This is a genomic window from Geodermatophilus maliterrae (assembly GCF_041018925.1).
GTDB classification, from domain to species: Bacteria; Actinomycetota; Actinomycetes; order Mycobacteriales; family Geodermatophilaceae; genus Geodermatophilus; species Geodermatophilus maliterrae.
This window is the reverse complement of record NZ_JBFNXQ010000010.1, coordinates 1-56,865: the sequence shown is the minus strand read 5'-3', so window position 1 is coordinate 56,865 and position 56,865 is coordinate 1. Positions and strand designations below refer to the sequence as shown.

The 56,865-nt window shown below is 73.6% G+C and carries 52 protein-coding genes and 2 pseudogenes; 32 read left to right on the top strand and 22 right to left on the bottom strand.

Translation table 11 applies throughout. From position 1 onward, the window contains the following. The first annotated feature begins 26 nt into the window (after positions 1-26). Positions 27-1,073: a S66 family peptidase gene (locus ABQ292_RS05520; RefSeq protein ID WP_369204066.1), complete on the top strand. Its 1,047-nt coding sequence runs from the start codon at positions 27-29 to the stop codon at positions 1,071-1,073. A gap of 654 nt (positions 1,074-1,727) precedes the next feature. Here ABQ292_RS05520 and ABQ292_RS05515 read toward each other — a convergent pair. Next, the gene (locus ABQ292_RS05515; protein WP_369204064.1) at positions 1,728-3,146 is read right to left on the bottom strand and encodes an SGNH/GDSL hydrolase family protein; all 1,419 of its coding nucleotides are present in this window, start codon (positions 3,144-3,146) and stop codon (positions 1,728-1,730) included. Between the two features lie 228 nt (positions 3,147-3,374). On the opposite strand from ABQ292_RS05515, the pseudogene ABQ292_RS05510 reads away from it, so the two are divergent. Next, a pseudogene (locus ABQ292_RS05510) lies at positions 3,375-3,959 on the top strand (IS5 family transposase); the annotation flags it as partial. A gap of 1,853 nt (positions 3,960-5,812) precedes the next feature. Here ABQ292_RS05510 and ABQ292_RS05505 read toward each other — a convergent pair. Then, positions 5,813-6,943 carry a site-specific integrase gene (locus ABQ292_RS05505; RefSeq protein ID WP_369204062.1) on the bottom strand — a complete coding sequence of 377 codons (1,131 nt, stop codon included), beginning with the start codon at positions 6,941-6,943 and terminating at the stop codon, positions 5,813-5,815. Positions 6,944-7,024: 81 nt separating this feature from the next. Between ABQ292_RS05505 and ABQ292_RS05500 the strand changes: the two genes are divergently transcribed. Next, positions 7,025-8,296: a PP2C family protein-serine/threonine phosphatase gene (locus ABQ292_RS05500; protein ID WP_369204060.1), complete on the top strand. Its 1,272-nt coding sequence runs from the start codon at positions 7,025-7,027 to the stop codon at positions 8,294-8,296. Between the two features lie 56 nt (positions 8,297-8,352). Here ABQ292_RS05500 and ABQ292_RS05495 read toward each other — a convergent pair whose 3' ends face one another. From ABQ292_RS05495 to ABQ292_RS05475, 5 genes and pseudogenes are all read right to left on the bottom strand, one after another. Next, complete coding sequence (locus ABQ292_RS05495) at positions 8,353-8,850, bottom strand: ATP-binding protein (protein WP_369204058.1); 498 nt, start codon at positions 8,848-8,850, stop codon at positions 8,353-8,355. A gap of 131 nt (positions 8,851-8,981) precedes the next feature. Continuing rightward, positions 8,982-9,575 carry a winged helix-turn-helix domain-containing protein gene (locus ABQ292_RS05490; protein WP_369204056.1) on the bottom strand — a complete coding sequence of 198 codons (594 nt, stop codon included), beginning with the start codon at positions 9,573-9,575 and terminating at the stop codon, positions 8,982-8,984. A gap of 114 nt (positions 9,576-9,689) precedes the next feature. Then, positions 9,690-10,265, bottom strand: coding sequence for a hypothetical protein (locus ABQ292_RS05485; RefSeq protein ID WP_369204054.1), 576 nt, complete (start codon positions 10,263-10,265; stop codon positions 9,690-9,692). A 36-nt stretch (positions 10,266-10,301) separates the two neighbouring features. Next, positions 10,302-10,601, bottom strand: a pseudogene (locus ABQ292_RS05480) (BTAD domain-containing putative transcriptional regulator); the annotation flags it as partial. A 36-nt stretch (positions 10,602-10,637) separates the two neighbouring features. Continuing rightward, positions 10,638-11,045 (bottom strand): AfsR/SARP family transcriptional regulator, encoded by a 408-nt coding sequence (locus tag ABQ292_RS05475; protein ID WP_369204052.1) that lies wholly within the window; start codon positions 11,043-11,045, stop codon positions 10,638-10,640. 248 nt (positions 11,046-11,293) lie between these two features. Between ABQ292_RS05475 and ABQ292_RS05470 the strand changes: the two genes are divergently transcribed. Genes ABQ292_RS05470 through ABQ292_RS05460 form a run of 3 tightly spaced genes read left to right on the top strand, consistent with a single transcriptional unit; the run spans position 11,294 to position 15,788 of the window. Then, positions 11,294-13,231 (top strand): multicopper oxidase domain-containing protein, encoded by a 1,938-nt coding sequence (locus tag ABQ292_RS05470; RefSeq protein WP_369204050.1) that lies wholly within the window; start codon positions 11,294-11,296, stop codon positions 13,229-13,231. Then, positions 13,228-14,358 (top strand): flavin-containing monooxygenase, encoded by a 1,131-nt coding sequence (locus tag ABQ292_RS05465; RefSeq protein WP_369204048.1) that lies wholly within the window; start codon positions 13,228-13,230, stop codon positions 14,356-14,358. The genes ABQ292_RS05470 and ABQ292_RS05465 overlap by 4 nt, the downstream gene beginning before the upstream one ends. A 26-nt stretch (positions 14,359-14,384) precedes the next feature. Beyond that, positions 14,385-15,788, top strand: a complete 1,404-nt coding sequence (locus ABQ292_RS05460) for a DJ-1/PfpI family protein (protein ID WP_369204046.1) — start codon at positions 14,385-14,387, stop codon at positions 15,786-15,788. Between the two features lie 174 nt (positions 15,789-15,962). Here the strand turns inward: ABQ292_RS05460 and ABQ292_RS05455 are convergent, their stop codons facing one another. After that, positions 15,963-16,889: a DUF3159 domain-containing protein gene (locus ABQ292_RS05455; protein WP_369204044.1), complete on the bottom strand. Its 927-nt coding sequence runs from the start codon at positions 16,887-16,889 to the stop codon at positions 15,963-15,965. A 233-nt stretch (positions 16,890-17,122) separates the two neighbouring features. Between ABQ292_RS05455 and ABQ292_RS05450 the strand changes: the two genes are divergently transcribed. Together ABQ292_RS05450 and ABQ292_RS05445 are read left to right on the top strand one after the other, a co-directional pair. Beyond that, positions 17,123-18,502 (top strand): MFS transporter, encoded by a 1,380-nt coding sequence (locus tag ABQ292_RS05450; RefSeq protein WP_369204042.1) that lies wholly within the window; start codon positions 17,123-17,125, stop codon positions 18,500-18,502. Between the two features lie 88 nt (positions 18,503-18,590). Further along, positions 18,591-19,793: an MFS transporter gene (locus tag ABQ292_RS05445; protein WP_369204040.1), complete on the top strand. Its 1,203-nt coding sequence runs from the start codon at positions 18,591-18,593 to the stop codon at positions 19,791-19,793. Here ABQ292_RS05445 and ABQ292_RS05440 read toward each other — a convergent pair. The 5 genes from ABQ292_RS05440 to ABQ292_RS05420 are packed head-to-tail and all read right to left on the bottom strand — an operon-like array spanning position 19,790 to position 23,114. After that, positions 19,790-19,960 carry a hypothetical protein gene (locus tag ABQ292_RS05440; protein WP_369204038.1) on the bottom strand — a complete coding sequence of 57 codons (171 nt, stop codon included), beginning with the start codon at positions 19,958-19,960 and terminating at the stop codon, positions 19,790-19,792. The genes ABQ292_RS05445 and ABQ292_RS05440 overlap by 4 nt on opposite strands. 4 nt (positions 19,961-19,964) lie before the next feature. Then, complete coding sequence (locus ABQ292_RS05435) at positions 19,965-21,182, bottom strand: N-acetylglucosamine-6-phosphate deacetylase (RefSeq protein ID WP_369204035.1); 1,218 nt, start codon at positions 21,180-21,182, stop codon at positions 19,965-19,967. Beyond that, a complete protein-coding gene (locus ABQ292_RS05430) occupies positions 21,179-21,925 on the bottom strand; it encodes an MBL fold metallo-hydrolase (RefSeq protein ID WP_369204033.1) in 747 nt (248 codons plus the stop codon). Before ABQ292_RS05430 ends, ABQ292_RS05435 begins: the two co-directional genes overlap by 4 nt. Beyond that, a complete protein-coding gene (locus ABQ292_RS05425; protein WP_369204031.1) occupies positions 21,922-22,326 on the bottom strand; it encodes a RidA family protein in 405 nt (134 codons plus the stop codon). The genes ABQ292_RS05430 and ABQ292_RS05425 overlap by 4 nt, the downstream gene beginning before the upstream one ends. Continuing rightward, positions 22,323-23,114, bottom strand: a complete 792-nt coding sequence (locus ABQ292_RS05420) for a GntR family transcriptional regulator (RefSeq protein WP_369204029.1) — start codon at positions 23,112-23,114, stop codon at positions 22,323-22,325. Before ABQ292_RS05420 ends, ABQ292_RS05425 begins: the two co-directional genes overlap by 4 nt. A gap of 300 nt (positions 23,115-23,414) precedes the next feature. On the opposite strand from ABQ292_RS05420, the gene ABQ292_RS05415 reads away from it, so the two are divergent. The 14 genes from ABQ292_RS05415 to ABQ292_RS05350 all read left to right on the top strand — a co-directional run bounded on the left by ABQ292_RS05415 (position 23,415) and on the right by ABQ292_RS05350 (position 37,562). Continuing rightward, positions 23,415-24,611, top strand: a complete 1,197-nt coding sequence (locus tag ABQ292_RS05415) for an ABC transporter substrate-binding protein (RefSeq protein ID WP_369204027.1) — start codon at positions 23,415-23,417, stop codon at positions 24,609-24,611. Next, positions 24,611-25,585, top strand: a complete 975-nt coding sequence (locus ABQ292_RS05410) for a carbohydrate ABC transporter permease (protein WP_369204025.1) — start codon at positions 24,611-24,613, stop codon at positions 25,583-25,585. The genes ABQ292_RS05415 and ABQ292_RS05410 overlap by 1 nt, the downstream gene beginning before the upstream one ends. Further along, complete coding sequence (locus ABQ292_RS05405; protein ID WP_369204023.1) at positions 25,582-26,415, top strand: carbohydrate ABC transporter permease; 834 nt, start codon at positions 25,582-25,584, stop codon at positions 26,413-26,415. The genes ABQ292_RS05410 and ABQ292_RS05405 overlap by 4 nt, the downstream gene beginning before the upstream one ends. After that, on the top strand, positions 26,412-27,203 hold the full coding sequence (locus ABQ292_RS05400) for a sugar isomerase domain-containing protein (protein WP_369204021.1): 792 nt from the start codon (positions 26,412-26,414) through the stop codon (positions 27,201-27,203). The genes ABQ292_RS05405 and ABQ292_RS05400 overlap by 4 nt, the downstream gene beginning before the upstream one ends. 50 nt (positions 27,204-27,253) lie before the next feature. Next, complete coding sequence (locus tag ABQ292_RS05395) at positions 27,254-28,195, top strand: sugar phosphate isomerase/epimerase family protein (RefSeq protein ID WP_369204019.1); 942 nt, start codon at positions 27,254-27,256, stop codon at positions 28,193-28,195. A gap of 7 nt (positions 28,196-28,202) precedes the next feature. Further along, complete coding sequence (locus ABQ292_RS05390) at positions 28,203-29,789, top strand: xylulokinase (protein ID WP_369204017.1); 1,587 nt, start codon at positions 28,203-28,205, stop codon at positions 29,787-29,789. Then, a complete protein-coding gene (locus tag ABQ292_RS05385; protein ID WP_369204015.1) occupies positions 29,786-31,039 on the top strand; it encodes a M20 family metallopeptidase in 1,254 nt (417 codons plus the stop codon). Before ABQ292_RS05390 ends, ABQ292_RS05385 begins: the two co-directional genes overlap by 4 nt. After that, a complete protein-coding gene (locus ABQ292_RS05380; RefSeq protein ID WP_369204013.1) occupies positions 31,032-31,832 on the top strand; it encodes an IclR family transcriptional regulator in 801 nt (266 codons plus the stop codon). The genes ABQ292_RS05385 and ABQ292_RS05380 overlap by 8 nt, the downstream gene beginning before the upstream one ends. Before the next feature lie 9 nt (positions 31,833-31,841). Next, complete coding sequence (locus tag ABQ292_RS05375; RefSeq protein WP_369204011.1) at positions 31,842-32,468, top strand: bifunctional 4-hydroxy-2-oxoglutarate aldolase/2-dehydro-3-deoxy-phosphogluconate aldolase; 627 nt, start codon at positions 31,842-31,844, stop codon at positions 32,466-32,468. 182 nt (positions 32,469-32,650) lie between these two features. Further along, on the top strand, positions 32,651-33,724 hold the full coding sequence (locus ABQ292_RS05370) for a pyridoxal-phosphate dependent enzyme (protein ID WP_369204009.1): 1,074 nt from the start codon (positions 32,651-32,653) through the stop codon (positions 33,722-33,724). A 38-nt stretch (positions 33,725-33,762) separates the two neighbouring features. Continuing rightward, positions 33,763-34,800, top strand: a complete 1,038-nt coding sequence (locus ABQ292_RS05365; protein WP_369204007.1) for a Gfo/Idh/MocA family protein — start codon at positions 33,763-33,765, stop codon at positions 34,798-34,800. Beyond that, the gene (locus ABQ292_RS05360) at positions 34,797-35,852 is read left to right on the top strand and encodes a sugar kinase (protein ID WP_369204005.1); all 1,056 of its coding nucleotides are present in this window, start codon (positions 34,797-34,799) and stop codon (positions 35,850-35,852) included. The genes ABQ292_RS05365 and ABQ292_RS05360 overlap by 4 nt, the downstream gene beginning before the upstream one ends. Then, positions 35,852-36,637 carry a glucosamine-6-phosphate deaminase gene (locus tag ABQ292_RS05355; RefSeq protein ID WP_369204003.1) on the top strand — a complete coding sequence of 262 codons (786 nt, stop codon included), beginning with the start codon at positions 35,852-35,854 and terminating at the stop codon, positions 36,635-36,637. The genes ABQ292_RS05360 and ABQ292_RS05355 overlap by 1 nt, the downstream gene beginning before the upstream one ends. A gap of 199 nt (positions 36,638-36,836) precedes the next feature. Continuing rightward, positions 36,837-37,562 carry a GAF and ANTAR domain-containing protein gene (locus tag ABQ292_RS05350; RefSeq protein WP_369204001.1) on the top strand — a complete coding sequence of 242 codons (726 nt, stop codon included), beginning with the start codon at positions 36,837-36,839 and terminating at the stop codon, positions 37,560-37,562. A 54-nt stretch (positions 37,563-37,616) separates the two neighbouring features. On the opposite strand, the gene ABQ292_RS05345 is transcribed toward ABQ292_RS05350, so the two are convergent. The 3 genes from ABQ292_RS05345 to ABQ292_RS05335 form a co-directional block, all read right to left on the bottom strand. Then, positions 37,617-38,576, bottom strand: a complete 960-nt coding sequence (locus tag ABQ292_RS05345) for an anti-sigma factor RsbA family regulatory protein (protein ID WP_369203999.1) — start codon at positions 38,574-38,576, stop codon at positions 37,617-37,619. Positions 38,577-38,787: 211 nt separating this feature from the next. Continuing rightward, positions 38,788-39,351, bottom strand: a complete 564-nt coding sequence (locus ABQ292_RS05340) for a dihydrofolate reductase family protein (protein ID WP_369203997.1) — start codon at positions 39,349-39,351, stop codon at positions 38,788-38,790. A gap of 39 nt (positions 39,352-39,390) precedes the next feature. Next, positions 39,391-39,891: a cupin domain-containing protein gene (locus ABQ292_RS05335; protein WP_369203995.1), complete on the bottom strand. Its 501-nt coding sequence runs from the start codon at positions 39,889-39,891 to the stop codon at positions 39,391-39,393. 242 nt (positions 39,892-40,133) lie between these two features. Here ABQ292_RS05335 and ABQ292_RS05330 point away from each other — a divergent pair, with 242 nt between their 5' ends. Together ABQ292_RS05330 and ABQ292_RS05325 are read left to right on the top strand one after the other, a co-directional pair. Further along, positions 40,134-40,343 (top strand): hypothetical protein, encoded by a 210-nt coding sequence (locus ABQ292_RS05330; RefSeq protein ID WP_369203993.1) that lies wholly within the window; start codon positions 40,134-40,136, stop codon positions 40,341-40,343. Further along, positions 40,340-40,888, top strand: coding sequence for a GNAT family N-acetyltransferase (locus tag ABQ292_RS05325; protein ID WP_369203991.1), 549 nt, complete (start codon positions 40,340-40,342; stop codon positions 40,886-40,888). Before ABQ292_RS05330 ends, ABQ292_RS05325 begins: the two co-directional genes overlap by 4 nt. A gap of 82 nt (positions 40,889-40,970) precedes the next feature. On the opposite strand, the gene ABQ292_RS05320 is transcribed toward ABQ292_RS05325, so the two are convergent. Together ABQ292_RS05320 and ABQ292_RS05315 are read right to left on the bottom strand one after the other, a co-directional pair. After that, a complete protein-coding gene (locus tag ABQ292_RS05320; RefSeq protein WP_369203989.1) occupies positions 40,971-42,947 on the bottom strand; it encodes an ABC1 kinase family protein in 1,977 nt (658 codons plus the stop codon). A 295-nt stretch (positions 42,948-43,242) separates the two neighbouring features. Continuing rightward, entirely contained in the window at positions 43,243-44,211 is a 969-nt protein-coding gene (locus ABQ292_RS05315) for a phosphotransferase family protein (RefSeq protein WP_369203987.1), read from the bottom strand. Between the two features lie 233 nt (positions 44,212-44,444). Between ABQ292_RS05315 and ABQ292_RS05310 the strand changes: the two genes are divergently transcribed. Then, positions 44,445-45,323, top strand: coding sequence for an alpha/beta fold hydrolase (locus ABQ292_RS05310; RefSeq protein ID WP_369203985.1), 879 nt, complete (start codon positions 44,445-44,447; stop codon positions 45,321-45,323). A gap of 153 nt (positions 45,324-45,476) precedes the next feature. Here the strand turns inward: ABQ292_RS05310 and ABQ292_RS05305 are convergent, their stop codons facing one another. Beyond that, positions 45,477-45,926, bottom strand: a complete 450-nt coding sequence (locus ABQ292_RS05305; protein ID WP_369203983.1) for a DUF4326 domain-containing protein — start codon at positions 45,924-45,926, stop codon at positions 45,477-45,479. 191 nt (positions 45,927-46,117) lie between these two features. On the opposite strand from ABQ292_RS05305, the gene ABQ292_RS05300 reads away from it, so the two are divergent. From ABQ292_RS05300 to ABQ292_RS05285, 4 genes are all read left to right on the top strand, one after another. After that, positions 46,118-47,263, top strand: a complete 1,146-nt coding sequence (locus ABQ292_RS05300; protein ID WP_369203981.1) for a Gfo/Idh/MocA family protein — start codon at positions 46,118-46,120, stop codon at positions 47,261-47,263. 197 nt (positions 47,264-47,460) lie between these two features. Further along, complete coding sequence (locus ABQ292_RS05295) at positions 47,461-48,441, top strand: substrate-binding domain-containing protein (protein ID WP_369203979.1); 981 nt, start codon at positions 47,461-47,463, stop codon at positions 48,439-48,441. A gap of 82 nt (positions 48,442-48,523) precedes the next feature. After that, the gene (locus ABQ292_RS05290) at positions 48,524-49,585 is read left to right on the top strand and encodes an ABC transporter permease (RefSeq protein ID WP_369203977.1); all 1,062 of its coding nucleotides are present in this window, start codon (positions 48,524-48,526) and stop codon (positions 49,583-49,585) included. Position 49,586: 1 nt separating this feature from the next. Continuing rightward, a complete protein-coding gene (locus ABQ292_RS05285; RefSeq protein ID WP_369203975.1) occupies positions 49,587-50,402 on the top strand; it encodes an ATP-binding cassette domain-containing protein in 816 nt (271 codons plus the stop codon). A gap of 124 nt (positions 50,403-50,526) precedes the next feature. Here the strand turns inward: ABQ292_RS05285 and ABQ292_RS05280 are convergent, their stop codons facing one another. The 3 genes from ABQ292_RS05280 to ABQ292_RS05270 form a co-directional block, all read right to left on the bottom strand. Further along, the gene (locus tag ABQ292_RS05280) at positions 50,527-51,198 is read right to left on the bottom strand and encodes a histidine phosphatase family protein (RefSeq protein WP_369203973.1); all 672 of its coding nucleotides are present in this window, start codon (positions 51,196-51,198) and stop codon (positions 50,527-50,529) included. A 203-nt stretch (positions 51,199-51,401) separates the two neighbouring features. Continuing rightward, entirely contained in the window at positions 51,402-52,598 is a 1,197-nt protein-coding gene (locus tag ABQ292_RS05275) for a phytanoyl-CoA dioxygenase family protein (protein WP_369203971.1), read from the bottom strand. A gap of 103 nt (positions 52,599-52,701) precedes the next feature. After that, a complete protein-coding gene (locus ABQ292_RS05270; protein WP_369203969.1) occupies positions 52,702-53,538 on the bottom strand; it encodes an aldo/keto reductase in 837 nt (278 codons plus the stop codon). A 72-nt stretch (positions 53,539-53,610) separates the two neighbouring features. Here ABQ292_RS05270 and ABQ292_RS05265 point away from each other — a divergent pair, with 72 nt between their 5' ends. The 3 genes from ABQ292_RS05265 (at position 53,611) to ABQ292_RS05255 (ending at position 56,803) form a co-directional block, all read left to right on the top strand. Next, positions 53,611-54,660, top strand: a complete 1,050-nt coding sequence (locus ABQ292_RS05265; protein WP_369203967.1) for a LacI family DNA-binding transcriptional regulator — start codon at positions 53,611-53,613, stop codon at positions 54,658-54,660. 101 nt (positions 54,661-54,761) lie between these two features. Then, complete coding sequence (locus tag ABQ292_RS05260; protein WP_369203965.1) at positions 54,762-55,769, top strand: Gfo/Idh/MocA family protein; 1,008 nt, start codon at positions 54,762-54,764, stop codon at positions 55,767-55,769. Continuing rightward, positions 55,766-56,803: a Gfo/Idh/MocA family protein gene (locus tag ABQ292_RS05255; protein WP_369203963.1), complete on the top strand. Its 1,038-nt coding sequence runs from the start codon at positions 55,766-55,768 to the stop codon at positions 56,801-56,803. The genes ABQ292_RS05260 and ABQ292_RS05255 overlap by 4 nt, the downstream gene beginning before the upstream one ends. Positions 56,804-56,865 lie beyond the last annotated feature (62 nt).

Here is a 56,865-nt window from a genome sequence, read left to right as displayed (position 1 = left end):
CGGCTCATCGACGTGGGGAGGGCGTCGTGACCACCTGCCTCACCTATCCGCCCAAGCCCCGGCCGGGTGATCGGGTGGCGGTGTTGTCGCCGTCGTCTGCGCTACCAGCGGTCTTCCCGATCCCGTTCGAGCTGGGTCTGCGCCGGTTGCGGACGGAGTTCGCGCTGGAACCGGTGGAGTTCGCGACCACCCGCATGCTGGGAGCGTCCCCGCAGCAGCGAGCAGAGGACCTGCACGCCGCCTTCGCCGATCCCGAGATCGCCGCGGTGCTGACCAGCATCGGTGGGGACGATCAGCTCAAGGTGTTGCGCCATCTCGACGCGCAGCTGCTGGCCGCGCATCCCAAGCCGGTGTTCGGCTACAGCGACGCAACCAACCTGCTGCACTACCTGTGGCGGCTGGGGATCGTCGGGTTCCACGGCGGCGCGGTCATGGTCCAGTGGGGCCGGCCGGGGGCGATGCACCCGCTGACCCGGGAGTCGCTGCGCCGGGCGCTGTTCGAGCCGGGGGAGTGGGTGCTGCCGGAGCCGGACGCCTTCACGGACGCGGATCCGGACTGGGCCGAGCCAGCCGCCCTGACGACCGCGCCCGTGCTGGAGCCCGCCCCGGCCTGGTCCTGGCATGGCCCCTCACGGCGGGTCAGCGGTCCGGGCTGGGGAGGCTGCCTGGAGATCATCGACTTCCAGCTGCGCACCGGCCGCTGGATGCAACCGGACGAGGAGTACGCCGGCGCGGTGCTGCTGTTGGAGACCTCCGAGGAGTTGCCCTCGGCGAGCTTCGTGACCCGGGTGCTGATGTGCATGGGCGAACGGGGCCTGCTCGGCCGGTTCGCCGCCGTGCTGGTCGGTCGGGCGAAGGCCCGCTTCCTCGGGACGCCGAACCCTCGTGAGCAGCGGCAGGCCTACCGGGAGCAACAGCACCAGGCCGTGCTGGCAGCGCTGACTGAGTACGCGCCGGATGCGGTTGTGGTGCTCGACGTGGACTTCGGCCACACAGACCCCCAGCTCGTTCTTCCGCACGGCGGTGAGATCACCGTCGACGGCCGGGCCCGGAAGATCACCGTCCGGTACTGACGCTGCACCACGCACTCAACCGCCGGGGCCGGAGCCGCCTGGCGCGTCCGGAGACGAGTGACCTCGTGCATGGTCGGCAGCGGGTGGTCGTTGACCTGGTCGGCAGCGAGTTCGGTCATTCGCCGGCGCACTCAGACCCTGAGAGTCGACGTCGGCAAGCAGGGTGAGCGGGGGAGGATCGGCGGCGACGGCGCAACCGAGCCCCTCGCCGAGGTAGAGGTGGGCAACGTCGTCCAACCGGTCCGGGGCTGCGGCTGCGCGCTCGGCTCGGGCTGCCCAGGTGACGTCGTTGTCCAAGGTCACCGGACCGGCCACCATCGAGCCCCGCACCTCGACGGCAGAGCTCACCGACCAGGAACGGCGCGTCGGACAGGTGCAGCAGTCGGCCCGACTTGCGGTCGACCGGATCAGCGGCGCTCACCACGGCCATCCGCGCAGGCCCCGCCCCGCCGGCCAGGGCCCGTCCGGCCACGGCCCGTAGCGTCCGGGCCACCGGGTCCGCGTGCTCGTCAGGACGGCTCAAGGGCTGGACGAGAGGCTTGGCGGCGCGGACCAGCGAAGCCTGGCGGGCCCCTCCAGGCCGGGGGCGGCGGATCTGTGCCGCCCCCGGCGGAGGAGTGGAGTGTCACGAACTCCGGTCGAGGTCCGTGTGCATCACGCCGCCTCCTGCTCAGCGGGGTCGGCGGACGCGACGAGCCGCTCGAGCTGGTCCAGGTCGAACGCGTGGCCCATCGCGAGGAACCCGGCGCGGTTGGGGTGTAGGTGGTCGCCGGGTCCACCCAGCGACGAGTTGGTGTCGTAGGCCGGCAGGAGCCGGCCGGGGTTGGCCGGGTCCTCGGTGGCCGCCGAGAAGTCGACCACCGCGTCGAACATCCCGCTGGTGCGGATGAAGTCGTTGACCGCGCGCCGCCGTGCGTCGGTCTCGGCCGTGCCGTAACTCGCCAGGGACTCCTCTGCGCCACCCGAGGGCGTCAGTGTCGCACCGATGATCGGGATTCCGTGGGCGTGGACCCGGTCGATGATCTCCTGCATGCCGGCGATGACCTCGTCGGCGGTGGCGCCGCCGCCACCGATGTCGTTGATGCCCTCGAGCAGGATGACCGCGCGCAGGCCGGGCTGGCTGAGCACGTCCTCGTCGAGTCGGTCGATCGCCGGGGGGCCGTCGCACGGTTCACATCCGCCCGGGAGGCGCCCCACCCGGGTGACCATGTTGCCGGCGATGCCCTGGTTGACCACGGAGAGCACGCGGTCGTCGCCCTCGGCCAGCAGGCGGCGCTGCAGCACGTCCGGCCAGCGGTCGTTGCCGTTGATGGTGGAGAAGAACCCGTCGGTGATGGAGTCACCGAGAGCGACCACCGTCGCGGCGTCGTGCCGCTGGACCTCCAGCCCGGTCAGGAAGAACCAGCTCGTGGTGGAGTGCGGGAACGCCTCGTCCGTCACGTCCTCGGTGCGGTCGCCCGCACCTGGATCGGAGAGGTAGGAGGTGGTGAAGGACGCCGCGTGCCAGGTCATCGGCCCGCTGTCGCCCTGCACGTGGACGCTCACCGCGAGGTTGGACCGCTGCGCCTCCTCGTCGCTGAGCGCGATGTCGACCGGATCGCTGTGCACCTCCTCGCCCGATTGCAGCGTCACTGACGGCTGCCCGGCGAAGGTGAGCTGCCGGCTGCTGCCCGGGACGACCGTGGCGCCGCTCTGCTGTAGGGCGACCGTCGCCCGGCCGAAGGTCACCGGCTGGGTGCCGAACCTGTTGCTGAGCCGCACCCGCCACGCGTCACCGCCGACGCTCGGGTGCACGACCATGCGCAGGGTCTGGTCGTGCGCCTGCTCGTCGGGGAAGGCGTACTCCAGCAGCGGCTGCTCCACCCCGGGCGCCACCTCTCCGAGCGGCCCGGGCTGCCCCACCGCGTAGCCGACCGGGTAGGCGCCCTGCGGCGAGGTGGTCCACGACGCCACCCACGGCGCCGTACCTGAGTCTTCCGGTGCCGCCGCGGGGCGTGCGTGCAGGGGCGTCACCCCCGAGGCGGGTGCCGTGAACAGCAGGCACATGATCATCGCGACGGCGGCTGTGGTCACGGGTCGCACTCTCATGCTGTTCCCCCTCGAAGCAGCGACCCCCGCGGGGGTCCGGAGCGTGCCGAGAGCATAGGAAGGCCACTGAGCTATGACAATGGCGCTGATCCGACAATGCCGAACCCTCCCGCCTCCCCAGAGAGGAATGGTGAGTCATACGAATGAGAAGACGTTGCGGAGTAGGTGCTAGGGCTCTGGCCGTCAGCGCCCTGTCGGCCCAGGGTGTCGGGCATGTCATCGCCGGCGTCTTCCCCACCGCTCCGGTTGATCAGTGACGAGTCGTGGGCGCTGGTCGAGCCGCTGATCTCACCCCGTGAGCCGGCGGTGCACGGCCGCACCGGTCGGCCCCGCACGTCGGATCGAGACGCGCTGGAGAGCATCGTCTTGGTGCTCACCACGGGTATCGGCTGGGCCGAGCTGCCCCGCGAACTCGGCTACGGGTCGGGCTGGACGTGCTGGCGGCGGGTGCACGAGTGGCCGAGGCCGGCGTCTTCGACCGGCTGCACACCGCCGTGCTGGAACGGCTGGGCGAGGCGGGAAGGCTGGACTGGTCGCGGCCGAGCTGGACTCGGTCAACGTCCGCGCGAGAAGGAGGGTGAGCTGACCGGGCCGAACCCCACCGACCGGAGACAAGGCCGGCAGCGAGTGCCACCTGCTCGTCGATGCGCACGGGCTGCCGCTCACGTGTTCGTATCGGGCGCCAATCGGCACGACAGCCTCTTCGTCGACTCGATTCTCGACGGCATGCCGGCCATCAAGCGCGGCGGCCGCGGCCTCCCGCGGCGGCGGCCGGTGAAGCTGCGCGGCGACAAGGGGTCACTTCACGAGACAGCCGGGTGAACGAGCCCGCCTTGAACAGGGCAACGACCGCTCACAGCTGACCATGCACTTGGTCGTGAGCGGTCCATTCGAGGACGGTTCGCCAGCGCTGACCGGGGCTGTGTGGCTAGCTGCACTCGGTCGGGTAGAGGACGTGGTCAGTGTCAGGCCGTCCGGCGAGCTCGTGACTGCGTTAGGAAGTGGCAGTCTTCGGGCCAAGACGTGGATCACCTGAGACGCTCCGTCGATCATGACGAGTCCTGGGAGCGACCCCGCTCCGTTCGCGGTCGGCGGGGTCCATCCTCAGCTCGCGAAGGCGGACGGCGGCAGAGGGGGCGTCATGGCGGATGGAAGGATGCTCGGGGCGGCGGCGGTGTTCGCGGCGACGACGGCGTTCACCACGGCCGTCTCGATGCGAGAGCAGCATCTTCCCGACGAGCCGCTGGGGTTCCGAGTCCCCGGTCGGGTCCCCGTTCACCTGGCGCTCGGACTGGGGTCCGGGCTCGCGGCGCCGTGGCCGATGCCGATCATTGCGGTGGCCGCCGCGATTCGAGCCAAGCCTGGCCTCAGGTGGCCCCAGCGGACATGCGCGAGTATCGGCGCCGCCGTCCTCGTGGGAACGCTGATCGAACCTGCCTCGTGGGGACTACGGCCCCGGTCGTCCTCGGCGCGAGCGACGGTTCCGCTGCACCTCCTGTCCGGCGCGGCCTTGTTCCTCGCGGGCACACGAACAACCGAGTAGGGCCGAACGAGTTGCCGGCGCTGTAGAGCTTGCGTACGCGGCTGCGGCCGAGTGTTCTCCACGGGGCGTCGCTCCCGGATGACGTCATGTGCTGACCTGAATGGCGTTCAGGCGTGGAACTGAGAATCCGGGTGGCCCCTGTCGGGAAGTGCCGGTCCGGGCTGGATGTGGTGCGCGGCCGCCCGTCGACGTCGTGGTGGCTTGGTCGTGCGAGGGCGGTCTGGAGTCGGGCGCCGGGGCTGCGCTGTGGGCCGTTACGTGTGCTCTGAGCGCGAGGATTAGATGGGCTCTTCCCTGCAGCTCCTGCGGGTGGCCGCGTGCTCGGTTGGGCGGGGCGACCGTCGAGGGCGACGGCCGGGCGGTGAGTTCTCGGCGAGCGACGCCGCTGTAACGCTCACCGCGTGCCGCGAGGCGTGACGGTACGAGGTCATGCATCTTCTACTCATCCAATACTTTCGGCAGCAGCCTGCCCAAGCCATCGACGTCAACGCCACGCTGGCTGCGCCACCTGCATGTTCGACGTGAGTCAACCGTGGTCAACCAGCCCGAGATCAAATCGCAGGCTTGGCTGTGAGTCCGCTGGAGGCGCGGGCGTCCAGCATTCCATGGACCAATCGGAGGACGACTGGAGTAAGTCTGCGGCGCTACAGCCGTCACCCAGTGGTCGCTCAGCCTCATCTTCAGGCGAGAGAGGTCGCCCTGCACACCTGGCGGGATGGTGACGACTCCGGCCCGACAGTCCCCCGACGCTGCTGTGCCGCCCCGTTCGGCGCCTTCTCAGCAGCGGACTCGGCAATGGGGTGACACGCCCGAGCGCGGGTGCGAGTTACAGCAACGGATACAGCAATGCGCTTCAAACGGCGGCGAATCAGACCGGACGCCGACGGACGTCCCGGGCCGCTGACCTGCGCTGGTAGGACTTTGGCGAACCGCAGTGGACCCCTCGAATGTGACCGGGGGTCAAGGGGTCGCAGGTTCAAATCCTGTCAGCCCGACAGTGGAACTGCAGGTCAGAGGCGGGTCAGTCCTTAGGGCCGACCCGCCTCCCGCGTGAGTACAGCAACCGCACCGCAACCAGAACCGCAACGCGGTTCGCACCGCAACGTCATCAGCGGATCGCCTGGCCGAGCTTGTCGGCCGCCTCGCGCTGCTGCACCGGGGCCACGTGGCTGTAGATGTCGGCCGTGATGGCGTAGGAGCTGTGCCCGAGGTGTTCCTGCACCACCTTCATGTGCGTGCCCGCGGCGAGCAGGAAGCTCGCCGCCGAGTGACGCAGCGTGTGCAGGCGGACGCCGCGCAGGCCGGCTCGCTCGGCCAGTGCCTCGAACCGACGCAGGGCGTTGCGCGGTTCCAGCGGCGTGCCGATCTCCGACGTGAACACGAGCCCGCTGGCCTGCCACAGGCTGCCTGCGGCGAGCTGCTCCGCGGCCTGGCGCTTGCGGTGCGCCCGCAACGTCTCGACGGCGGGGACGGGGAGCGGCACGGTGCGCCGCGACTTCTCGGTCTTCGGCAAGCCCAGCCCTGGACCGGCAGACGTCCGCGACAGCGTCCAGCGCACCCGGATGACGGCCGCATCGAGGTCGACGTCTCGCCAGTGCAGGGCCAGAGCCTCACCGCGGCGGAGGCCGGTCGCCAGCATCACACGGTGGAGGGACTCCGGGCGGTCCCCGCGGATTGCCTCGAGCAGCGCCTCCACCTGCTGGGCGGGGAGGTGACCCCGTCTTCGCGCTCGACGGCCGGGCGTTTGACCAGGGCGGCCGGATTGCGCTGGATCAGCCCGTCCCGGACCGCGACGTCGAGGGCGGCCCGGAGCACCGTGTAGATCGTCCGGACGGATGACGCAGAAAGGCCGGCGCGGCGCTTGGCGAGCACCAGGGCCTCGACGTCGGGGGGGGCGAAGCCGGTCGAGGGGCGGGCTGCCCAGCTTCGGCACCAGATGGCTGCGAGCAATGGTCGCGTACAGGTCGATCGTCGCCGGCTTGCGGTCGCTCGCCGGCAGCGCCTTCGTCGTCCAGTCCTCCAGCCAGACGGCCATCGTGATCGACGCATCCTTGACGGGGGCGCCAGCCTCGACGCGCTCCCGCAGCTCCCGGAGCTTCGCCCGCACCTCCGCCTGCGTCCTGCCGCTGACCTCCCGCCGCCTCACCTCGCCGACGTCGTCTCGATAGGTCAGGGCCGAGTACCACCGTCCGTCGGCCCGCATGAAGATCGACCCCTCGCCGTTCCCCCGCTTCGCCATAGGACTCCCTCACACCGCCGGGACCCGATCGATCGGACTCTGCTGCAGGAGCGGCCGCTACGCCCGTCCTACAGTCCTCCCATGTCGATCCCGTCCAGCGCCGGCCGGGACGTCGGCACGCTGCTCGACGGCGTCGAGGGACGGGCGCCCACCAAGGCCGTCGAGGCCGCAGCCGAGACGCTGGCGCAGAGGCTCGGCGCACGCGAACTGACCTTTCTGATCGCCGACTTCAGCGGGCGCGCCGTTGTGCGTCTCACGACGGGTGCTGTCGGGGGCGAGGGCGCACGGACCCAGGCCGGTGCGCGGGCGGAGACGGTGCCGATGGCGGGCACCGTGTACGAGCGGGTGCTGCGGACCCAGGAGATCGACGTGCAGCCGCTCGACGACGGGGCCCGGGTGATCGCCCCGGTCACCGACCGCGGGGACGCGATCGGGTTGATGGAGCTCGTCCTGCCCGGCGAGCCCGGTCCGGCATCCGTCGCCGAGGTCGCCGCGGCCGCGCACGCGTTGGCTTACGTCGTGATCGCCGCGCGCCGGTACACCGACGTGTTCGAGTGGGGGCAGCGCACCACGCCGTTCTCCCTGGCTGCTGAGATCCAGCGTCGGCTGCTGCCGGCGTCCTACACGTGTGAGGCCGGGCAGTTCACCCTCGCCGGCTGGCTGGAACCGGCCGCCTCGGTCGGGGGTGACACCTTCGACTTCACGCTGAACGACGACGCGCTGCACGTGTCGATCACCGACGCGGTCGGCCACGAGGTCGAGGCCGCGCTGCTGGCCACCCTCCTCGTGGGAGCGCTGCGCAACGCCCGCCGCAGGGGCCTGTCCCTCGACGCGCAGGCCTGGTACGCCAACCACGCGCTCGCCGACAACGCAGCCGCCGGGCAGTTCGTCACCGGGCAACTCGTCCGGGTGGACCTGTCGGCCGCCACCGCGCAGATCGTGAACGCCGGTCACCCGTTGCCCCTCCTGGTGCGCGACGGCCGGGTGCAGGTCATCGGACTGGACGTCGAGCCGCCCTTCGGTGTCGTGCCCGGCAGGTCCTTCCGGGTGCAGCGCCTCCCGCTGCAGCCGGGTGACCGGGTCGTGTTCCTCACTGACGGCATGCAGGAGCGCAACGCCGCCGTCCTCGACGTCGCGGCGGCTCTCCGCGACACCACCGACCTGCACCCGCGGGAGGTCGTGCAGGAGCTCGGCGCGGCGGTGCTGCGCGCGACCGGTGGCGACCTCCGCGACGACGCCACGATGGTGTGCCTCGACTGGTACGGGGGTCCGCCGCGCGGGAGCGACAGCGTGCACGGCGCCGACGCCGCACGGGCGTCGTCCGCGCGGACTCCGCGCCGCCGGAGTGCCTGAGCGGCGGCCCGACCAGCGCCGGTGCGGGAACCCGGCGTTCCCTTCTCAACTGCGACTTAGCCGGCGGGGAAGCAGGCCCATACGTGCTTGCGGTCGCCGGCGACAGCCCAGCCGCGCTCGACGGTCAGGTGCGCGACGATGCGCAGCCCCATGCCGCCTCGTGCAGGGTCACGGCCGAGCGCGGGCTCGGGCCCGTGGTGCGGATCCCCGTCGCTGACGTCGAGCAACACCCACGCTGCCGTCCGCACCGCGCGTACCAGCACCGGCGCCCGGCCGTGCCGGAGCCCGTTCGAGGCCAGCTCGTCCACGGCGACCACGAGGTCATCGAGGACCGCTCCGTCTGCGCCGGCCCGGTGCAGGGCGTCGGCCACCCACGCGCGCAGCCCGGCCCGGACGGAGCGCAGCTCCGAGAGCTGAGAGATCTCGGCTTCGTACTGGCGTCCCGTGCTCTCAGGACGTGGCCGTCGTGGCCAGAGCTCCTGGTCCATGTCCCCGTCCCGGTAGGCGGCGTCGGTGGAACCGTTCCCCGCTCCCACCTGCTCGAACCAGCGCATCCACAACCGCCGTCCACTCCGTGTCCAGCCACGCGCAGCGGTCCGCATCCAGTCCGCAAAGAGTCCGCAGAAGGGTCGAGGAGTGCCCATCCTGGCCGTCGCTGGTCAACGACGAGCGACACCGTGAAAGCTCAGCTCAGGACGGCGATCCGGGCGTCTGGCGAGGTCAGCATGACACCGGCTGGGGGCGGAGCATCCGCACTGGCAGGGCGGGGGTCAGGAGTTCGAGTCCCCTCGGCTTCACCACGACGACCAGGCCGTTCTCCCCCGGACACCTCGGCGAAGAGGGTCCGGCTCTGCGCGGCGGCGGCAGCGCAATCGAGCCGCAGCCCTGCGTCGGGCTCGGATGCCGCATGCTCGGTGCACCAGGCCAGCGCTGCCTCGATGTCGTCCCGCTCGAGCGCCAGTCGCCGCAGCCACCGCGCCTGCCCGCCGCCGCGCAGGTCGGCCTCGGCTCGCTCGGCCAGGTCGGTGAGGTGGTTGCCGTGCGCGCGGGCGATCCGGTCCTCCTCGGCGGACTCGGCCAGCCGCTGGCGGGCGTACTCGCGGATGGTCTCCAGCAGGTGGTAGCGGGGGCCGGCGTCCCGGTCGACGGGCTCGCGGTCGGCGATGACCAGGGACCGGTCGACCAGCCGGCCGAGGACGTCCACGACCGTGGCCCGATCGAGGCCGTCACCAGTGGCGACGGCCTGCACCGCGTCGAGCGTCCAGCCGCCGCGGAACACCGACAGTCGTCCGTCGCAGGAGCACCCGCTCCGGCTCGGTCAGGAGCTGGCAGCTCCAGTCGACGGTGGCCCGCAGGGTGCGCTGGCGTGCCTCGGCGGTGCCCGGACCGGTGGTCAGCAGGGCGAAGCGATCGCCCATCCGGTTGGCGAGTTCCTCGACGGGGAGCGCCGCCACCCGCGCGGCGGCCAGCTCCAGCGCCAGTGGATGCCGTCGACGTGCCGGCAGATCTCGGCGACCGCGACGGCGTTGTCCTCGCCGAGGCGGAAGTCGGGCCATGGGCCGCGGGCGCGGTCGACGAAGAGCTGGACGGCGGTGCTGGCCGCCAGGTCGGCGGGCACCGCGTCCCCGGCGGGCAGGGGGAGCGGATCGAGGGCGCTCGGGACCTCGCCGCGAGCGGCGAGCGGTTCGCGGCTGGTGGCGAGCAGCCGCACCCGTGAGCAGGACTCGAGGAGTCGTTCGGCGAGCAGGGCGCAGGCGTCGGCGAGGTGCTCGCAGTTGTCGAGGACCAGCAGGGCGGCGCGGTCGCGGAGGTGGCCGAGGAGCTGCTCCTCGGCGGTCGTGGTGGCGACATCGCGGACCTGCAGCGCGGTGAGGACGGCCTGGGGCACCTGCGCCGGGTCGGTGACGCCGGCGAGCCGGACGAACCCCACGCCGTCGGGGAAGCCGTCCGCGACGGCCCGGGCGACCATCCGCTGGAGCTCGGCCTCGCGGCCGAGGTAAGGACGTCAGCCGGGGCGGCAGCGCCCGCGGCACCGCGCGCGGCGTCGACTGCACGGTAGGGGTCGTGGCGACCCGGCGGGCGGTGTCAGGTCGGCACGCTGCTGCAGGATGGCCTCCTGCAGATCGCGTAGCTCGGCGCCGGGCGCCAGGCCGAGCTCGGCGTCCGGCACCCCGCGAGCCCGCTGGTAGGCCGTGAGCGCGTCGGCCTGCCGTCCGGCGCGGTAGGGGGCGAGCATCAGGCGACTGTGCAGCCGCTCGCGCAGCGGATGGGCGGAGGTGAGCGCCTCCGGCTCAGCGAGTACCTCGGTGTGCCGGCCGCCAGCTCCAGGTCGATGGGCTCTTCACGGGCCGCCAGCTGGAGCTCCGTCAGCCGGGCGGACTCCGGCCCCGCCCACCGGGCGTCGGCGAACTCGGCCAGGCGCGGCGCCCCGCCAGCAGGACAGCGCCTCCCGGTACAGCGTGGCGGCGGCGACCGGATCGGAGTCCGCGACGCCGCGGGCCGCCGCCACCCGGTCGGTGGAGCGGAGCGCGTCGACCTGGTGCGGGTCGACGTCGAGGAGGTAGCGGGGCGGGCGGGTGAGAACCAGCGCACTCGGAGCGCCCGCGGAGCCCAGTGCCCGGCGCAGCTTGGACACCCGGACCTGCAGGGCGTTGCCCGGATTGCCGGACAGGTCCTCACCCCACAGCCCGTCCACCAGGACCGGAAGCGCGACCACCCGGCCGGCGGACAGCGCCAGCAGTGCGAGCAACTCCCGCTACCCCACCGCCGGGTAGCGGCCGCACCTACCCCTCGACGACCACCTCGACCGGCCCCAGGACGCGGATCTCCGTGCACGCCTCTCTCGGACCAGTCCGGCGAGGCGCCGATTCTCGACCGCCCAGATAGCGCAGGCAACGACTTGGCGGGCGATCGGCGATCTACCGGTCAGGGGACGGACAGCGTTCGGACAGCGCGCCGCGGCACGGTCTGGGACGACCCACCCGCACAGGAGGCGCCATGATCTCGATCCACGTGCCGGCGATGAGCTCGAGGCAGGACGTCCGGGCGATCAGCGCCCGGATCTGCGACGTGCCGGGCGTGCAGACCCTCCAGGCCGACCTGGCCACCCGAACCGTCGAGGTGACCGGGTGCGCCGATCCCTGCGCGGTGGGCGCCGCCATCCGCGCCGCCGGCTACGCCCTCGACCCGCGGGCCGACGGCTCCTCACTACCTGCACCAGCCCGAACAGGAGGACCTTCCGTGGACACCTTCTTCTCCACCGACACCACCGGCCTGCCCGAGGCCACCACCACCCGGGTCGTCGAGCTGGCCGACGGAGAGACACTCGACCTCCGGCCCGCCCCCGTCGCCAAGCGCCTGGGCGAGACGACGGTGCGCATGCTCGGCTACAACGGGTCCGTCCCCGGCCCCACGCTGAGGGTGCAGCAGGGCTCCGAGGTCGTCGTGCACGTCACCAACGACACCGACCTCGAGACGACCGTGCACTGGCACGGACTGCGCCTGCAGAACCGGTACGACGGGGTGCCGCACGACACCCAGCAGCCGATCCCACCCGGCGGCGGCTTCACCTACCGGCTCTCGTTCCCCGACCCGGGCCTGTACTGGTACCACCCGCACATCCGCGAGGACTACACGCAGGAGATGGGCCTCTACGGCACCATCCTGGTCGAGGCCACCGAGCCGGACTACTGGCCGCCGGCGCACCGTGACGTCGTCCTGACCGTCGACGACGTGCTCATCGAGGACGGCGTCATCGCGCCGTTCAGCCGGACCGAGACCAACTACGCCGCGATGGGCCGCTACGGGAACGTGCTCCTGGTCGCAGGCGAGACCGACCTGACGCTCACCGCGCACGCCGGCGAGGTCGTGCGGCTGTGGCTGACCAACACCGCCAACAGCCGCGTCTTCGACGTCCGGCTGCCCGGGGCACGGATGAAGCTGGTCGGGGGCGACAGCGGCCGGGTGGAGCACGAGGAGTTCATCTCCTCCGTCGTGCTGGCACCGTCGGAGAGGGCCGTGGTCGACGTGCTGTTCGAGCAGCCGGGGGAGCTCACCCTCGAGCACCACACCCCCGACCGCACCTACCGGCTGGCGTCGATCACGGTCACCGGTGAGACCCCCGAGCCGTCACTGCGCCAGGCGTTCGAGGAACTGCGACGGGCACCGGAGCTGGCAGCCGAGCGCGAGCAGCTCGGCGCGTGGCTGACCGCACCCCCGGACAAGATCCTGGCCGCGGTCGCCGAGATGGACGACCCCGCCGCCGACCGGACCGGGCCGATGTCCTACGCGTGCCCGATGCACCCCGAGGTCGTCAGCGACCAGCCCGGCCGCTGCCCGAACTGCGGCATGAAGCTCATGGCCACCTCGGCGGCCAGCGTCGCCGGCCACGACATGGGCCACGACATGGGCCACGACATGGGCCACGACATGGGCCAGAGCGAGGCGCGACACGACTCGTCAGCGACGGCGCACGCCGGCGCCGCGCACACCCATGTCGGCCACGCGTCCGGGACCGCCGACGGGATCGAGTGGGAAGACGACATGGCGGAGCTGAACCGTCAGACCACCCCGGCGACCATGCGCTGGAAGCTGCTCGACCGCACCACGGGCGGCAACAGCCCGCCGATCGACTGGCAGTTCACCGCCGGCGAACGGGTGAAGATCCGGCTGGTCAACGAGATGGACTCCGACCACCCGATGCACCACCCGTTCCACATCCACGGTGCCGGGCGCTTCCTCGTGCTGTCCCGCGACGGCGTGCCCGAGCCCAACCTCGTGTGGAAGGACACCGTGCTGATCCGCACCGGCCAGACCATCGACATCCTCTTCGACGTGACCAACCCCGGGTTGTGGATGGCGCACTGCCACATCGCCGAACACATGCACAGCGGGATGATGTTCGGCTTCACCGTCGTGGCCGGTGCGACATCGTGAGCGCCGCAGCACGCGACGCCACAACCCGGCCGTACGACGTCGTCGTGGTCGGCGGCGGCCAGGCCGGCCTGGCCGCCGCATGGCACCTGCGCGAGCGGGGGCTGCACTACGTGGTCCTGGAGGCTGCGGCGGAGTTCGGGCACTCCTGGCTATCGCGATGGGAGTCACTGCGGCTGTTCAGTCCGGCCGAGCACGACTCGTTGCCCGGCCTGCCGTTTCCTGCACCGGCCGGCAGCTACCCGGGCAAGGACGCCGTCGCCGCCTACCTGCGCGACTACGCCGCCACCTTCGACCTGCCAGTCGAGCTGGGTGCGTGCGTCACCACACTGCAGCACACCGACGCCGGGTTCCGGCTCGCCACGGCCGACCGGACGTACACCGCCCGGCAGGTCATCGTGGCCACCGGGCCGTTCCAGACCCCGTTCGTCCCGCCGCTGGCCGCCGGTCTGGACGCCTCGGTCACCCAGCTGCACAGCACCGCCTACCGCAGTCCCGACGCCCTGCCCGCGGGGCCGGTGCTGGTCGTCGGCGGCGGCAACTCCGGTTTCCAGATCGCTGCGGAGCTGGCCGCGACCCGGCCGGCGGAGCTGTCGGTCGGCTCGGTCCCCCCGGCGCTGCCGCAGCGACTGCTCGGCCGGGACCTGTTCTGGTGGCTGACGCGGCTGGGCCTGATGCGCGTGACCGCCGGCTCCCGGCTCGGCCGCCGGATGCAGTCCCGCGGCGAGTTCCTCATCGGCAGCAGCCGGCGCGGCCTGCGGCGGGCCGGCGTCCGCCTCCGGCCGCGGCTGGTCGACGCCGCCGGCCGCACCGTGCGGTTCGCCGACGGCACCAGCCGCGAGGTCGACGTCGTCGTCTGGGCGACCGGCTTCCGGTCCGACTACTCCTGGATCGACGTCCCGGGGGTGCTGCGCGACGGCCGCGTGGTCCACCGCCGCGGCGTCACCGACGTCCCCGGGCTGTACGTCCTCGGCCTGTCCTGGCAGCACACCCGCGGCTCGGCCCTGCTGGGCTTCGTCGCCGACGACGCCGCCCACGTGGTCGACGCCGTTGCGAGGAACAGCGCCCGAGTCCCCGGGCCGTGTGGTGCGCCCTTTGCGCAGGCGACCCTGCGCCACGTCCGGAACTGACCGCAGAGCACCGGAAGGAGACCGCCATGCCCGGCAACGAGAAGGTCCTCGCGTTCCCCGTCTACCCCGGCGTGACGCCGCTGGACCTGATCGGCCCGCTCACCGTGCTCAAGACCCCCGGCATCGGGGGCGCGCGGTACCGCACGGTCGTGGTCGGCGAGCGCGCCGAGCCGCTGGCCACCGACACACCGCTGCAGCTGCAGCCGGCCGCCACCTTCGCCGAGGTGCCCGACCCGTGGGCGGTGATCGTGCCCGGCGGCGGCGCGAGCACCCTCGCCGCGACGGAGAACGAGGCGCTGCTGTCCTACGTCCGCTCGGCCGCCCCCGGGGCGCAGGTCGTCGGTGCCACCGGCAACGGGGCGCTGGTGCTGGCCGCCGCCGGCCTGCTGCGCGGCAAGCGGGCGGCGATCCACTGGGCCTACCAGGAACCGCTGGAGGAGCTGGGCGCGGTCCCCGCTCCCGAGCGGTGGCTGGTCGGCGGCCGGCTGCAGACGGCCGCCGGGGGCACGGCCGGCTTCGAGCTGGCGCTGCTCCTGCTGGCCCGCCTGCGCGGCCGGGCCATCGCCGGGTTCGGTCAGCTGTCCGCGGAGTACGACCCGCAGCCGCCGTTCGGCCGGGTAGGGCCGGACCCCGCTGACGACGAGCTCGCCCGCACGCTGCGCCACCCCGGCAGCGCGCCGACCGCCGAGCCCGGGACGGGTGACGAGCGGCTCATCGCCCTCGTGCTCTACCCGGGGCTGACCGTGCTCGACCTGATCGGCCCGCTGCAGGTGCTCACCATGCTGCAGAGGTTCGCACCGGGCTACCGCCCCGTGACCGTGTGGGCCCGCCGCGAACCCGTGCCGACCGACGCCGGTGTGTCGGTGGTCCCGGACCGGACGTTCGAGGAGGTCGCGCACCCGGCGATCGTGCTCGTGCCCGGCGGCGCGCTGCCCACCATCCGCGCGATGAGCGACCCGCTGGTCCGCGACTACGTGCGCTCCGCCGCCGCCTCCGCCGACCTGGTCACCTCCGTGTGCACCGGCTCGCTGATCCTCGGCGCGGTCGGGCTGCTGGAGGGTCGCCAGGCCACGACCAACTGGTTCTACCCCGGGATCCTCGAGAGCCTGGGCGCCACGTACCAGCAGCGCAGATGGGTCGAGGACGGCAACCTGATCATGTCCGCCGGCGTCTCCGCCGGCATCGACATGGCCCTGCACCTGGCGGCCCGCCTGACCGACGAGGCCACCGCCCGCCGGGTGCAACGGGCCATCGACTACGACCCGCAACCGCCCTGGGGCGGCATCGACTACGCCCGCATCCCGCGGCTGCCGCGCGCCATGCGGGGAGCGATCAGCCTGGCCGCGCCCGCGGTCGCGGCCAGGTCCAAGCGGCTCACCCGAGCCGAGCGCAGCAAGGCCGCGGACACCCAGTTGGTGACCCGTCCCTGAACCCCGGTGGTGGTTTGGGAACTAAGCCGGACATGCTCGAACACCGACGCCGACCCGTCGAACGACAGGCCGGCATCGGTGTCCTGAATCAGCCCAACCACGGACCCCCCGGCCGCCGTGACCGGTGGGCAGAACACCAGCAGCCCTCGTCGGCTCGCCATGCACAGGCCCGGCTCAGCTCCCCGGGCTCGCGTCGGTGCGGCCGGCAGTCACCCCGCGGAGGTAGGCCAGCGTCAGCAGCAGCGCCAGGATGGTCAGCGGCCAGCCCAGCAGCAGCTTGCCGACGGCGAGCAGGGCGGGCCGGTCCTCTCCGTACGGGAACGCCTGTACGCCGGCGCGGATGGCGAACACCAGCGACCAGCCGACCGTGGCGATCATGAAAGTGCGGCGCAGGCCGGCATCGGTGCGCCACCGACCTCGGCGTCTGTACAGCAGACCGTGGATGATCCCCACCAGCGGCCGGCCGATAGCTGCCGAGGCCGCGAAGACGACCGCGTAGGCGGCATCGACGTAGATGGCGGGCAGGAAGAACCCGCGGGCCTCGCCGGACCGGGCGGCGAAGACGACGGCGACCGTGAGCCCGGCCAGCCCGGCCAGGGCCTGCTCGAGGGTCTTCCTGCGGACCAGTCGCAGCACGAGGATGGCCAGGCCGGTCGCGACGGCGACACCGATCGCCGCGGCCAGGGCCGTCGAGCGCGGGGCGTGCGCGCCGGCGATCGCGTTGACGGCCACGAACACCAGCGGCGGTAGACCGCCGTCGACCGAGCACGCATCCCGCCGACGAGATCGAACACGTGCGGTCGCGTCGAGGCCGCAGCCGTTGCCCCGGCACCGACCTGCCGCTTCTGGTCGCCGCTCGAGCCGGCGCCCGTGCGAGGAGCGACCTGCGTCCCGTTCATCGGTTGCCCCTCTCGAGCCGCCCCGCGACCTCGTGGTGTCAGGTCGCCACCGTGGTGGTCCGGGCTGTCGAGTCGCTGTCCGTCGGCTCCTCGCGCCCGCCGTCGATGGCGTCGGTCGGGTCAGCGTCGGGACAGGACCCGGACAGCGCCTCCCAGCAGCGTCTCCTCCGCAAGCCCCACCCCACGCCACCCGCAAGTACATGGGCAGCGCCACGGAATGGGCGGCGCCACACCACCGTTCGTCGGTACCCCACGGGGGTACTTTCGGGAGGAGAAGTCATGAGCACTCACGAGACGTCGACACCGACCTCCATCACGACGCCGGAGGTGGACGTCCCGCACGAGCACCGGCCCGGGGCCCCGATCGGACACAGGGCTGGAACCGCGCACGACAGCCGGGTAGGGGTTGCCCCGCCGCCCCGGAGGGCGCTGCGGATGCCGGTGGCGGTGTGGGCGATGGTGATCGGCGCGTTCGCGATGGGCGCCGACGAGTTCATCGTCGCCGGCGTCGTCCGCGAGATCGCTGCGTCGCTCGAGGTGACGATCGGGGCGGTCGGCCACTTCGAGAGCGCCTACGCGCTCGGCGTGGCCGTCGGGGCGCCGCTGTTCGCCGCGCTGGGCACCCGTTTCCCGCGCCGGTCCGTGCTGCTGGCCACGACCGGGGTGTTCCTCGCCGGCAACCTGCTCTCGGCGCTCGGCCCGACCTACGGCGTGATCATGAGCGGCCGGGTCGTCTCCGCGATGGCGCACGGGGCCTTCCTCGGGATCGCCGCGGTCCACGCCGCCGAGCTGGTCGACCCGGCCCGCAAGGGGCGCGCGGTGGCCACCGTGTTCATGGGGCTGACCGCCTCGACCGTCCTGGGCGCCCCCATCGGTGCGGCCGTCGGCCAGGCCCTGGGCTGGCGGTTCACCTTCTGGACGCTGGTGGTCTTCGGCGGCCTCGCGCTGGTCGGCCTGCTGGCGTTCCTGCCGTCGGGGCACCGCAGCCCACAGCAGCGCAGCCCACAGCAGCGCAGCCCACAGCAGCGCGACGACGGCCACCACGGCACCGAGCACGCGCACGGCCACGACGCCGGAGAGCACGGCCACGGTGGCACCTCCGCCGCGCACCCGGCCGCCGGCCACGGTGCGGCCGTCGACACCGATGGACTGGACGCCCACGCGCTGGCGCACCTGGGCGGCGGAGGACACGGGCCGAGCACGCGCGAGCAGCTGGTCGCGCTGCGCCGTCCGGCGGTGTGGGCGGCGTTGCTGACCACCCTGCTCGGCTACGGCGGCGTGTTCACCAGCTACGTCTACATCGCTCCGCAGTACACCGAGGTGACCGGACTCTCCGAGGTGTGGATCACCCCGCTGCTGCTGCTGTTCGGTGCCGGGCTGTTCCTCGGCAACCACCTCGGTGGCCGCCTGGCCGACCGCTGGCTGGTGCCGTCGGTGCTGGGCACGGTCGCGACGCTGGCGGCGGTGCTGGTCGCGATGACCTGGCTGATCCAGAACACGGTCACCGCGGTGGTCGGGACGTTGGTCTTCGGCGTCGCCGCCTTCGCCGTCGTGGCTCCGCTGCAGCTGCGGGTGATGAACGCGGCCGGGCACGCCCCCGACGTGGCCTCGGCGGCGAACATCTCCGCCTTCACCCTCGGCAGCGCACTGGGCATCTACCTCGGCGGCGCCGCCATCGACGGCGGGCTCGGGCTCGCCTCGGTGAACTGGGTCGGCGGCCTCATCAGCGCCACCGGCCTGGTCATCGCCGTCCTCAACTGGCTGCTCGTCGACCGCCGGCAACCCCACCACCCCGAGGCACACCACCAGCACTGAACCCGACGGGGTCCCGGCCGACGTCGGCCGGGACCCCGTTCCGCCACCTGTCCCCGGTCCGTCCTGACTGATGGAGCAGGAGCACGTCATGCCACACGTCGTCCGCGAGCCAGGCATCCTCTCGGGAACCCGGATGGCGGCCTTCCTGGCCTTCGTCCACGCCGTCAACGACGTCCTCACCGCGACTCTCGGCGCGCTGCTGCCCACGCTGCAGGCGCGGCTGGCCGCCGGGACGACGACGCTGGCCGTCCTGGTCGCAGCCCTCACCATCAGTTCGTCGATCACCCAACCGGTTCTCGGCGCGCTCGCCGACCGGCTGGGGCTGCGCCGTGTCGCCGGCGTCGGGGTGGCGTTGGGCGCGGTGTCCCTGAGCCTGATCGGCGTGGCCGGCAGCGTCCCCGTGCTGCTGCTCCTGCTCGTGCTCGGCGGGCTGGGATCGGCCGCACTGCACCCTGTGTCCACCAGCATCGTCGGTGGTCCTGCCGCGAAGAACCCCGGCCTGGCGGTGGGCCTGTTCACGGCCGGGGGCATGGCCGGCTTCGCCGCCGGCCCGGTGCTGATCCTCTACGTGGTGTCCTGGTACGGGATCGATGCGATGCCCTGGCTGATGCTGCCCGGCGTGCTCCTGGCCGTCGGCGTCGTCGCGCTGCTGCCCGAGTTCGAGCCGCACGGCACCGGGCGGCTGCTGCGGGCGCTGGACCGCCGCCTGTTCACCGGCGCGATGGGGTGGCTGACCGCTGCGGCGACGTCGGCCGGCCTGGCCTTCGTCGCCTTCACCAGTGCGGTGCCCCTGTGGCTGGTGGACGCGCACGGCCTGGCCACCGACGCGCCGCTGCTGGGGTGGACGCTCGGCGCGTTCTCCTTGGGCGCCGGCCTCGGCGCCGTGGCCGGAGGAGCGCTCGCGCCCCGCTACGGCCACCGCCGGACGGCCGTCGTCTCCCTCCTGGCGGCGGCTCCCGCGCTCGTCGCCGTGCTGGTCGCGCCACCCGGTGCGGTCACGATGGTGCTCGCCGGCGTCGCCGGGGTGCTGCTGTACGCCAGCCAGCCACTGTTCGTCGTCGCGGCGCAGGACGCGGCCCCACAGAACCCCACCGCGGCCGCCGGTGTCGTGATGGGGCTCGGGAGCGGGCTCGCCGGGCTGCTCTACATCGGGGTGGGCGCGCTGCAGGGCCTGGTCGGGCTGCCGGCGGCGATGACGCTGACCTCCGGCCTCCTCGTTCCCGCTGCCTGGATCGCCGCCCGGGTCCTCCGCCCCCGGGTCACGGGCGCGGACGGCAGCGGTGGCGGCTAGGCCGGACGGCGGCCCAGGGACTGCACGACTCCGGTCAGCAGCGAGGCCAGGCACAGCGGCACGATGACCGTCCGGGTGAGGACGTCGGCCGCGACGTGGGCGCCCCGGACCGTCGCCGAGACCTCGCCGGCCGGGCCCGCGACGGCCAGGGCGACCTCGACGACCATCGCGTCAGGGGGCGTGCGGAGGGCCGAGCCGGTGTCCGGCTCGCCAGACCGCCACGGGACGCAGTCCCCGGTCGACGGCGACCACGTCCGCCCGCAGGCCCGGTCGCAGCGCCCCCACCTCGTCGTCGACGCCCAGGACCGTCGCCGGGGTCCCGCTGGCCGCGCGCACCGCATCGGGGAGAGGGGCGCCGACGTGCCGGACGCAGCGCCGGACCGTGTCGAGGAGCGTGCTGACGCTGCCGGCGATCGCGTCCCCGTCCACGAGTCGGGCGGTGCCGGCCGAGACGACGGCGTCGAGGTCCCCGATCCGGTAGCGACCCTCGGGCATGCCGGTCGCGGCCATCGCGTCGCTCACGAGGGCCACCGACCCCGGGCCGAGCACGTCGAGCACCATGGCCACGGTGGCGTCCGCGAGGTGGACCCCGTCGGCGATCAGCTCCACCACCGCCTCCTGCCGCGCCGCGGCCGCCAGGCTCGCAGCGACGGGTCCCGGTTCGCGGTGGTGCATCGCCGGCATCGCGTTGAAGAGGTGGGTGACCACGGCGCGGCGCCGATCGCCGAGGAGCCCGGCCGCACGGGTCAACGCCGCGGTCGTCGTCGCGGCGTCCGCATCGGTGTGCCCCACCGCCGGCACGACGCCGGAGTCGACGAGCCGACGGATCAGCTCGGCCGTCCCGTCCAGTTCGGGCGCGAAGGTCATGGCGCGCCACCGCCCGTCGCCGGCGTCCGCGAGTGAGTCCACGAGGCCCAGGTCGACCGGTGACAGGGCAGCCGGGTCGTGCGCTCCACGCCGGGCGGGGGACAGGAACGGGCCCTCGGTGTGGACGCCGGCCACCACGCCCTCGGTCGCGAGCTCCGCGCAGACCCGCATCGCGGTGACGAGCGCGGCGGGCCTGGCCGAGACGAGGCTGGCCACGACCGTCGTGCTGCCCGCGAGGTGGTGGTGCTCGGCGGCACGGCGCGCCGACTCCCGGTCGGAGCCGAACTCCCCTCCGGCACCGCCGTGGCAGTGCAGGTCGACGAGGCCGGGCAGCAGCAGCACGTCCGGCGGGAGGTCCGCACGGGCTGCGCCCACCGGCACCGCCGGGTCGTCCCGGCGGCCGGCGTGGAGGATGCGGTCCCCGACGAGGACGACGGCGCCGTCGGCCACCAGCCGGTCGGGCAGCACGACGCTGCCCACGAGCAGCTGCGGGGAGGCCGGGGCGCCGGGCGGGGGCGTCACCAGGCGACCAGGAAGTTGGGCGGCGGGACCAGCCGGGCGAAGGACGCCGCGGCCCGGTCGACGGCCTGCGCGGCCCCACCGAGGACCAGGTCCCCGTGGCCGGGGAGCAGGACGTCGGGGGAGCGAGCCGCCAGGGCCGCGACGGTGTCCGCGTACTCCACGAGCCGGCAGTCCGGGATGGCCTGCAGGCCCACCCGGCCACCCGAGAAGAGGCAGTCACCGCTCAGCAGGACGCCGCCCGTCGCCCCGACGAGGAAGACCAGGTGGCCGTCGCAGTGGCCTGGGGCGTCGACGACCTCCACGGACACGCCGCCGGAGGTCACCCGGGAGCCCCCGGCGAGCGGCTGCACCTGCGCCGGCCGCAGCCGGTAGTCCGGCGGGTACACGCCGACAGCGCGTGCCCGCGCCACCTGCGTCCGACCCTCGTCCGCGGTCGCCAGCGCTCCCGCGGTGAGCCGGTGACCGAACACGGCGAGGCCGGCCTCCTGCGCCGCGGCCGCTCCGCCGGCGTGATCGGCGTGGTAGTGGGTGAGCAGCACGCCACCGAGCCGGCTCGGGTCACACACCTCGCGGACGTTGTCGAGCCACTGCTCGGCGCCGAGCCCGGTCCCCGCGTCGACGAGGAACCCGCCGTCGCCGTCCCACAGCAGGTAGCAGTGGCAGTCGTGGGGGTCCGTCAGCGCCGCCTCGTCCGTTCCGCTGGCGACCAACCAGACGCCGTCGAGGACCGGGCGGGCGCTCACCGCGCAGGTCCCCCGGGAGGGGAGGAGGGGCCGACCGCCACCACGTCGATCTCCACCAGGATGCCCAGCAGGTCGCTACCGACGGTCGTGCGCACCGGGTACGGCGACGCGAACCGGCGGGCGTAGACCTCGTTGTAGGCCGCGAAGTCCCGCTCGAGGTGCTGCAGGTGGACCGTTGTCTTGACGACGTCGCCGAGACCCAGCCCCACCACGCGCAGGGCGGTCTCGACGTTGTCGATCACCTGCTCGGTCTGCCGTTCGATCCCCTCCGGCACCTGTCCGGTGGCCGGGTCCTGGGGGCCGAAGCCCGCCGTCCACACCACGTCCCCCGCGCGGACGACGTGGCTGTAGGGTCCCGCCGGGGCCGGCAGGTCGGGGCTGGTGTGCGCGGTACGGGTCACGGGGAACTCCGGGGGTCGGACGACTCCTGGGGATGGTCGTCGGGGCGGGGCGTCGAGGTCGACTGGACCGACGTCCAGACCTCGTAGCGGTCGGGGCGGTACCGCGACCGGGCGTACTGGATCGGCCGGCCGGTGGGGTCGGCGAAGACGTCGAGGACCTCGAGCACCGGCGCGCCGTCCGGCAGGTCGAGCAGCAGCGCCTCGCGCTGGACCGCCGCGACGGCACGGACCCGCCGCCGCAGTGACGACGGGACGACGCCCGCCTCGCGCAGGAGGTCGTGGACCGACTGCTCCGGGTCCCCTTCCTCCAGCAGTCGCTGGAACCGCGCCGGGAACTGGGCGACCTCCACGCACATCGGCTCACCGTCGGCCAGGCGCAGCCGCTCCATCCACACCACGGCCGCGCCCTCCGGCAGGCCGAGCGCCTCCGCCGCCTCGGTGCTCGCGGTCGTCCGCGTGAAGCCCAGCACCCGCGCGGACGGCTGCAGCCCGCGCGCCCGCATGTCCTCGGTGAACGAGGTGAGGAACGGACCCATGGTCACCGTGGGGCGACGGACGAAGGTCCCGTTGCCCCGGATCCGCTCGAGCCGCCCCTGCTGCTCGAGCTCGTCCAGCGCCTGGCGCAGCGTCATGCGGCTGACGCCGAAGCGCTCGGCCAGGTCCCGCTCCGGCGGCAGACGCGATCCCTCCGGGGCGTGTCTGAGCTCCTGGCGGAGGGTGGCGGTGATCTCCAGGTACTTGGGCAGCCCCGACGGCTCCGGGCCGGGAGGCGGCGGGTGGGACGCCATGAGGACTCCTCGACGGAACGGGGCGACCAGGACCGTTGACGCGTTCTAGACCGCAAGCCTAGAATCCGGAACACTCTTTCACAAGATGGAAGCAGCGGGGGTTAGGTCTAGACCAAAGCCGCCGGTCCGGGTGGCAGGTACACCGAAGGGACGAACCTCATGACGGTCCGCAGGATCCGGAGGCGCGCGCCGCTGTCTGCCGCCCTCGTCGCCCTCACGCTCGGCGCCACGGCGTGCGGCGGCGGCACGGGGGGCGTCGCGGATCAAGGTGGTGGGGGCGACACGCTGACGCTCTGGCACATGGAACAGCCGCCGAACCGCGTCGAGGCGTGGCAGGCGCTGATCGACCGCTACAACGAGACCGACCCCGAGTTCCCGGTCGAGCAGCAGGTCCAGGACTGGAACCAGATCTACACCAAGATCGCCGGCGCGGTGCAGTCGAACACCCAGCCGGACATCCTCTTCACCATCCCCGACTTCACCACCTACGTGCGGCCCCTCGGCAAGGTGCGGCCGGTGACCGACGTCGTCGAGGAGCTGGACGGCGAGCACCGGTACATCGAGGCGGCGACCGCGCCCTACACCGACGAGGACGAGGTGTGGGCGGTCCCCATGTACGGGATGGTCCAGATGCTGTGGTACCGCGAGGACCTCCTGGCCGAGGCCGGCATCACCGAGGCCCCCGAGACGTGGGAGGACCTCCTCGCCGCCGCGGAGGCGGCGACGGGGGACGGGCGGAGCGGCATCGCCCTCCCGGCCGGCAAGAACCTCGCCACCGACCAGGTGATCTACAGCTTCATGCTGACCAACGGTGCCGGGGACTTCTTCACCGAGGACGGCCAGCCGGACTTCGACCGGCCCGAGGTGGTGGAGACCTTCGAGTTCTACGACCGCCTCATGGAGTTCTCGCCGCCGGACAGCGCCAACTACTCGTGGGGTGAGCCCCAGGCCGCCTTCAACAGCGGTGCGGCCGCCATGGCGATCGAGAAGGGGCAGTACCTCATGCCCTTCGAGGAGGAGTCGGGCCGCCCGGCGGAGGACCTGGGCTGCGCCCCCATCCCGCAGCCGGCCGACGGAGGGCAGCCGGGCAGCATCTACTACTCGAACGCGGCCATGGTGCTGTCCGAGGACGACGCGCGGGCCGAGGCGGCAGAGGACTTCCTGGCGTGGTTGCTGCAGCCGGAGAACTACGGCGAGTTCCTCAACGCCGAGCCGGGGCTCTTCCTGCCACTGACCGAGGACGGCGTCGAGGCCGAGAGCTGGACGTCCCACGAGGTCATCACCACGTACCGCGACTGCGTGGACCAGATGCTGGAGCAGTCCCGGAGCGGCGCCCTGTTCGGCTTCGTCGGCGGCCAGTACGTCGACGAGATCGGCAACATCTCCGGTCAGAACGTCCTCGCGCAGGTGATCCAGCAGATCGCCGTCGAGGGCAGGGACCCGGCGGAGGCGGTCGCCGCCGGCCAGCAGATGATGCTGGACGCGGTGCAGGGCTGATGTCGAGCACCGCAGCGCCGGGTGCGGAGGGCGGCCTCCGCACCCGGCAGGGAGGGGCGCCGCACCGCTCCGCCGGCGCCGCGGTCCGTCCCCGGCCCCGGCGCAGCCGGCGCGGGGCCGGCACGCTGCTGGGCATCGTCCTGGTGGCCCCGCTGATCCTGCTGATGCTGCTGGTCATCGGGTTCCCGCTGGTCAACACCGTGCTGCTCAGCTTCCAGGACCAGGGTGTCGTCGGCACGCCGTCCTCGTTCGTGGGGCTGCGCACCTACCAGGCGATCCTCGGGGACAGCGCCCTGTGGGAGAGCCTGCGGCGGTCCGGCGTGTGGCTCGTCGGCAACCTCGTCGTCCAGACGGTGCTGGCCATGGCGACGGCCCTGCTGCTCACCCGCGTGGGCCGCTGGTCGAAGGCGGCGCGCACCTGGGTCCTGCTGCCCTGGGTGATCCCGACCGTGGCCGTGGCGGTCATCTGGCAGTGGCTCACCAACAGCAACTACGGGCTCCTCGCGAAGGGCCTCGGCGTCCTGGGGCTGGACGGCGTGCAGTTCTTCGCCGACCCGGACTGGGCGATGCCCACGCTGATCCTCATGAACAGCTGGCACTGGTTCCCCCTCGGCACCGTGATCATCTTCGGGGCGCTGCAGACGATCCCCGGCGAGGTCTACGAGGCCGCCAAGGTCGACGGCGTGAACGCCTGGCAGATGTTCTGGCACATCACGCTGCCCCTGCTGCAGCCGGTGCTCTTCGCGCTCGGCCTGGTCGGGACCCTGTGGTCCTTCAACATCATCGACTCGATCTACCTGGTGACCCGTGGTGGACCGTCCGGAGCGAGCACGACCGCGCCGGTGATGATCTACGACACCGCCTTCAAGGCGTTCCGCGCCAGCGAGGCCGCCGCGATGAGCGTCGCCGCCATCGTCCTGCTCGGCATCCTCGCCTGGCTCTACATCCGCTTCGCCAAGCCCGAGGAGGTGTGAGCGACGTGCACGCGATCCTGGCCCGCATGCCCCGCTGGGCCGCGATGGCGGTCCTCATGGTGATCGTCCTCGGGCCGCTGTACTGGGTGACGATCTCCTCGCTGAAGTCGCGGGAGGAGATCCTGCGCACGACGCCGACCCTCTTCCCGCAGAGCGTCACCTTCGACAGCTTCCGGCAGCTGTTCACGGCGACGGACTACGGGACCTACCTGACCAACAGCTTCATCGTCGCGCTGCTGACCGCGGCGTTCACCGTGCTGGTCGCCTTCCTCGGCGCCTACGGGCTGTACCGCCTGCGCGTGCCGGGCGGGGACAAGATCGCCGGTCTGGTCCTGCTCTCCTACATGATCCCCGGCACGCTGCTGCTCGTCCCGCTCTACCAGGTCTTCGCGCAGCTGCGGATCGTCAACACCCACACGGCGCTGATCCTGGTCAACGTCGCGTTCACGGCGCCGTTCTGCACCTGGCTGCTGCGCGGGTTCCTCCAGGCGATCCCGAAGGAGATCGACGAGGCCGCAGCGGTGGACGGTGCAGGACCGCTGCGGACCATGTTCTCCGTCGTCCTGCCGCTGATGGCGCCCGGGCTGGCCACCGTGGCGGTCTACGCGTTCGTCTACTCCTGGACGGAGTTCGTCTTCGCCTCCCAGCTGCTCGTCGACGACGCGCTGAAGACCCTGCCCATCGGGCTGAGCGCGATCATGGGGCAGTACACGGTGAACTGGGGCCTGCTCATGGCGGGCACCGTCTGCACCATGATCCCCGCGATCGTCCCGTTCCTGTTCGTCGGCAAGTACTTCGTCGGCGGGCTCACCGCGGGAGCCGTGAAGTGACCGAGCCCGGGGGTGCGGGCCCGGCGGAGGAGGCGCTCCCGGCAGGGGGCGGGACCCGGACGGCCGCCGCGGTCTACCAGGACCGCCTGCAGGCGGTGCTCGCCACGGCGCTGCGCGAGGAGGTGCACACCGTGCGCCGGGCGGCCGAGGTCGTCGCCGCGACGTTCTCCGCCCGCGGCGTCCTCTACGTCTTCGGCAGCGGGCACTCGCACATGTTCGCGGAGGAGGCCTTCTACCGGGCCGGGGGCGCGGCACGGGTGTGCCCGGTGCTCAAGCCGCCGTACATGCTGCACGAGGGCGCGGTCCGCAGCACCGTGCTGGAGCGCGAGCCGGGCCACGCCGCCGACCTGCTGTCCGGTTACCGGCTCGAGCCCGAGCGCGACTGCATGCTCGTGGCGTCGAACTCCGGCGCCAACGCCCTGCCCGTCGAGGTCGCCTCCGCGGCCAAGGCGCACGGGCTGCCGGTCGTCGCCATCACGTCACGGGCCTACGCGCAGGCGGTGCGGCACCCGGGGCCGCGGCTGCACGAGGTGGCGGACGTGGTCATCGACAACCACTGCCCTCCGGGCGACGCGCTGGTCCGGCTGGCCGACGACCTGCCGCCGACCGGCCCTGCCTCGACGGTGGTGGGTCTCGCGCTGCTCAACAGCCTCGTCGTCGAGGCCTGCGCGGTCCAGCTGGCGCGCGGCGAACGCCCGGAGGTCTTCCTCAGCGCCAACATGCCCGGTGCCGCGGAGCACAACGAGGAGGCGGTCGCCGCGCTGTCCGGGCGGGTGCCGCACCTGTGACGTCCGTCCGGTCGTCCACGACCGCCCTGAGCCCGAAGGAGAACCGACCCGTGAAGCTGAGTCTCGAAGTGTGGCCCAACATGCCCTGGGGCCGGTTGGAGGCGGCCGGTCCCGCCTGGAACAGCTGGGGCGACAAGCCGGTGACCTGGTGCGCCGAGCGGACCGCCGGGTACGGCTACGACGGCGTGGACTTCATCTTCGCCAAGCTGCTCGACGTCCCCGCCGACCAGTACGACCAGCAACTGGTCGACCTGCGGGCCACCGCGGAGGGGCTCGGCATCGACATCGGGTACCTCGGCTGCCACACCACGTTCGTCAGCCCCCGGGAGTTCGACCGGGAGCGCGGCATCGCCACCTTCGAGAAGGCCCTCGACGCGGCAGCCGTCCTCGGGTGCGGGTCCGTCGTGACCCTCATCGGGGACGGGTACTACGACCCGCCGCTCAACGTCCTGCTCAGCCGCAAGGAGGCATGGCGGCAGTGCCGCGAGGCCATCACCGAGGTGGCCGCGCACGCGTCGCGGCTCGGCCTCAACGTCAGCATCGAGCTGCTCCAGGGGACGATCCTGAACCGCGTCGAGCTGATCGAGCGGATGTTCGACGAGGTCGGTGCCGAGAACCTGCGGATGACGATGGACACCGGCGCGTTCTACGTGGCCGTCAAGCCGTTCATGGACGTCAAGAAGGCGATCAAGCGACTGGGCCGGTACATCGACGTCGTGCAGATCAAGGACGAGGTGGGGCTGCCCACCATCGTCAACACCAACCACATCTGGTTCGGCGGTGGGCTGGTCGACTTCCGGGAGACCTTCGAGGCCCTCTCCGAGATCGACTTCCAGGGCTACGTCAGCGTCGAGTGGGAGGGCTGGCAGGCCGGCGGCACCATCGGGGTGGGCGAGCCGGCCGGTGTCGGCCTGGCGGACTTCGACCGGGTCGCGGAGGAGTCCCTCGAGTTCCTCGGCGAGTTCGGCTTCACCCCCCGGCGGGCCCGGTGACGAGCCGATGACGGCGCGGGCGCCGGTCGCGGACGGCGAGGGGGGAGCCCGCGGGGACCTGGTCCTCGGGGTCGACCTCGGCACGACCGGCGCCAAGGCGCTGCTCGTGGACGTCGCCACGGGCCGTCCCGCCGGACGCGGCTACCGGGCGTACCCGTCGGCGACCTCGGCCGACGGCGGCCACGAGCAGGCGCCGGAGGACTGGTGGGACGCCACGGCGGGCGCCGTCCGCGAGGCCGTCGGCTCCTCGGGGCGCCGGGTCCGCGCCGTCGGGCTCAGCGGGCACATGCACGCCGTCGTCCTCGTCGACGAGGCGAGCCGGTGCGTGCGGCCGGCCATCACCTGGGCGGACCGGCGCAGCGGCCCGCAGGTCCGCAGGCTGCGGGGGTCGGTGGACGCCTTCACCGCCGCGTGCGCCAACCCGGTCGTCGAGGCCTTCACCGCACCCAAGCTGGCCTGGCTCGCCGAGCACGAGCCCGAGTCGATCCGGCGGGCCGTGCGGTTGGTGCAGCCCAAGGACGTGCTGCGGCACCGGCTGACCGGCACGTGGGGCACCGACACCACCGATGCCTGCGGCACGCTGCTCTACGACGTGCACCGGAGGCAGTGGGACCCCTCCCTGTGGCGGCTGTGCGGTGTGGACCGCCCGATGGGCCCCACCGTCTCGTCGTCGGCCGAGGTCGTGGGGGGTGTCACCGAGGCAGCCGCCGTGGAGCTGGGTCTGCCTCCGGGTACGCCGGTGGTGGCCGGTGCCGGCGACGTCTCCACCTCCGCGCTCGGAGCCGGTGCCGTGGCACCGGGCACCGTGTACGTCAACGCCGGGACCGCCGCGCAGGTCACGACGCCCCTGGACGAGCCGGTGCCGGGTCACCACTTCGTCTTCGGCCGTGCGGCGTCGGACGGCTTCCTGGCGATGGCGTCGGTGTACGCCGTGGGCATGAGCGTCGACTGGGTCGCCAGGTCACTCCTGGCCGGGGCGCTCGGCGGCTCGGCGAGCGCGGGATCCCGCCTCGACGAGATGGCCGCCGACGAGCCGGCCGGCTCGTCGGGCGCGGTGTACGTGCCGCACCTGCTGGGCACCAGCGTGCCGACGCACGACCCACGGGTGCGCGGCGCGTTCCTGGGGCTGACGGTGGACCACCGGCCCTCGACGCTGGCGCGCGCGGTGCTGGAGGGCGTGGCCTTCGCCTGTGCTGCGGCGGTGGCCCACGTGGGGCCGCTCGCGGAGGACGTGACCCGGGTGCGGATCGGCGGTGGCCTGTCGGGCTCGTCCGTGTGGGCGGAGACGCTGGCGGCCGTCCACGACCTGCCGGTCGAACGCGTCGCCGCGGACGCCTCGCCCACCGGCGCCGCGATGCTGGCCGGGATGGGTCTCGGCGTGTGGGGGGACGCCGAGGAGGCGGCGCGGGTCTGCGTCGACGTCCAGCCGGTCGAGCTCCCCGCCGCCGAGACGGTGCAGCGCTACCGCGCTGCCCAGCACCGGTACGAGGTCGGCGTCGAGGCACTCACCGAGATGGGGCGCCGCACGGACGCCGACCTGCGCGTTCCGGCGCGGGCGGGCGGCGCCGAGGCGGCGGTGGAGGTCGGGGCGTGAGCGGCCCCGCGGCCGCCGACCGGCTCCTGGGCCGCGTCGACCACGACGCGGTGCTCGAGCTGGCCGAGCGGCTCATCCGGACGCAGGGGCACCAGGACCTGCCGGTGCACGAGCGCGCGGTCGCGGACCTGCTGGCCGACGAGCTCGCGACGAGGCTCCCCGGTGAGCGGAGCGAGGTGTCGCTCCAGGCGGTCGACGGCGGCCGGGCCAACGTGACGGCGGTCGTCCGCGGCGGCATGCCCGGCCCGACCCTGATGCTCAACGCGCACCTCGACACGGTGCCCGGCTACGGGATGCCGGACGCCTACCGGCCGGTCGTGCGGGACGGGCGACTGTACGGGCGGGGGGCAGTGGACATGAAGGCCGCGCTGGCGGCCATGCTGACCTGCCTGGACGTGCTCGCCGCACCCGACGTCGCCTTCCACGGTGAGCTCGTGCTCACCGCCGTCGCCGGGGAGGAGAGCGGCAGCGCCGGCATGCAGGCCCTCGCGGAGGGCCGGACCTCCGGCGCCCCGGCCCGGGCGGACTTCGCCGTCGTCGGCGAGCCGACCTCGATGAGGGTGGCCCGCGCGCACAAGGGCGCCATGTGGATCGAGGTGGAGTTCGAGGGGGTCGCGACGCACGGCAGCGTGCCGCACGAGGGCGTCAACGCGGTCTACCACGCGGCCCGCTTCACGACCGCCGTGGAGGAACACCTCGTACCCCGGCTGTCCGGGCGGACGCACCCGGTGCTCGGGAGCGCCACGGTCAACGTCGGCGTGGTGCGAGGAGGTGACCGTCCTCCCATGGTCCCCGCCCGGTGCAGCGTCCAGCTGGACCGGCGCTGGCTGCCGGGGGAGCGGCACGACGAGGTGCTCGAGGAGGTGCGTGACATCGTGGCGGCGCTGAGGCGGGCGGACCCGCGGGTCTCCGCCGTGGTCCGGGAGATGGAGGGCACCTCCGGCTTCGTGCACGCTCCCCTGGAGTGCCCCGAGGACCATCCCGGGGTCGTGCTGCTGTCCGAGGTGGTCGGCGAGCGTCTGCCGGGCGCCGGACACCCGGTGGGCGTCGACTTCTGGACCGACGGGGCGCTGCTGGCGGCGGGGACGGGTACGCCCACCGTCGTGTGCGGCCCGGGTGACATCGCCCAGGCGCACTCCCTGGACGAGTGGGTCCCCCTCGACCAGGTCCGCGCGGCGACGGAGGTGTACGTGGACTTCGCGGCGCGCTACCTGCGGACCGAGATCTCCGGGAGGGGTGCCCATGGGTGAGAGCAGCGGTGAGCGCGGCGGCGGGATGCGGGCGGTGGAGCGGGCTGTCGAGGTGCTCAACATCCTGGCCGAGCACCCCTCCGGGCTGTCGCTGGCCGACCTCGCCCGGACCTCGGACGTGCCGATGACGACGCTGCACCGGCTCCTCGGCGTGCTGCGCAGGTCCACCCTCGTCGGGGAGACCGCTGCGGGGCGCTACGTCGTGGGGTCGGGCACGGTGGTCCTCGCCCGGGCGTTCCTCGATGGGCTCGACCTGCGGGAGGCCGCCCGGCCGGCCATGGCCGACGTGGTCTCGCGGACGAGCGAGACCTGTCACCTGGGCATCCTCGCCTCGGTGCACATCGTGTACATCGAGAAGATCGACAGCCCGCACCCCGTACGGATGTACAGCCGGGTCGGCGGCACGAACCCCGCGCTGAGCACGGCCATCGGGCGCGCCGTCCTCGCGCACTCGCCCGCCGCGGTCGTCGACGAGGTCGTGGAGAGCTCCCGCCGGGTGTTCGGCCACGCCGCCCGGGACGGGGACGTCCACGCGGTGCTGGAGCAGGTGCGGCAGCGCGGCTACAGCACCGACCTCCAGGACAACGAGCTGGGCATCTGCTGCGTCGGGGCGCCGGTCTTCGACCACGGCGGCCGGGTGGTCGCCGGGATCAGCGTGTCCACCCCTGCCTCCCGCTTCGACCGGGCGCGCCTCGACGAGACCGGGCAGCTGGTGCGGGCCGCGGCCGGTCGCATCTCGGCCGCGCTCGGCTGGGGAGGCCCCCGTGCCGCACGCGGCCCCGACGACGACTAGGGATCGGACGTGGAACTGCACGAGGTGCTCCAGGAGCAGCGGGTGCTCGCCGTCCTGCGTGGTGACGACGCCGCGGGCGTGGTCGCGGCGGCCGAGGTCCTCGCCGGCGCCGGGATCGGCGCCATCGAGGTCACCTGGACCGTGGCGGACGCGGAGCGGGTCGTGACCACCCTCCGGGAGCGGCTGCCCTCCCACGTCATCGGTGCCGGCACGCTGACGACCCCGGGCGAGGTGGCCCGGGCCGTCGGCGCCGGAGCCCAGTTCGTCGTCTCGCCCGGGAGCCCCGCAGAGCTGCTCGACGCCCTGCTGGGCTCGGGCGTGCCGGCGCTCCCGGGCGTGCTCACCCCCGGGGAGGTCGTCGCCGCCACCGCGGCCGGGGCGACCGCGGTGAAGCTCTTCCCCGCGGGGGCGTTCGGCCCCGGGTACCTGGGACAGCTGCGCGGTCCCTTCCCCACGCTGGAGGTCGTGCCCACCGGGGGGATCGACGTCCCGTCGGTGGGGGACTGGATCGCACGGGGAGCCCTGGCCGTCGGGCTCAGCACGGCGCTGTGCTCGCACGAGGACGTCCGCCGGCGCGACTGGGGCCCGGTCGAGGCCCGGGCGCACGCCGCCCTCCGCTCCCGGGCGCCGGGATGACCGCCGGGTCGGGACCCGTGACGCCGGCCGTGTCGTCGGCGGGGTCGTCCTCCCCGCCGGGGGACCGCGGTGGCGGCAGGCGCGCCTACGGGGTGCGTTGCGCGGAGTGCGGCTCGGCCGCGGACCTCCCGGCCTACCGGTGTGCGCGCTGCGGTGGACCGATCGTCGTCCACCCGTCTGCGGTGGGACCGGACGACCTGCGCGAGGACCGGTCCCGGACCGGTGTGTGGCGCCGGGCCGGGCTGCTGCCGCGGACGGCGCACGCCGTGACCCTGGGCGAGGGCACCACTCCGCTGCTGCCGTTGGCAGGCCTCCTCGGCGACCGCGCGCGCGTCCACGCCAAGGTCGAGGCGCTCAACCCGACCCTGTCGTTCAAGGACCGCGCCATGGCACTGGCCGCGTCCGTGGCGCTGGACCTCGGGCTGCCCGGTCTGGTCCTGGCGTCGACGGGCAACGCCGCCGTCTCGGCCGCCGCCTACGCCGCCGCCGCCGGCCTGCCGTGCCGGGTGCTGTGCGGAACGGGGTCGAGGGCCGCCCTGAAGCTGGCGGCCGCAGCCGCGCACGGCGCGGACGTCGAACTCGTCGAGGGCGACTACAGCTCCGCGTACGCGCGGGCGGTCCGGGCGGAGGACGAGGGGTGGTTCAACGTGACCACCACCTACCGCAACCCCGTCCTCGCCGAGGCCTACCGGGCGCTCGCCGTGGAACTGCTCGACGACCTCGGCCACGTCCCGGACGTCGTCGTCGTGCCCGTCGGGGCCGGCCCGCTGCTGCGCGGGCTCCTCGGCGGCTTCGAGGACGCCGTCTCCGCGGGGGTCGCGGCCCGCACGCCCCGGCTCGTGGGGGTCCAGGCGAGGGCCTGCGCGCCCCTGGCCCGCGCGTGGCGGCACGGGGACTGGATGGCGTCCCTGGCCGTGCCGCCGCCGGTGCTGCCGACGAGAGCCGGCGCGATCGCCGACTCCCTGCGGGGCTACGAACGCGAGGGGCTGCTCACGCTCGCGGCCGTCCGGGACAGCGGGGGGACGGTGGTCGACGTGGGGGAGGACGACATGGCACGGGCGACGACGGCGTCGGCCGGACGCGGGCTGCTCGTCGAGCCGGCGGCCGCAGCCGCCCTCGCGGCGCTGGCCGACGACGAGGTGGCGGCGCTGGTGCCGGACGGCGGCAGCGCCGTGGTCGTCCTGACCGGCCACGGCGCCAAGGAGCCGCTGGCGGCGGCGCCGGCCGTCGCCGCGGCGGAGGGGGGAGAGCGGTGAGGGGTCCGACGGGACCGGCAGCGGGTCCACGCGTCGTCGTGGCCGGCGTCGGACGGTTCGGTGCACTGCACGCGCGGGTGTGGCGCGAGCTGGGTGCCGAGGTCGTCGGGTTGTGCGACGTCGACGCGCGGCGGCTGGCCGACGTCGCCGGAGGCCTGGGCGTGGCGGTGGTCTCCGGTGACCTGCCGAGCCTCCTGGCACGGGTGGAGCCGGACGTCGTCGTGGTGGTCTCGGACGAGGCGACGCACGCGGACCTGACCGTCACCGCGCTCGAAGCGGGCTGCCACGTGTTCGTCGAGAAGCCGCTCGCGCTGTCCGGTGCCGAGGCATGGCGCGTCTCCGCAGCCGCCGCAACGGCCGGCCGCGAGGTGGTCGCGGGTCAGATCTCCCGCTTCGCCGCTCCGTACGTGCGCATGCGGCAGACCCTGTCGGGCGGCGGCATCGGCCGGCTGTGTGCCCTGCGGCTGCGGCGCGACTTCAGCCGGCAGTGGTTCCTCTCGTTCGGGGACCGGGTGCACCCGGTCTGGGAGTCGTGCATCCACGACATCGACCTCGCGGTGTCCTTCACCGGCCGTCCGGTCCAGCGGGTGAGCGCGGTCGCGGCACGGGCGGCCGAGGACGAGGCGCCCAGCGTGGTGAGCGCGCTGCTGGAGTTCCAGGGCGGCGTCATCGCCACCGTGGAGTCGGCGTGGCTGGTGCCCGACTCCGCCCCTCGGACACTGGCCGGAGCGCTGGCCCTGGACGGCTCCATCGTCGCCGAGGCCGAGGTCCTCGGCGCGGACGGCATCCTGCGCCAGCGGCTCGTGGCCGACGACCTCGTCGAGTGGACCAGCACGGGGGCCGTCGTCCCCGATCTCTCGCTGTGGCCCGAGGAGGACGGGACGGTCGGCGGAGCGCTCCGACAGGAGGTGGCCTACGCCATCGACGTCTTCCTCGGGCGGCGGCCGGCCGACCGGGTCCCGCTCCAGGAGGTGTGCTGGGGGGTCGAGGCGGCGGAGGCCGTGGTCGCGTCCCTGGCGGCGGGCGCACCGGTGGAGGTGCCGGACCGGGGACCGGACACGGGGAGGGGCCGGTGAGCACCGGCCAGGACCTCACCGGTCCCGATGTCGTGACCGTGGGGGAGCCGCTCGTGCAGCTCTCCCCACCCAGCGGTCGGCGGCTGCAGGAGGCGGGGACCCTGGACGTGCACACGGCCGGCGCGGAGATGAACGTGGCCGTCGGGCTGGCCCGCCTCGGCCACCGCTGCGCGTTCGTCGGTCGGGTGGGGGCGGACCCGTTCGGAGCGCGGATCCTCGACGAACTGCGCGGGGCGGGCGTGGACGTGTCGGCCGTGCGTCGGGACCCCGTGCGTCCGACGGGTGTCTACCTCAAGGACCACGACCGGGGCACGACGAGCGTCTACTACTACCGGGAGGGATCGGCTGCCGCGGCGATGGGCCCCGCCGACCTCGGGTCGGTGGCAGCCAGCCCCCGGTGGTTCCACGTCACCGGCATCACCGCCGCCCTGAGCGCGTCCTGCGCCGCGCTGCTCGACGACCTCCTGGCCGCCCGTCCCGGACGGGCGCGGATCTCCTTCGACGTCAACCACCGGCCCGGCCTGTGGCCGGACGCCCGGGCGGGGCAGGTCCTGCTGGACCTCGCCCGCAGGGCCGACCTCGTCTTCGTCGGTCGCGACGAGGCAGCGCGGCTATGGGGGACCGACACCGCCGACGACGTCCGCCGGCTCCTGCCGGAGGTGCCCGTGCTGGTCGTGAAGGACGCCGCTGCGGCGGCGACGTCGATGCGCGGCCGCCAGGTCACCACCGTCGCGTCCCTGCCGGTCCCCGTCGTGGAGGCGGTCGGGGCCGGCGATGCCTTCGCGGCGGGCTACCTGTCGGCCACCCTGGCGGAGACCGACGAGCGCACCGCGCTGCGCCGGGGGCACCTGTTCGCGGCCCGCGCGCTGCTCAGCGTCGCCGACCAGGTGGAGCCGCCCCCGCCCGACCTCCTCGCCGACGCCGCCGACCGGGACGACTCCTGGTGGGGTGGTGCCGAACTGCTGCAGCACCCCTACCTGCGCGGGCGGGGGCTCCCCGTCGTCGGCGGGCGACCGGAGTCCCGACGCGCCGTGGAACCGCAGGAGGTCTGATGGAGGTCGTCCTGCTGCCGTCTGCCGACGACGCCGCCCGGATGCTGGCCGACGCCATCGACGCGCTCGTCCGTCGGCGGCCGGACGCGGTCCTGGGCCTCGCCACGGGCTCGAGCCCCCTGCTGGCCTACGAGGAACTGGTCGACCGCCACCGGCGGGGTTCGGGTCCGTCGTACGCCGCGGTCCGCGCCTTCCTCCTCGACGAGTACGTCGGCCTGCCCGCGGGTCACCCGCAGAGCTACCGGGCGACGATCGAACGGGAGCTGACCGGCCACCTCGACATCGACCCCCGCAACGTGCACGCCCCCGACGCGGGAGCCGAGGACCTCACCGACGCCGGACGCCGCTACGACGCCGCCATCGCGGCGGCGGGAGGCGTGGACCTGCAGGTGCTGGGCATCGGCACCGACGGGCACCTGGCGTTCAACGAGCCGGGATCGTCCCTGGCCTCGCGGACGAGGTTGAAGACGCTGACCTCCCGCACCCGGGAGGACAACGCCCGCTTCTTCGGTGGAACCGGTGACGTCCCCCGCCACGTGATGACGCAGGGGCTCGGCACCATCCTCGAGGCCCGGCACCTGGTGCTCGTCGCGAGCGGGTCCGGCAAGGCCACGGCGATCGCTGCGGCCGTCGAGGGGCCGCTGACCGCGTCCTGCCCGGCCTCGGTGCTGCAGCTCCACCCGCACGCCACCGTCCTGGTGGACGAGGCGGCGGGATCGCGCCTGCAGCGGAGGGACTACTACCGGGAGACCTTCATGGGCAAACCGGCGTGGCAGGGCCTGTAGCCGCCTCCTCGTGTTGCCCGCCGTGGTGTTGCACGGCGGGTGCCCTGTGCACAACACGGTGGCTCACCCGAGTACCGTGAACTCGCGCCGGGCTGCCCCTGCTGTGCCCGGTGCGGATCCATCGAGTGCTGAACCCCCAGGTGCGGGCTCCGGGGTCGAGTCCACCCCCAGCGGTTCGGCGAGCTGGAGATGGACGTCGATGTCCCCGGAACAGCAACCGCACCCATCCACCGTCGGTGAGGTCCTGGAGTACCTGGGTCGGCCGTCCCTGCGTCAGCAGCCGATGGAGGGCCTGCTGCAGCGCGTCACCGACCTGGTCAAGGCGGTGATGCCCGGCAGGTCGGAGGCATCGGTCACGCTGCTGGTCCGGGCGCGCCCGTCCACCGTCGTGGCCACCGGACGACTCGCCGTGGACCTGGACGAGGGCCAGTACGAGCGCGGTCACGGCCCCTGCCTGCACGCCGCCGCGACGCGGGAGACCACCGAGATCCCCGACACCCGCAGCGAGACCCGCTGGCCGGACCACGCGCGGCGCGCCGCCGAGCACGGCAACCTCAGCTCCCTGTCGGTGCCGCTGGTCATCGACGGCCCCCAGGTGTCGGGAGCGATGAACATCTACGCCCGGCAACCGAACGCCTTCGACGAGGCCAGTCGGTCGGCCGCCACCCGGATCGGGCCCTATGCCGCGGTCGCCGCCGGGAACCTGCACCTCTACCGGTGCGCCGTGAAGCGGGCGGTCGACCTCGAGGCCGCGCTGGCGTCGCGGGCGGTCATCGAGCAGGCCAAGGGCATCCTCATCGAGCGCCACGACGTGGACGCCTACGGAGCGTTCCGCATCCTCGCCCGGGCGTCGGTGCACACCCACACCACGGTGCGCCGCCTCGCCGAGCACCTCGTCCGCACCGGAGAGCTCGGCCGCCGATAGGCCCGCCCACCGGCGGAGGCGCGGAGCGGCCGGGACGGACGACCGGTCCCGACGTCAGCGCAGGTGCGTGGTCAGTCGCACGGTGACGCCTTCCCCGGGATGGGTGATGTCGACGTGGTCGCAGAGCTGGCGGGCCAGCCACAGCCCCATGCCGCCGCGGGACAGGTCGGCGCCGTGCGCGGGTCCGTAGCCGGCCAACGGGTCGTCCCATCCGCGTCCCCGGTCACTGATGGTGCAGACCAGCCTGTCGGGCGAGATCCACAGCGCGACGTCGACCGGGGGGTGACCGTGCCGGACGGCGTTGGAGGTCATCTCGTCGACCGCGACGAGGAAGTCCCCGAGCACGTCACGGGGAGCACCCGAGGTGGCGAGCTCGGCCGCGACGGCGTGCCGGAGGCCGATGAAGTCGGAGACGTCCGATGCGGCCAGCCGAGGAGGCGTGTTCTCCAGCGGCTCCGGCGGCACCGGGAGCGAGCGCAGGTAGCGCACCGGGTCGCCGAACAGCGGATTGGATCCGCGGCCCTGCGGGGTGACCAGGTTCGGGTGCGTGCGCAGCGCGGACACCAGGACCTGCTCGGGCAGTCGCTGGGTGTCGAAGACGCACAAGCCCCACAGGGGCCACGGCGCGAGGGCGATGTTGATCACGGCCTCGTAGCGTTGCCACTCCAGCCAGTCCCGCTCGGTGCGCCCGAAGTCGACCTCGCCGACCACCCGGACCCGGCCGATGCCCTCCGCCGCGCTGCGCTCGGCCAACCGGCGGAAGGCCGTGACCGCCGCGGGGGTGCGCGTGCCGTAGACGGCGGAGCGCTCCACCACGTGCACCCGCGGGTCGCCGTCGACGGCCTCGGTCAGGACGCCGGTCGTACGGGCGCCGGCGGTGATGACGGCGGCATCCCCGGCGGCGAGGCCCTCCAGGACGAAGGGCACGGCGGCGCTGATCAGCTCGTCGACCGAGTCGTAGAGCAGGGCGTCGTGGCTGTGACGACCGGCCGGCCCGTGCTCGGGTTCGCTCATCGTGCTTCCGCTCGCCAGAGGGCTCCCCGGATCGTGGGGAGAAGCGTGCGCAGATTCCTCCTCACACGGTAGGCGTCGCGGTGCCGTGGGTCACCCCTCGAGACCCGACCAGTCCCGGCTCCGCGTCCCGCTGCGCGCGTCCGGTCCTCAGCCACGACACCTCCGGTAGGACGGCGCACGTGCGTCGCGCGCAGTCGTCCGCCCAGCCGCGTCATCCCACCCGGACGTACTCGCGGAACGTCACGCCGTTGGCGAAGGTGCGCACCGCGGTCGGGGCGAACCGGGTGGTAGGGACCTCGGCGGCGAACAGCGGCAGGCCGCGGCCGAGCACGACGGGGCTCACCTTGAGGATCAGCGCGTCGATCTCGGGCAGCAGCGCCGCGGCGAGCGTGCTGCCCCCACACAGCCAGATCGACAGCCCGTCCTCGGCCTTGAGCGCACGGACGCGCTCGAGCAGGCCGCCGGAGATCACCGAGACGTCGTCCGGGGTGTCCAGGCCCGAGCGGCAGGCGACGTACTGGCGCAGCTGCGGGTACGGGCTGGGCAACCCGCCGGGCACCCGGTAGGTGGCCGCGCCCATGAGCACGGTGTCGTACCGCCGGTTGGGCGCGTCGACCCCCAGGGCCTGGCGCGCCTGGGCGGGGAGGGTCTCCGGCAGCTCCTCGACCAGGGCCTGGAGGGAGTCACCGGCGACCAGGAGGGGCGTGAAGTCGCCGTCCGTCCGGGCGATGAACCCGTCGATCGAAGTGGCGACCAGGTACTCGAGGCGTCGCACGGGACCTCCAGTGGGGTGTCCGGGTTCGGGTCTGCGGTGTCACCGCCGGCCGGTGTCCAGGGTGGACAGCAGGCGCCACAGCGGCCGCTGGATCCGGTCGGGGATGCCGGCGACGGCGAAGGAGTACCCGGAGTCGACGGTGATGCGCGCCAGTCGGCCGATCGGCGGCAGCCGGCCACCGGCGGCCAGCGCCCGGAACTGCTCCTCCAGCGGGCCGGCCGGGGTCTCGCGGGTGCGGATCCGGGTCGGCTCGGCCGAGGGGTTGGCGAAGGCGTGCACGGTCCCGGGCGGGACGGTGACCGACTCGCCGGCGACCAGGGTCCGCGTCTCGCGGCCGAGCCGCACCCGCAGGACCCCGTCGAGCACGGTGAACACCTCGGTCTCGTACCGGTGCCGGTGGCGGGGTGGACCGGACAGGTGCGGTGGCAGGACCGCCTCGACCTCGAAGGCGGTGCCGCCGTTGTCGGTGCCGGAGGTGAGCACGGTGATCTGCTCGCCGGTCGGCAGGCGGAGCACACGCCCGTCCCGGTCCGTGGTCATGGCAGCCTCCCGGTGTCCGAGCGCGGGTGCGGGCAGCGCCCGACCGAGGCCCACGCTAGGGGTGTGCGGTCGCGCCGTCTGCCGTCCGTCGGCGAGACCCCTGGTCGCCCGCCGACCACCGGGACGTCGCCTGACGTGGCGGGGGGTCACCCGAGGGTGGTCGACGCCGGGACCACGGGTGGCTGCGCCGCCGGGGGGCGCTCTCCTACCGTCGCGCGCAGACGGGGGAGGGGAGGGGACGGGTGCACTCGGCGCTCCGGCGACACCTCGGGGAACTCGGGCGGGCCACCCGGGTGGTCGAGGGCACGCCCGCCGACCGGTGGGGCGCGGCCACACCGTGCCCGGACGGGCCGGCTCGGCAGCCGGTCGGCCACCTGCGCGAGCCGCCCGGCCCCCCGGTGGGGGAGAGCCGGCACCCGGCCCGGGGCGTCGTCCGGCGGGAGCGCCGGTGAGCACGGGCGCGGACGTCGAGGTGAGCCTGCTGCGGACCGACGAGCTGGGCGCCGGCGCGCGGGCCGACGTCCGGGCGCTGCTGGCCGGCGTCTTCGCCGTGGACTGGACCGGGTCCGACTGGGAGCACTGCCTCGGAGGCGTGCACGCGCTGGTCGAGGAGGACGGCGTGCTGGTCGGGCACGGCGCCCTGGTGCGGCGGCAGCTGCGCCACCGCGGTCGGGCGGTGCGCGCCGGGTACCTGGAGGGTCTGGCGGTCCGCCACGACCGGCGCGGGCGGCGGATCGGTGCCGCCCTGATGGACCGGCTCGAGTCGGTGATCCGCGGTGGCTTCGAGCTCGGCGCGCTGAGCACCACGGATGCGGCCACCGGCTTCTACGCCGCCCGCGGCTGGCGGTCGTGGCGGGGGAGGACCTCGGCGTTCACCCCCCGGGGCATCGAGCCGACCCCGGAGGACGACGACGGCGTCCGCGTCCTCCCGGTCACCGCTGACCTCGATCTCGACGCCGAGCTCACCTGCGACTGGCGGGCCGGTGACCCGTGGTAGCCGGACCCCCGTCGCGATCGTCGCGTCGTCGGCGGGGGTGGGCCCGGCGTCTCCCGCTGCCCGCGGACTCGCGGGTGAGTCGTCAAGGGCGCTCCTCCCGGAAGACCACGACCAGGACCCGCAGGGCCAGGACGACGGAGATGACGAGGAACCCGTAGCCGAGCACGTCGAACAGCCGGATGGTGTCGGTCGCCTGCGGGCCGCCGGGCATGTCCAGGAACAGCACGGCCATCACGCCGGCGACCGCGCCGAGCACGGTGAGCAGCGACTGGTGGACCAGGCCGGTGACCAGGCGACGGTCCCGCCGGTCGGCGAGCAGGCGGACGTCGACGCTCAGGCGACCGCGTTCGACGGTGTCGGCGATGCGGTCGATCCGGCGCGGCAGGCGGCGGAGCACGGGCAGCAGGGCCATCAGTTCCTGCTCGGCCGACCTGCGCAGCTCCCGGGGGGTCAGCGCTCGTGCGATCCGGTGGCGGCCGGCCTCGCGTGCGGCGGCCACGAGGTCGAACGTGGGGTCGATCGTCGTCAGGGTCCCCTCCAGGGTGGCGAAGGTCCGGAAGACGGCGGCGACCTGTGGCGGGACGGTCAGCCGGTGCTCGGTGACGAGGCCGAACACCGCCGTGAACGCGGTGATCCCGGTGGTCGTGCCGGGGACGGCGAACCGGACGAGCAGCGCGCCCAGCCCCCGTTCGAGTTCACGTTCGCTGATCTCCTCGGGCCGGTCGACGAGCTCGAGCAGGGCGTCGGTCGCCGCCAGCGAGTCCCCGCCGCCCAGCGCCGCCAGGAGCCGCCCGACCGCGGTGCGGGTGGTGCCGTCGAGGCGGCCGACCGAGCCCAGGTCCAGCAGGCCCAGCGACCCGTCGGGCCGCACCAGGACGTTGCCCGGGTGCAGGTCGACGTGGACCAGCCCGTGCTCCAGGACCTGGTCCAGCGCGCTCTCCAGCAGGGCGGTGGCCGCCTCCCGCCGGCCTGCCGGTCCCAGGGCGCGCAGGACCGGACCGGCGGCGCCAAGCGGGGACCCGGACAACCGGTCCATCACGAGCACCCGCCGGGTCGTGAGGGTGGGGTGCGGCGCCGGCACCTGGACCCGGCGGGAGGGTCTGGTGGAGAGCGCCGCGGCCATCGCCTGGAGGTTGCTCCGTTCGGTGGTGAAGTCCAGTTCCTCGCGCAGGGCCACGGCGAAGCCCTCGGCCAGCGCGAGGAGCCCGAGCGACCGACCCCACTGCGTGCGGACCTCCAGAGTGCGCGCCAGGTGCAGCAGGATGTCCAGGTCGCGGTCGACGACGGCCGCCACTCCCGGACGCTGCACCTTCACGACCACGTCGGCGCCGTCGACCAGACGCCCGGCGTGCACCTGCGCCACGGAGGCGGCCGCGAGCGGTTCGGGATCCAGCCAGGCGAAGGCGTCCACCACCGGCCGTCCGAGCTCGGCGGCCAGGACGGCCTCGACCGCCTCCCAGGGCAGCGGGGCCGCGTCGTCCTGCAGCCCGGTGAGTTCCTCGGTGAACTCGGCCGGGATGAGGTCGCGGCGGGTGGACAGCTGCTGACCGAGCTTGACGAAGGTGACGCCGCCCTCGTCCAGTGCCCGGCGCAGCGAGCGCGCCAGGTCCCGACGGGAACCGGAGGAGGCCACGCCGGCGTGCTGCCTCCCGCGCAGGAAGCGGCCCAGACCGTTGCGCACGGCGATCCGGAGGATCTGGGTGTAGCGGCGGGTCCGGGCCGCGCGCGAGCGCCATCCCCGCCAGAGCTCGACCGGGCCCGGTACCGAGCCCTCGGGCAGGACCACCTCGGCGACCACCACGACGACCATGGCCGCCAGGCTGGCGACGCTGACGGCGAGCAGGAACGACAGCAGCGCCGTTCCGAGATCCGCCGCCGCGGGGTCCGGCAGCAGCGCCGTCAGCAGCGGACCGACGATCCCCAGCGCCACCGCGGCGGCGAGCACGGTCCGCACCGGGCCCACCCGCACCCCGAGCAGCCGCCGGATGACGGTCCCGAACAGCAGCACCATGACGATCAGCGACGGGACGACCAGGACGTCCGCGAGGGCAGCGTGCATGCGGCCGTTCCTCCCACAGTGCGTGCACCTCCGGGAGTGGTGGGGTCGCCGGCCCCCTCTGCCGTCCGGTGGAGCGGTGCCGCCACGAGCAGGTGCCACACGTACAGGTGGACACCGTCGTCCTGAGCACGGTCCCGACGTCGGGTCGGCGACGTGGTGGGGGACCCCGCCTCCGGCCGCGGCTGAGCACCGGACGGAGACGCCGATCCTCTCGTCGTCCGTGAGGCCTGCCGCACGTCCCGGGTCGGCCCGCCGCTGAGCGCGGGCGCCCTGTCCGGCTGTGTGCCGTGCCCGGTCACGCGCTGGCGGTGGACCAGCCGGAGGCTCGTGCGCGCAGCCAGCGGACGGCGCCGTCGGCGGCGAGCTGCTGTTCCCGGCGCAGCAGGGGGGCGTAGGAGGGGGCGGGGAGCAGCGAGCCGGCCCGCCAGTAGCCGGCGAGGGCGGTCAGGAAGGCGTCGACCGCGGCCGGTGGTGCCGCCCGGGCCGCGGCGCGGGAGGAGAAGACGGCGTCGAGGTCGTGGCGGGCGGTCGTCCCGGCCACGGTGGGCAGGAAGCACACCAGGTCCAGCCAGGCGGCCCCGACGGCCGGCCACGCCCAGTCCACGAACGCCACCTCGGTCGGGGTGAGCAGGACGTTGTCGCGGCGCAGGTCCAGGTGCAGCAGCGTCTGCCCGTCGACACCGTCGGCCCAGTGCCGTTCCCTCGCGACCAGGGCCGGGAGGTGCTCGGCGGCCCAGGGATCGGCGTCCGGCAGCGCGGGGTCCTCTGCGAGCCGTTCCCAGGCGCCGCCGAGGACCGTGGCGAAGGCGTCCCGCACCGGAGCGGCGTCCGGCACCGGGTTGGGTGTCAGGGCCGCGGCGCTGCGGTCGAGGGCGTCCAGGACGCGGGTCAGGTCGTCGCCGTCCCACGACGGCGACGGGAAGCGGCCGGCCACGTCGTCGAAGACGAGGCAGACCCAGTCCCCGTCGTCGAGGTGCGTCCACATCCGCGGCGCGGGGACCGCGGACGGCAGGTGGAGGTTGACCGAGGCCTCGTGCCGGTAGGCCGTCGGCACCCAGTCCCCGTACGCGGCGGAGGCGACCTTCACGAAGCACCGCCGTCCGTCGGCCAGCAGCAGCCGGGCGGCGACGCCGGGGGTGAAGCCGCCCGGCGGCGACTCGGCGGAGACGACGGACGCGCCGAGGGAGTCGGTGATCGCCCGGCGCACCGTCCCGGGGACGTCCGCCCAGCTCAGCCGCCGGGGACGCGGGGAGTCCGGCGGCATGCGGGCACCCTCCTCCCACAGCGGGGCACGGAGGACATCGTGCACCCGCGTCGCCGGGCGGTGGTCCGTCCTCCCGGACGGTCGTGACCGGCCGCCGGTCCCGGGACCGGCGGAGGTCGTCGTCGGCGGCGATCGACCGGGGTCGGGCGCGGGACCACGATGACCAGGCCCACCCCGGCTCCCGCCGACCGGCGGTTCGCCGGTCCCTGACGACGGGGGAGACCATGAGCGGCGTGGAGACGATCACGGTGCCTCATCTCGGCACCTCGGCCATCGGCTACCGGCTCGGCGGGGCCTACGACGCCTCCCTGCCGACGCTGGTCATGGTGAACTCGTTCAGCACCTCCGCCGAGCTGTACCGGCCCCAGTTCGCGGACGGGGAGCTCAGGGCCACCGTCAACCTGCTCGCCCTCGAACCGTACGGTCACGGCCGGACCCGCGCCTCGTACGAGCAGTTCACCTACTGGGACTCGGCCATCGCCGACCTGCAGGTCCTCGACGCGCTCGGCATCCCCGAGGCGTTCGTCCTGGGCACCTCGCAGGGCGGATGGGTGGCGGCCCGCATGGCCGTGCTCGCCCCTCGGACGGTGAAGGGCATCATCGTGCTCGGCACGTCCATGGACTACGAGAGCCAGCGCAGCCGTGACCTGGGGTGCTGGGACGGGATCGGCTTCAACACGCCGGCCATCGACGCACTCGCCGAGGACGTCGGCGATGACTGGGTGGTCCCGGTCGAACTCGTCGACGCCGTGCTCGAGGAGGGCTTCGGCGAGGACGTGCCGCCCGAGGAGCGCACCTTCTGGCACGCGACGTACCAGGAGAACTACGCCGGCGACGCGGGGCGGCAGCGCCTCCGACTGAGCGCCATCAACCTGCGTGACCGCGACGGCCTGCACGGTCGGCTGGACAGCGTGCGATGCCCGGTCCTGTGGATGCACGGCACTGCCGACCCGGTCTACTCCGTCGCCGACGCCGAGGACGAGATCACGATGTTCGTCGACAGTGCCGACGCCGAGCTCCGTGTCGTCGACGGCGGCCGGCACTTCCTGAGCGCCTCGAACCCCGGCGAGGTCGACACCGCGACGGTCGAGTTCGTCCACCGCTGGGAGTAGCGGTATCGACGCGGCGCTTCGGGCCGACATCGCGACCCGCTCCCCGCTGCTCTCGCCCCCGGGACGACGCCCCCGGCGTCGGTCGACGTCGTCCACCGCCGGACGCCCACCCGCCGGATTGGTCCCGAGCCGTCCCTCTGTGGCGGTGGCCGGTCAGCGGTTCGCCAGCTCGAGGAGCACGTCGGCGTGGCAGGGCTGGTCAAGCGGGCACCAGCAGGCGAGGTCGTGGCCGCGGAGCAGTCGGCGGGCCTGGGTGGCGTAGTCGCCCTGCGCCCAGAAGCGGAACCACCTCACCGCGGTAGCGGTGTCCGGGCACCGGACGACGCGGACGCCATCGGGGTGGTCGCCGGGCTGCCGGGAGGTGGGGACCGGCCACGTGCGGTCCTCCTCACCGGCGAGCCACATGTAGGCCGAGCCGACGCGGAAGGGATTGCCCCAGCGGGTGGGCCGTGCGACGACCACTGCGCCGGACGGCTTGCGCCAGCCGGCGGACCGGCTCAGCCGGATGCGCCGGGGAGGCGAAGCACCCCGTCTCCCGGCGCCCTCGGTCACGGCCGCGACGGCTGCACGGCCTGCGCGCTGCTCGGCATCCTGGGATCGCATGCCACGGATCGCCTCCTCGAGCCGCCGTACCCGCCGTCGTCCCGGACGACGTGCTCTGACTACCGGTCGGGTCCGACAGTTCGACCAGGCTGGCCGAGGGGCGGGGTCGGACCTAGGCTCTCGCCGCACGGGCCGAGGAGGCTGATGTGGGCGGGAGCGGGTCAGGACCAGGCAGCGCGCGTCCCGTCGGGGTGGGCGTCATCGGTTTCGGCTGGATGGGCCGGGTGCACGCCCAGGCCTACGCGCGGGTGCGTCACCACTTCCCGGATCTCGGCGTCGTCCCGCAGCTGGTGGCGGTCGCCGACGACGTGCCCGGCCGGGCCGAGCAGGCCGCCGACCAGTTCGGGTTCGCCTCGGCGACGACGGACTGGCATCGGCTGCTCGCCGATCCCCGGGTGGAGCTCGTGTCGGTCACCGCCCCGAACTGGTTGCACCGGGAGCTCGGCGTCGCCGTCGCCGAGGCCGGCCGCCACCTGTGGATCGAGAAGCCGGTGGGGACCACCGTCGAGGACGCCCGAGCGGTGGCCGCTGCCGTCGCCACGGCCGGGGTCCAGGGCACCGTGGGGTTCAACTACCGCCACGTGCCCGCGGTCGCCCTGGCCCGCCGGCTGGTCGCGGCCGGGGAGGTCGGGCGCGTCACCCACGCCCGGTTCACCTTCCTCAGCGACTACGCCGCAGCGCCCGGAGGCGCGTTCACCTGGCGGTACGAACGGGCTCGTGGGGGCAGCGGCGTCCTCGGGGACCTGGCCTCGCACGCGGTGGACCTGGTCCGGCACGTGCTGGGCGCCGAGATCGCCTCCGTGCTCGCCGACACGGCCGTCTTCGTCCCCGAACGGCTGCGGCCGGCCGGACCCACGTCCGGGCACACGCTGGTGGCCGACGGGGTCCCCGCGCAGGTCGAGAACGACGACTACGTGTCCGCGCTCCTGCGGCTGTCCTCGGGGGCGCGGGTGGTGCTCGAGGCCAGCCGGGTGGCGGTCGGGGAGCAGAACGCCTACGGGTTCGAGGTGCACGGCACCGCCGGGCGCCTGGCGTGGGACTTCCGCCGGATGGGGGAGCTGCAGGTCAGCTCCGGGCCGGCTCCGCAGGACCAGGCGGTCAGCACCCTCCTGGTCGGGCCCGGAGCCGGGGACTACGCCGCCTTCCAGCCCGGCCCCGGCAACGCGATGAGCTACGACGACCTCAAGGTCGTGGAGGCCCGCGACGCCCTGACCTCGGTCGCGACGGGCGCCCCGCACGGCGCGGAGCTGGTCGACGCCGTGCGCGCGGCGACCGTCCTCGACGCCCTTGAGGCCTCCGCGACCGCCGGGGGCCGGGTCGACGTCCCGACCGGCTGAGCGCCCGTCCCACCTGGTCCATCCCCCGGTCTGGGCAGCCGGGCGGACGAGGAGGACCCTTGACGCCTCTGGTGGGCCGTGTCACATTCCTCATGTCACTATGTCCAGACATAAGGACCGCGCCGCGGGGGTCGGCGTCCGGTGACTGGGCAGGCCAGCGGCCGCCGCGCGGTGGCCATCCGGACGAGGAGATGCGAATGAGGACCACCCGCAGATCGCTGCAGGTGATGGTGGCCGTGACCGCCGCAGCCACCGCCCTGGCTGCGTGCAGCAGTGGGGGCGGCGCCCAGGACGAGGGGAACGGGGGTGCTGCGGAGGGCGAGGAGTTCACCATCGCGATGATCACCCACGAGGCCCCCGGCGACACGTTCTGGGACAAGATTCGCAACGGCGCGGAAGCGGCTGCGGCGAACCACAACATCACGCTGAACTACTCGCAGGACCCGGACGCCGGCAACCAGGCGACCCTGATCCAGAACCAGGTGAGCAGCGAGGTGGACGGCCTGGCGGTGACCATGCCCAACCCCGACGCCATCGGCCCGGCCGCCCAGGCCGCGGTCGAGGCAGGCATCCCGACCGTGGCGTTCAACGCCGGCGGCGACGCGTACCTGGACTACGGCCTGCTCATGTACTTCGGCTCGAACGAGGACCTCGCCGGCCAGGCCGTGGGCACGAAGATCAGCCAGGAGAACCCCGGCAAGACCGTGTGCGTCATCCAGGAGCAGGGGCAGGTCCAGCTGGAGACGCGCTGCGCCGGGGTGGCGAAGACCAGCCCCGGCACCGAGGTCCTCTACGTCAACGGCCGCGACCTGCCGTCGGTGCAGCAGACCATCGGCGCCAAGCTGCAGCAGGACCCGTCGGTGGCCAACGTCGTGGCCCTGGGTGCTGACATCGCCCTGGCCGCGCAGCAGTCCATCGCCGACGCCGGCAGCCAGGCCCAGGTGGCCACGTTCGACCTGAACGCCGACGTCGCCCAGCAGATCTCCGACGGCGGCATCGCGTTCTCGGTCGACCAGCAGCCCTACGTGCAGGGCTACATGGCCGTCACCTCGCTGTGGCTGAACCTGACCAACGGCAACGACATCGGCGGTGGCGGTCCGGTCCTGACCGGTCCGTCGATCGTCGACTCGAGCAACATCGACGCGATCCAGCCCTACACCGAGAACAACACCCGGTAGTCCCGCTCGTGGGGGAGCCGGGTCAGTGCCCGGCTCCCCCTCCTCCCCTCACGCCCCCTGGAGCAGGCACATGAGCTCGTCCGTGGCGACACAGCCCCCCGCACAGTCCGCACCACCGCCGGGCTCGGCCGGCCCGGCGCGGGTCCAGAAGTCATTGCTCTCCCGCGTCCTCGCGCGACCCGAGGTCGGCGCCCTTGCCGCCGCCGTCGCGATCTTCGCCTTCTTCTACGCGGTCGCGCCGACGTTCCGGACCCTCCCGGCGGCGTCGACCTACCTCTACGCCAGCTCCACGATCGGGATCGTGGCGGTCGGGGTGGCACTGCTGATGATCGGCGGCGAGTTCGACCTCTCCTCCGGCGTGGCAGTGACGACCGCGGCGTTGACCGCGGCGATGTTCTGCTACCAGTTGAGCCTCAACGTGTGGGTCGGGGTGATCGTCAGCCTCGCCCTGGCGCTGGCGATCGGCTTCCTCAACGGGTACCTGGTGGTGCGCACCGGGATCCCGAGCTTCCTGGTCACACTCAGCACGTTCTTCGTCCTGCAGGGGATCAACCTGGGCGTGACCAAGCTGATCACCGGAGCGGTCGCCTCCCCGAACGTGAGCCAGCTCGACGGCTTCTCCTCGGCCCGGGCGGTCTTCGCCTCCGACGTGGACCTCGGCATCATCACGTTGAAGATCACGGTGCTGTGGTGGCTGCTGTTCGTGGCCGTCGGCACCTGGGTGCTCCTGCGCACCCGCGTCGGCAACTGGATCTTCGCCTCCGGCGGGAACGAGGCCAGCGCCCGGGCGGTCGGTGTGCCGGTCAAGAAGGTGAAGATCGGCCTGTTCATGGCCGTCGGCTTCCTCGCCTGGTTCCTCGGGATGCACCTGCTGATGAACTTCAGCTCGGTCCAGGCCGGCATCGGCGTCGGGAACGAGTTCGTCTACATCATCGCCGCGGTCGTCGGCGGCGCGCTGCTCACCGGCGGCTACGGCTCGGCGGTCGGCTCGGCCCTCGGCGCGGTCATCTTCGGCATGACCACCCAGGGGATCGTCTTCGCCGGCTGGGACCCGAACTGGTTCCGCACCTTCCTGGGCGTGATGCTGCTGCTCGCCGTCCTGGTCAACCTGTACATCAAGAACTACGCGGCACAGAGGAAGTGACATGACCGACACCATCGCCGAGCACGCTGCGTCCGATCTGACGAAGGGCACGCCCCTCGTCGAGATGCAGGGCGTGGGCAAGGCCTACGGCGCGATCCGCGCGCTGGAGGGCGTCAACCTGACGGTCAACGCCGGCGAGGTCACCTGCGTCCTGGGGGACAACGGCGCCGGCAAGTCCACCCTCATCAAGATCATCTCAGGCCTGCACACGCACAGCGAGGGCACCCTGAAGGTCCACGGGCAGGACCGCCACTTCTCCTCGCCCCGTGAGTCCCTCGACACCGGGATCGCCACGGTCTACCAGGACCTCGCCGTCGTCGGGCTCATGGAGGTGTGGCGGAACTTCTTCCTCGGCTCGGAGCTCCGGAAGGGCAGGTACCCCCTGGCCCCGCTGGACATCAAGGCGATGCGCGAGATCGCCGACACCGAGCTCAAGAAGATGGGCATCACCGTCAAGGACATCAACCAGCCGATCGGGACCCTCTCCGGCGGTCAGCGGCAGTGCGTCGCGATCGCCCGCGCGGTCTACTTCGGTGCCCGGGTGCTGATCCTCGACGAGCCGACCGCGGCCCTGGGCGTCAAGCAGTCCGGTGTGGTGCTCAAGTACACCGCCGCGGCGCGCGACGCCGGGCTCGGCGTCGTCTTCATCACCCACAACCCGCACCACGCCTACCTGGTGGGCGACCACTTCATCATCCTCAAGCTCGGTCGCCGGGTGCTGGACAAGAAGCGCTCGGAGGTCACGCTCGAGGAGCTCACCGCCGAGATGGCCGGTGGCCAGGAGCTCGCCGAGCTCTCGCACGAGCTGAAGCGCTGACACGAGGACTCCCTGCCCCCACCGTGGGAGGACCCCGTCCTCCCCACCCTTCGCGAGTTCGGGGCGGGAACCGGGACGGGTCCCGCCGCGAAGCTCGCGAGTGGCGGGGGCAGGGGGTCCTCCTTCAGGTCAGCGGCACCCCGACCCGGGACAGGTCGTCGGCGAGGTGCGCGGTGTCGTTGAACCGGCGGAGGGTCCAGCGCTCCCCGGCCAGGACCACCTGGGACAGCGATGCGTTGCGACCGCTCAGGAAGCCGAACGGCGGCGAGCCGGTGGCCAGGGCGAGGGCCTGGGCGATGACCCCGCCGTGCGTGAAGACGGCGACCCGCTCGCCCGGGTGCGCGGCCGCGATCCGCTGCAGCGATCCCCGCACCCGGGCGGCGAGGGCCGCAGCGGGCTCCGCGCCCGGGATGAGGTCCCACCGCTGCTCGGCCACGACCCGCGCGGCCAGCGGGTCCCCCTGAGCCAGGCGCTGGAGGACCAGCCCGTCCTCCCACTCGCCGAGGTGGAGCTCCCGCAGGTCCCGCTCGACCCGCGGCTGGAGGCCGGTGGCGTCGAGCAGCGGCTGCGCGGTCTCGACCGTGCGGCGCAGCGTCGTCACGTAGACGGCGTGCAGGCCGGCGTCGCGCAGTCGCCGTCCCACCGCCTCCGCCTGCACGCGCCCGAGCGGCGACAGCGGCGGGTCGCCCTGGCCGTCCTCGAGCACGGGATGGGGGTGCTCCGGGTCGGCGGGGACGACCTCGCCGTGCCGGACGAGGAGCACGTCGGTGACGGCGTCGCGGTGCTCGGGGGGCACCGGGTCATCCTGCCCGGATCGCCGGACCGGCGCCCCTGGATTCCCTGACACCGGCCGACACGGCGCCCGCCGTCGTCCTGTCCGGCGATCATGGAACTGGCAGGGCGACACGCCGCGGTCGGCCCGCGTGTCGCCACCGGGAGCCCATGATCGCCGCGCCGACCGGCGCCGGGATCCCGACGACGGTGGAGCTCCCGGCCGGGTCAGGTGGGGGACGGGCCGCTGGAGTGGCGCTGGGCCTGGGCGGACAGCTCCGCCTCGAGCGTCCCGGCCGGCCAGTTCCCGGCCAGGGCCCGCTCGACCAGCTCGGCCTGGGTCTCCGGGGCCAGTCCGCCGACCGGCTGGTCGCGGTCGAGGTTGGTCGGGAAGGCGTACCCCTCCGCCGAGGCGGCGAGGACGGTGCGCAGCGTGCGCTCGTCGACGCCGGCGGCCCGCTGCGCGAGCAGCACCGGGTAGAGGGCCCGGCACATCGCCGTCCGGTCGACGGTCTCCATCGCCCGGCCGAAGGCGGAGGAGACCTGCAGCAGGTTGGCCATGCGCCGGACGCCGGACGACCGGTTGGTGCCGGCGCCGTGGAACAGGGCCGGGTTGAAGAAGGCGGCGTCGCCCGTGCGCAGCGGCAGCTGGACGAAGTGCTCGTCGAAGTAGGCGGTGAACTCCGGCCGGTGGAAGGCGACGTAGCCGGGGGCGTACTTCTGCGAGTGCGGCAGGTACATCGTCGGCCCGGTCTCCACCGGCATGTCGCAGTGGGCCACCGCGCCCTGCAGGGTCATGACGGGGGAGAGCCGGTGCACGTGGGCCGGGTAGGCCAGGGCCTGCTCCTCGGACATGAAGCCGAGGTGGTAGTCGCGGTGGGCGACCTGGGCCTGGCCGCCGGGGTTGACCACGTTGACCTGGCTGGTGAGCTGGTAGCCGCGGCCCAGCCACGCCTCGGAGACCAGCGCGATCACGTCGTTGGCGTAGTAGGCGGCGAAGGCCTCCGGGTCCCGGACGGCGAACTTGTCCAGCGCGCCCCACACCCGGTCGTTCGCGCCGGGCTTGGCGAAGTGGTCCCCGGCCGTCACACCGGCGGCCTTCTGCTCGGCGATCAGCGCCTCGAAGACGGCCGTGGCCCGGTCGACGACCCCGGTGTCGGGGAAGGCGCCGGCGAAGACGACGATCCCCGGCCCGTCGGCGAGCGCGCGGGCCAGCTCTGCCTGCACGTCCCGGCGCCCCTCGGGGGTGGCGACGGAGTCGCGCAGCCGCGAGCCGTAGACCAGGACGTTCTCCCGCACCTCGTCGGCGTACGGGTAGGCGGCGAGGTCGGTGGTCGTCTCGACGACCGCGCGGAAGTCCTCCAGGCGGCAGTCGTCCGCGGTGAACCAGCCGGGGGTGGTCCGGGCGGTGACGGGTGCGGTCATGGCCTCGTCCTGTCTGTGCGGGGTGGAGTGCCGTCGAGCCTGCCGGGCCGGTGCGGGGCCGACAAGGCCGCCGATCCCTCAAGAACCCGTCATCGCAACGGGCTCAGAACTCCTCCCAGACGTCGGGGTACTGGCCGTTGACGCGGGTGCCGTCGGCGAGCGTGGCGATGCCGGCCAGGTCCTCGTCGGTCAGCCCGAAGTCGAAGACGTCGAGGTTCTCGACCAGCCGGCCGCGGGACGACGCCTTCGGGAAGGTCACCAGCCGCTGCTGCACGTGCCACCGCAGGACCACCTGCGCCGGCGTCCGGCCGTGCCGCTCGCCGATCTCGGCCAGCACCGGCTGCCGCAGCAGCTCCCCGCCGTTGGCCAGCGGCGACCACGACTCGGTGACGATCCCGCGGCGGGCGTCGTCGGCACGCTGCTCGAGCTGCGGGTCGCGCGGGTGGCACTCGATCTGGTTGACCGCCGGCACCGTCGAGGAGGCGGCGGCGAGCCGGTCGAGGTGCTCGGGCAGGAAGTTGGAGACGCCGATGGCGCGGGTGAGCCCCTCCGCGAGGAGCTCCTCCATCGCCAGCCACGACTCGACGTAGCGGTCGAGCCGGGGGAGCGGCCAGTGGATGAGGTAGAGGTCCACGTACTCCAGTCCGAGCCGGTCGAGGCTGGCCCGCAGTGCCTGCTTCGCCGAGCCGAACCCCTGCTCCCTGCCGCGCAGCTTGGTGGAGACGAACACCTCCTCGCGCGGGAGTCCCGAGTCGGCGACGGCCTGCCCGACACCGCGCTCGTTCTCGTAGCTGGCGGCGGTGTCGACGAACCGGTAGCCGACCTCGAGCGCCTCGCGGACGATCCGCCGCGTCTCCTCGTCGGGGAGCCGGGCGGTGCCCAGCCCGAGCTGGGGGATCGCGACACCGTGGGCGAGCTGGACGTCCGGGACCGTGGTCATCCCGCCAGCCTCGTGAGCCCGCGGGTACCCGGCAACCTCGGCGATCCCTCAGGGACCCCTCAGACTGGTCCCGTGCCGCACCCCTACCCGATCCGCGAGATCGCCCGCCAGGCCGGCCTGTCCGAGGCGACCGTCGACCGCGTCCTCAACCGACGCGGCGGGGTCCGCGCCAGCACCGTGCACGAGGTGCACCGCGCCATCGCGGATCTGGACCGTCAGCGCTCGCAGGTGCGGCTGACCGGGCGGACGTTCTTCCTCGACCTGGTGGTCGACGCGCCCGACCGCTTCTCCTCCGCGGTGCGCGCGGCCCTGGAGTCCCAGCTGCCGCTGGTCCGGCCGGCGACGTTCCGGGCGCGGTTCCACCTCGCCGAGGCCCCTCCGGTGGCCGAGCTGGCGGCCACCCTCGACGGCATCGCCCGGCGCGGGTCGCAGGGCGTCGTGCTCAAGGCCCCCGACCACCCGCTGGTCGTCGCCGCGGTGGAGCGGCTGGCCGAGGCCGGGATCCCCGTCATCACGCTCGTGACCGACCTGCCGACCAGCCGCCGGGTCGCCTACGTCGGCCTGGACAACCGGGCGGCCGGGGCGACCGCGGCCTACCTGCTCGACCAGTGGCTGCCGGAGGAGGCCGCCGTCCTCGTGACCCGGGGGACCGGCACCTTCCGCGGCGAGGACGACCGGGAGATGGGCTTCCGGGCGACCACGCGCGCGCTGCGCCCGGCCCGGCGGCAGGTCGACCTGGCCGACCCGAGCGGGGACGACGAGGTGCTGCGGGGCCTCGTCCGCGACGCGCTGGCCGACGAGCCGGCCATCGCCGCCGTGTACTCGCTGTACGCCGTGGGTGGGAACGCGGCGACCGTGGCCGCCTTCGCCGACGCCGGACGGACCTGCCGCGCGTTCGTCGCCCACGACCTCGACACCGAGAACCTGGCGCTGCTCCGGGAGGGGCGGCTGTCCGCCGTGCTGCACCACGACCTCGCGCTTGACCTGCGCCGCGCCTGCCACGTGGTCATGCAGGCCCACGGCGCGCTCCCCGGCACCCCGCGCTCCTGGCACTCGGGCGTCCAGGTGGTGACGCCGCACAACATCCCGGTCGAGGTCGGTGTCGGCGCGGGAACCCGTTGAGGGGTTCTTGAGGGGTCCTCGCCGTTGACCCGGCTGTGGTCCGGAGCACAGCCTCGACACGGACCTGCGCTCGGCGGGCCGGACGGGACCGAGGAGGAGTCGTGGCGCTGGACGTCGGGGTCATCGGGGTCGGTACGATCGGCCAGGAGCACGTCCGCCGGTTGGACGGCGGCCCCGGGGGCAGCCGGGTGGTCGCGGTGGCCGACGCCGACACCGAGCGCGCCGCGACCGTGGCCGGGCAGCTGCCCGCCGCGAAGGTCCTGCCCAGCGGTGAGGAGCTGATCGCGTCGGACGCGGTGGACGCCGTCGTCGTCACCTCCTGGGGGGCGACGCACGAGCCGTACGTGCTGGCGTGCATCGCCGCGGGCAAGCCGGTGTTCTGCGAGAAGCCGCTGGCCACGACGCAGGAGGCCTGCCGACGTGTCGTCGAGGCGGAGGTCGCAGCCGGTCGGCGGCTGGTGCAGGTGGGCTTCAACCGCCGCTACGACCCCGCGCACCGGGCTCTCAAGCAGGCCGTGGACGACGGCGCCGTCGGCGCCCCGCTGCTCGTGCACTGCGCGCACCGCAACGCCTCGGTGCCGCCGCACTACACCCGGGACATGTCCATCGCCGACACCGCGATCCACGAGATCGACGAGTTGCGCTGGCTGTTGGGCCAGGAGGTCACCGCCGTCCAGGTGTTCACCCCGCGCAGGAGCAGCCGCGGCGGTGAGCTGCAGGACCCGCTGCTGTTGCTCCTCGAGATGGCCGACGGCGTGCTCGTCGACGTCGAGGTGTCGGTCAACGTCCACTACGGCTACGAGATCCGCTGCGAGGTGTCCGGCGAGACCGGCACCGTCGAGCTGGCCGAACCGGCCCCGGTGCGCCTCCGCCGCGAGGGCGCCGTCGCCGGCCTCGTCCCCGCCGACTGGCGGGAGCGGTTCGCGCTCTCCTACGACGTCGAGCTGCGCGAGTGGGTCGACGCCGTCGCCGCCGGGCGGCCGCCGCAGGGCCCCAGCGCCTGGGACGGCCACGTCGCGCAGGTCGTCTCCGACGCGGCGCTGCACTCCCTGCACTCCGGCGGACGGGTGTCCGTCGAGCTCCCCGAGCAGCCGGGGCCGTACCGGTGACGACGGACCCGGTCGGGCCCCTGCGGATCGGGGTCCTGGGGGCCGCCCGCATCGCCGAGCGGGCCATCGCCGTCCCCGCACGGGACACCGGCAGCCGGCTGGTCGCGCTCGCCGCGCGGGACCCGGCCCGGGCCGAGAGCTTCGCCCGCACGCACGGCGTCGAGCGCGTGCTGGCCTCCTACGCGGACGTCGTCGCCGACCCCGAGGTGGAGGTCGTCTACAACCCGCTGCCCAACGCGCTGCACGGTCCGTGGAACCTGGCCACCGTCGCGGCCGGCAAGCACGTGCTGTCCGAGAAGCCGTTCGCCTCGAACGCCGCGGAGGCCGCCGAGGTCCGCGACGCCGCACGGAGCGCAGGCGTCACGGTGATGGAGGGCTTCCACCACCTGTACCACCCGGTCATGCGCCGCGTGCTGGATCTGGTGGACTCCGGCGAGCTCGGCGACGTCGTCCACGTCGAGGCCACCATCGCCATGCTCCCGCCCGACGCAGGTGACCCGCGCTGGTCGCTCGACCTCTCCGGCGGGGCGCTCATGGACCTCGGCTGCTACGGGCTGCACGCGCTGCGCACCCTGGCGCCGTGGAGCGGTGGGGAGCCGGAGCCGGTCACCGCCCGGGCCGGGGAGCGCGCGGGATCCCCGGGCGTCGACGAGTGGCTGGACGCCGAGCTGCACTTCCCGTCCGGGGCCACGGCCACGGTGCGTTGCAGCATGGTGCACCCGGACAGGGACTTCTCCCTGCGGATCGTGGGCACGCGCGGCGAGGCCACGGCGCCGGCGTTCGTCGAGCCGAACCGGGACGACCGCGTGCTCGTGCGCAGCCGGGCCGGCGAGCGGACCGAGCACCTCGGCACCCGGACGTCGTACACCTACCAGCTGGAGGCGTTGATCGAGGCACTGCGGCACGGGTCCCCGGTCCCCACCGGCCCGGACGACGCGGTCGCGACCATGACACTGATCGACCGGTGCTACCGGCTCGCCGGGCTGCCGCCCCGGCCGCGGGCGGCGGCCGAACCGCACGGGACCGGGGCCTGACCCGTCGTCACGTCTTCCCGGCCGCGGCGCGCAGGTTCTCGGCGGCGAGGGCGAGGCCCCCG

Coding starts and splice junctions, on each gene's coding strand:
- ABQ292_RS05505 (WP_369204062.1), bottom strand. CDS start 6,943: ATGGCGAAGCGGGGGAACGGCGAGGGGTCGATCTTCATGCGGGCCGAC.
- ABQ292_RS05500 (WP_369204060.1), top strand. CDS start 7,025: ATGTCGATCCCGTCCAGCGCCGGCCGGGACGTCGGCACGCTGCTCGAC.
- ABQ292_RS05495 (WP_369204058.1), bottom strand. CDS start 8,850: ATGCGCTGGTTCGAGCAGGTGGGAGCGGGGAACGGTTCCACCGACGCC.
- ABQ292_RS05485 (WP_369204054.1), bottom strand. CDS start 10,265: ATGGTCGCCCGGGCCGTCGCGGACGGCTTCCCCGACGGCGTGGGGTTC.
- ABQ292_RS05470 (WP_369204050.1), top strand. CDS start 11,294: ATGATCTCGATCCACGTGCCGGCGATGAGCTCGAGGCAGGACGTCCGG.
- ABQ292_RS05460 (WP_369204046.1), top strand. CDS start 14,385: ATGCCCGGCAACGAGAAGGTCCTCGCGTTCCCCGTCTACCCCGGCGTG.
- ABQ292_RS05455 (WP_369204044.1), bottom strand. CDS start 16,889: ATGTACTTGCGGGTGGCGTGGGGTGGGGCTTGCGGAGGAGACGCTGCT.
- ABQ292_RS05450 (WP_369204042.1), top strand. CDS start 17,123: ATGCCGGTGGCGGTGTGGGCGATGGTGATCGGCGCGTTCGCGATGGGC.
- ABQ292_RS05445 (WP_369204040.1), top strand. CDS start 18,591: ATGCCACACGTCGTCCGCGAGCCAGGCATCCTCTCGGGAACCCGGATG.
- ABQ292_RS05440 (WP_369204038.1), bottom strand. CDS start 19,960: ATGGTCGTCGAGGTCGCCCTGGCCGTCGCGGGCCCGGCCGGCGAGGTC.
- ABQ292_RS05420 (WP_369204029.1), bottom strand. CDS start 23,114: ATGGCGTCCCACCCGCCGCCTCCCGGCCCGGAGCCGTCGGGGCTGCCC.
- ABQ292_RS05415 (WP_369204027.1), top strand. CDS start 23,415: ATGGAACAGCCGCCGAACCGCGTCGAGGCGTGGCAGGCGCTGATCGAC.
- ABQ292_RS05410 (WP_369204025.1), top strand. CDS start 24,611: ATGTCGAGCACCGCAGCGCCGGGTGCGGAGGGCGGCCTCCGCACCCGG.
- ABQ292_RS05390 (WP_369204017.1), top strand. CDS start 28,203: ATGACGGCGCGGGCGCCGGTCGCGGACGGCGAGGGGGGAGCCCGCGGG.
- ABQ292_RS05380 (WP_369204013.1), top strand. CDS start 31,032: ATGGGTGAGAGCAGCGGTGAGCGCGGCGGCGGGATGCGGGCGGTGGAG.
- ABQ292_RS05355 (WP_369204003.1), top strand. CDS start 35,852: ATGGAGGTCGTCCTGCTGCCGTCTGCCGACGACGCCGCCCGGATGCTG.
- ABQ292_RS05350 (WP_369204001.1), top strand. CDS start 36,837: ATGTCCCCGGAACAGCAACCGCACCCATCCACCGTCGGTGAGGTCCTG.
- ABQ292_RS05345 (WP_369203999.1), bottom strand. CDS start 38,576: ATGAGCGAACCCGAGCACGGGCCGGCCGGTCGTCACAGCCACGACGCC.
- ABQ292_RS05335 (WP_369203995.1), bottom strand. CDS start 39,891: ATGACCACGGACCGGGACGGGCGTGTGCTCCGCCTGCCGACCGGCGAG.
- ABQ292_RS05320 (WP_369203989.1), bottom strand. CDS start 42,947: ATGCACGCTGCCCTCGCGGACGTCCTGGTCGTCCCGTCGCTGATCGTC.
- ABQ292_RS05315 (WP_369203987.1), bottom strand. CDS start 44,211: ATGCCGCCGGACTCCCCGCGTCCCCGGCGGCTGAGCTGGGCGGACGTC.
- ABQ292_RS05305 (WP_369203983.1), bottom strand. CDS start 45,926: ATGCGATCCCAGGATGCCGAGCAGCGCGCAGGCCGTGCAGCCGTCGCG.
- ABQ292_RS05295 (WP_369203979.1), top strand. CDS start 47,461: ATGAGGACCACCCGCAGATCGCTGCAGGTGATGGTGGCCGTGACCGCC.
- ABQ292_RS05285 (WP_369203975.1), top strand. CDS start 49,587: ATGACCGACACCATCGCCGAGCACGCTGCGTCCGATCTGACGAAGGGC.
- ABQ292_RS05275 (WP_369203971.1), bottom strand. CDS start 52,598: ATGACCGCACCCGTCACCGCCCGGACCACCCCCGGCTGGTTCACCGCG.
- ABQ292_RS05270 (WP_369203969.1), bottom strand. CDS start 53,538: ATGACCACGGTCCCGGACGTCCAGCTCGCCCACGGTGTCGCGATCCCC.